At 72.7% G+C, this 57,279-nt stretch carries 47 protein-coding genes and 1 pseudogene (1 of these 48 only partly in view); 25 read left to right on the top strand and 23 right to left on the bottom strand.

The annotated features are described in order from the left end of the window. Positions 1-388, bottom strand: the 5' end (the start) of a protein-coding gene (locus KMS84_RS02545; protein ID WP_256914341.1) for a YncE family protein. 878 nt of this gene lie to the left of the window's left edge; 388 of the gene's 1,266 nt are visible here — the first part of the coding sequence; the start codon lies at positions 386-388; its stop codon lies beyond the left edge, outside the window. A gap of 179 nt (positions 389-567) precedes the next feature. Here KMS84_RS02545 and KMS84_RS02540 point away from each other — a divergent pair, with 179 nt between their 5' ends. Then, positions 568-1,230 (top strand): TetR/AcrR family transcriptional regulator, encoded by a 663-nt coding sequence (locus tag KMS84_RS02540; protein WP_256914340.1) that lies wholly within the window; start codon positions 568-570, stop codon positions 1,228-1,230. Position 1,231: 1 nt separating this feature from the next. Here KMS84_RS02540 and KMS84_RS02535 read toward each other — a convergent pair whose 3' ends face one another. After that, positions 1,232-2,503 (bottom strand): glycosyltransferase, encoded by a 1,272-nt coding sequence (locus tag KMS84_RS02535; protein ID WP_256914372.1) that lies wholly within the window; start codon positions 2,501-2,503, stop codon positions 1,232-1,234. 213 nt (positions 2,504-2,716) lie between these two features. Here KMS84_RS02535 and KMS84_RS02530 point away from each other — a divergent pair, with 213 nt between their 5' ends. Beyond that, positions 2,717-4,678, top strand: coding sequence for a ricin-type beta-trefoil lectin domain protein (locus tag KMS84_RS02530; protein WP_256914339.1), 1,962 nt, complete (start codon positions 2,717-2,719; stop codon positions 4,676-4,678). 81 nt (positions 4,679-4,759) lie between these two features. Here KMS84_RS02530 and KMS84_RS02525 read toward each other — a convergent pair whose 3' ends face one another. Together KMS84_RS02525 and KMS84_RS02520 are read right to left on the bottom strand one after the other, a co-directional pair. Then, the gene (locus KMS84_RS02525; protein ID WP_256914338.1) at positions 4,760-5,008 is read right to left on the bottom strand and encodes a hypothetical protein; all 249 of its coding nucleotides are present in this window, start codon (positions 5,006-5,008) and stop codon (positions 4,760-4,762) included. Continuing rightward, positions 4,996-5,361 carry a nuclear transport factor 2 family protein gene (locus KMS84_RS02520; RefSeq protein WP_256905112.1) on the bottom strand — a complete coding sequence of 122 codons (366 nt, stop codon included), beginning with the start codon at positions 5,359-5,361 and terminating at the stop codon, positions 4,996-4,998. The genes KMS84_RS02525 and KMS84_RS02520 overlap by 13 nt, the downstream gene beginning before the upstream one ends. Positions 5,362-5,534: 173 nt before the next feature. Between KMS84_RS02520 and KMS84_RS02515 the strand changes: the two genes are divergently transcribed. Further along, the gene (locus KMS84_RS02515) at positions 5,535-5,822 is read left to right on the top strand and encodes a hypothetical protein (RefSeq protein ID WP_256914337.1); all 288 of its coding nucleotides are present in this window, start codon (positions 5,535-5,537) and stop codon (positions 5,820-5,822) included. Between the two features lie 255 nt (positions 5,823-6,077). Here KMS84_RS02515 and KMS84_RS02510 read toward each other — a convergent pair. Beyond that, positions 6,078-6,317, bottom strand: a pseudogene (locus KMS84_RS02510) (ABC transporter ATP-binding protein); the annotation flags it as partial. A 135-nt stretch (positions 6,318-6,452) separates the two neighbouring features. Here KMS84_RS02510 and KMS84_RS02505 point away from each other — a divergent pair. The 5 genes from KMS84_RS02505 (at position 6,453) to KMS84_RS02485 (ending at position 11,194) form a co-directional block, all read left to right on the top strand. Further along, complete coding sequence (locus tag KMS84_RS02505) at positions 6,453-7,538, top strand: S-(hydroxymethyl)mycothiol dehydrogenase (RefSeq protein ID WP_256914336.1); 1,086 nt, start codon at positions 6,453-6,455, stop codon at positions 7,536-7,538. Continuing rightward, complete coding sequence (locus tag KMS84_RS02500) at positions 7,535-8,170, top strand: MBL fold metallo-hydrolase (RefSeq protein WP_256914335.1); 636 nt, start codon at positions 7,535-7,537, stop codon at positions 8,168-8,170. The genes KMS84_RS02505 and KMS84_RS02500 overlap by 4 nt, the downstream gene beginning before the upstream one ends. Before the next feature lie 194 nt (positions 8,171-8,364). After that, entirely contained in the window at positions 8,365-8,727 is a 363-nt protein-coding gene (locus KMS84_RS02495) for a bifunctional 3-phenylpropionate/cinnamic acid dioxygenase ferredoxin subunit (protein WP_256914334.1), read from the top strand. After that, complete coding sequence (locus tag KMS84_RS02490; protein WP_256914333.1) at positions 8,724-9,884, top strand: NAD(P)/FAD-dependent oxidoreductase; 1,161 nt, start codon at positions 8,724-8,726, stop codon at positions 9,882-9,884. Before KMS84_RS02495 ends, KMS84_RS02490 begins: the two co-directional genes overlap by 4 nt. Before the next feature lie 149 nt (positions 9,885-10,033). Next, positions 10,034-11,194, top strand: a complete 1,161-nt coding sequence (locus tag KMS84_RS02485; RefSeq protein ID WP_256914332.1) for an aromatic ring-hydroxylating oxygenase subunit alpha — start codon at positions 10,034-10,036, stop codon at positions 11,192-11,194. Here KMS84_RS02485 and KMS84_RS02480 read toward each other — a convergent pair. After that, positions 11,182-11,928: an IclR family transcriptional regulator gene (locus tag KMS84_RS02480; RefSeq protein WP_256914331.1), complete on the bottom strand. Its 747-nt coding sequence runs from the start codon at positions 11,926-11,928 to the stop codon at positions 11,182-11,184. The genes KMS84_RS02485 and KMS84_RS02480 overlap by 13 nt on opposite strands. A 214-nt stretch (positions 11,929-12,142) precedes the next feature. On the opposite strand from KMS84_RS02480, the gene betA reads away from it, so the two are divergent. Then, entirely contained in the window at positions 12,143-13,813 is a 1,671-nt protein-coding gene (gene betA / locus KMS84_RS02475) for a choline dehydrogenase (RefSeq protein ID WP_256914330.1), read from the top strand. 2 nt (positions 13,814-13,815) lie between these two features. Further along, positions 13,816-14,652, top strand: a complete 837-nt coding sequence (locus KMS84_RS02470; RefSeq protein WP_256914329.1) for a methylenetetrahydrofolate reductase — start codon at positions 13,816-13,818, stop codon at positions 14,650-14,652. A 115-nt stretch (positions 14,653-14,767) separates the two neighbouring features. Here the strand turns inward: KMS84_RS02470 and purU are convergent, their stop codons facing one another. Further along, positions 14,768-15,649, bottom strand: coding sequence for a formyltetrahydrofolate deformylase (gene purU / locus KMS84_RS02465; protein ID WP_256914328.1), 882 nt, complete (start codon positions 15,647-15,649; stop codon positions 14,768-14,770). A gap of 217 nt (positions 15,650-15,866) precedes the next feature. Between purU and KMS84_RS02460 the strand changes: the two genes are divergently transcribed. The 8 genes from KMS84_RS02460 (at position 15,867) to KMS84_RS02425 (ending at position 29,423) form a co-directional block, all read left to right on the top strand. Continuing rightward, positions 15,867-17,336 carry an aldehyde dehydrogenase family protein gene (locus tag KMS84_RS02460; RefSeq protein WP_256914327.1) on the top strand — a complete coding sequence of 490 codons (1,470 nt, stop codon included), beginning with the start codon at positions 15,867-15,869 and terminating at the stop codon, positions 17,334-17,336. Between the two features lie 20 nt (positions 17,337-17,356). Further along, the gene (locus tag KMS84_RS02455; protein ID WP_256914326.1) at positions 17,357-18,445 is read left to right on the top strand and encodes a quaternary amine ABC transporter ATP-binding protein; all 1,089 of its coding nucleotides are present in this window, start codon (positions 17,357-17,359) and stop codon (positions 18,443-18,445) included. Then, complete coding sequence (locus tag KMS84_RS02450; protein WP_256914325.1) at positions 18,445-20,454, top strand: ABC transporter permease; 2,010 nt, start codon at positions 18,445-18,447, stop codon at positions 20,452-20,454. The genes KMS84_RS02455 and KMS84_RS02450 overlap by 1 nt, the downstream gene beginning before the upstream one ends. 13 nt (positions 20,455-20,467) lie before the next feature. Next, positions 20,468-21,436 carry an ABC transporter substrate-binding protein gene (locus KMS84_RS02445; protein ID WP_256914324.1) on the top strand — a complete coding sequence of 323 codons (969 nt, stop codon included), beginning with the start codon at positions 20,468-20,470 and terminating at the stop codon, positions 21,434-21,436. 200 nt (positions 21,437-21,636) lie between these two features. Then, positions 21,637-24,075, top strand: a complete 2,439-nt coding sequence (locus tag KMS84_RS02440) for a GcvT family protein (RefSeq protein ID WP_256914323.1) — start codon at positions 21,637-21,639, stop codon at positions 24,073-24,075. A 209-nt stretch (positions 24,076-24,284) separates the two neighbouring features. Further along, positions 24,285-25,517 (top strand): sarcosine oxidase subunit beta family protein, encoded by a 1,233-nt coding sequence (locus tag KMS84_RS02435; RefSeq protein ID WP_256914322.1) that lies wholly within the window; start codon positions 24,285-24,287, stop codon positions 25,515-25,517. Between the two features lie 11 nt (positions 25,518-25,528). Next, positions 25,529-28,816, top strand: a complete 3,288-nt coding sequence (locus tag KMS84_RS02430) for a sarcosine oxidase subunit alpha family protein (RefSeq protein ID WP_256914321.1) — start codon at positions 25,529-25,531, stop codon at positions 28,814-28,816. Continuing rightward, a complete protein-coding gene (locus tag KMS84_RS02425) occupies positions 28,809-29,423 on the top strand; it encodes a sarcosine oxidase subunit gamma (RefSeq protein WP_256914320.1) in 615 nt (204 codons plus the stop codon). Before KMS84_RS02430 ends, KMS84_RS02425 begins: the two co-directional genes overlap by 8 nt. 29 nt (positions 29,424-29,452) lie before the next feature. Here the strand turns inward: KMS84_RS02425 and KMS84_RS02420 are convergent, their stop codons facing one another. The 6 genes from KMS84_RS02420 to KMS84_RS02395 form a co-directional block, all read right to left on the bottom strand. After that, positions 29,453-29,815, bottom strand: coding sequence for a GntR family transcriptional regulator (locus tag KMS84_RS02420; RefSeq protein ID WP_256914319.1), 363 nt, complete (start codon positions 29,813-29,815; stop codon positions 29,453-29,455). A gap of 1 nt (position 29,816) precedes the next feature. After that, positions 29,817-30,779 (bottom strand): DUF1648 domain-containing protein, encoded by a 963-nt coding sequence (locus KMS84_RS02415; RefSeq protein ID WP_256914318.1) that lies wholly within the window; start codon positions 30,777-30,779, stop codon positions 29,817-29,819. 192 nt (positions 30,780-30,971) lie between these two features. After that, a complete protein-coding gene (locus KMS84_RS02410) occupies positions 30,972-32,111 on the bottom strand; it encodes an ABC transporter ATP-binding protein (RefSeq protein ID WP_256914317.1) in 1,140 nt (379 codons plus the stop codon). Positions 32,112-32,213: 102 nt separating this feature from the next. Further along, positions 32,214-33,077 carry an ABC transporter permease gene (locus tag KMS84_RS02405; protein WP_256914316.1) on the bottom strand — a complete coding sequence of 288 codons (864 nt, stop codon included), beginning with the start codon at positions 33,075-33,077 and terminating at the stop codon, positions 32,214-32,216. Continuing rightward, on the bottom strand, positions 33,074-33,898 hold the full coding sequence (gene modA, locus KMS84_RS02400; RefSeq protein ID WP_256914315.1) for a molybdate ABC transporter substrate-binding protein: 825 nt from the start codon (positions 33,896-33,898) through the stop codon (positions 33,074-33,076). The genes KMS84_RS02405 and modA overlap by 4 nt, the downstream gene beginning before the upstream one ends. A 257-nt stretch (positions 33,899-34,155) precedes the next feature. Further along, entirely contained in the window at positions 34,156-34,551 is a 396-nt protein-coding gene (locus KMS84_RS02395; protein ID WP_256914314.1) for a TOBE domain-containing protein, read from the bottom strand. 109 nt (positions 34,552-34,660) lie between these two features. Between KMS84_RS02395 and ligA the strand changes: the two genes are divergently transcribed. Beyond that, positions 34,661-36,844 (top strand): NAD-dependent DNA ligase LigA, encoded by a 2,184-nt coding sequence (gene ligA, locus KMS84_RS02390; protein WP_256914313.1) that lies wholly within the window; start codon positions 34,661-34,663, stop codon positions 36,842-36,844. 24 nt (positions 36,845-36,868) lie between these two features. Here the strand turns inward: ligA and KMS84_RS02385 are convergent, their stop codons facing one another. The 3 genes from KMS84_RS02385 to ctaD form a co-directional block, all read right to left on the bottom strand. After that, a complete protein-coding gene (locus KMS84_RS02385; protein WP_256914312.1) occupies positions 36,869-37,939 on the bottom strand; it encodes a polyprenyl synthetase family protein in 1,071 nt (356 codons plus the stop codon). Between the two features lie 138 nt (positions 37,940-38,077). Then, positions 38,078-38,464, bottom strand: coding sequence for a cytochrome C oxidase subunit I (locus KMS84_RS02380; protein WP_256914311.1), 387 nt, complete (start codon positions 38,462-38,464; stop codon positions 38,078-38,080). Next, positions 38,464-40,155: an aa3-type cytochrome oxidase subunit I gene (gene ctaD, locus KMS84_RS02375; RefSeq protein ID WP_256914310.1), complete on the bottom strand. Its 1,692-nt coding sequence runs from the start codon at positions 40,153-40,155 to the stop codon at positions 38,464-38,466. Before ctaD ends, KMS84_RS02380 begins: the two co-directional genes overlap by 1 nt. Before the next feature lie 230 nt (positions 40,156-40,385). On the opposite strand from ctaD, the gene KMS84_RS02370 reads away from it, so the two are divergent. Beyond that, positions 40,386-41,147 (top strand): ZIP family metal transporter, encoded by a 762-nt coding sequence (locus KMS84_RS02370; RefSeq protein ID WP_256914309.1) that lies wholly within the window; start codon positions 40,386-40,388, stop codon positions 41,145-41,147. Between the two features lie 48 nt (positions 41,148-41,195). Here KMS84_RS02370 and KMS84_RS02365 read toward each other — a convergent pair whose 3' ends face one another. Further along, positions 41,196-41,741 carry a hypothetical protein gene (locus KMS84_RS02365; protein ID WP_256914308.1) on the bottom strand — a complete coding sequence of 182 codons (546 nt, stop codon included), beginning with the start codon at positions 41,739-41,741 and terminating at the stop codon, positions 41,196-41,198. Positions 41,742-41,984: 243 nt separating this feature from the next. Between KMS84_RS02365 and KMS84_RS02360 the strand changes: the two genes are divergently transcribed. Continuing rightward, on the top strand, positions 41,985-42,476 hold the full coding sequence (locus tag KMS84_RS02360) for a hemerythrin domain-containing protein (protein ID WP_256914307.1): 492 nt from the start codon (positions 41,985-41,987) through the stop codon (positions 42,474-42,476). Between the two features lie 105 nt (positions 42,477-42,581). Here KMS84_RS02360 and KMS84_RS02355 read toward each other — a convergent pair whose 3' ends face one another. From KMS84_RS02355 to KMS84_RS02345, 3 genes are all read right to left on the bottom strand, one after another. Beyond that, complete coding sequence (locus KMS84_RS02355) at positions 42,582-44,300, bottom strand: SpoIIE family protein phosphatase (RefSeq protein ID WP_256914306.1); 1,719 nt, start codon at positions 44,298-44,300, stop codon at positions 42,582-42,584. A 185-nt stretch (positions 44,301-44,485) separates the two neighbouring features. Then, the gene (locus KMS84_RS02350; RefSeq protein WP_256914305.1) at positions 44,486-45,766 is read right to left on the bottom strand and encodes an alginate lyase family protein; all 1,281 of its coding nucleotides are present in this window, start codon (positions 45,764-45,766) and stop codon (positions 44,486-44,488) included. 130 nt (positions 45,767-45,896) lie between these two features. Further along, positions 45,897-47,702: a glycosyl hydrolase family 28-related protein gene (locus tag KMS84_RS02345; protein WP_256914304.1), complete on the bottom strand. Its 1,806-nt coding sequence runs from the start codon at positions 47,700-47,702 to the stop codon at positions 45,897-45,899. A 291-nt stretch (positions 47,703-47,993) separates the two neighbouring features. Between KMS84_RS02345 and KMS84_RS02340 the strand changes: the two genes are divergently transcribed. After that, positions 47,994-48,815, top strand: a complete 822-nt coding sequence (locus tag KMS84_RS02340) for a restriction endonuclease (RefSeq protein WP_256914303.1) — start codon at positions 47,994-47,996, stop codon at positions 48,813-48,815. 22 nt (positions 48,816-48,837) lie between these two features. On the opposite strand, the gene KMS84_RS02335 is transcribed toward KMS84_RS02340, so the two are convergent. Further along, positions 48,838-50,130 carry an LmeA family phospholipid-binding protein gene (locus tag KMS84_RS02335; RefSeq protein ID WP_256914302.1) on the bottom strand — a complete coding sequence of 431 codons (1,293 nt, stop codon included), beginning with the start codon at positions 50,128-50,130 and terminating at the stop codon, positions 48,838-48,840. A gap of 371 nt (positions 50,131-50,501) precedes the next feature. Here KMS84_RS02335 and KMS84_RS02330 point away from each other — a divergent pair, with 371 nt between their 5' ends. Together KMS84_RS02330 and KMS84_RS02325 are read left to right on the top strand one after the other, a co-directional pair. Further along, entirely contained in the window at positions 50,502-52,031 is a 1,530-nt protein-coding gene (locus tag KMS84_RS02330) for an MFS transporter (protein ID WP_438818890.1), read from the top strand. 263 nt (positions 52,032-52,294) lie between these two features. Then, the gene (locus KMS84_RS02325) at positions 52,295-53,155 is read left to right on the top strand and encodes a thermonuclease family protein (protein ID WP_256914301.1); all 861 of its coding nucleotides are present in this window, start codon (positions 52,295-52,297) and stop codon (positions 53,153-53,155) included. Positions 53,156-53,270: 115 nt separating this feature from the next. Here the strand turns inward: KMS84_RS02325 and KMS84_RS02320 are convergent, their stop codons facing one another. Beyond that, entirely contained in the window at positions 53,271-54,482 is a 1,212-nt protein-coding gene (locus tag KMS84_RS02320) for a T6SS phospholipase effector Tle1-like catalytic domain-containing protein (RefSeq protein ID WP_256914300.1), read from the bottom strand. A gap of 197 nt (positions 54,483-54,679) precedes the next feature. On the opposite strand from KMS84_RS02320, the gene KMS84_RS02315 reads away from it, so the two are divergent. After that, positions 54,680-55,039, top strand: coding sequence for a hypothetical protein (locus KMS84_RS02315; protein WP_256914299.1), 360 nt, complete (start codon positions 54,680-54,682; stop codon positions 55,037-55,039). Between the two features lie 97 nt (positions 55,040-55,136). On the opposite strand, the gene KMS84_RS02310 is transcribed toward KMS84_RS02315, so the two are convergent. Then, the gene (locus KMS84_RS02310; protein ID WP_256914298.1) at positions 55,137-57,203 is read right to left on the bottom strand and encodes a glycoside hydrolase; all 2,067 of its coding nucleotides are present in this window, start codon (positions 57,201-57,203) and stop codon (positions 55,137-55,139) included. Between the last annotated feature and the right edge of the window lie 76 nt (positions 57,204-57,279).

Here is a 57,279-nt window from a genome sequence, read left to right as displayed (position 1 = left end):
CGGCGAAGCTCGGCCGGGAGACGACCACCGAGGCGCCGTCCGGAGTGGTGTACATGTCGTCGACGAACTGGTCGTGGCCCTCACCGACCCCGTTGCGGATGGCCTGGAAGTAGATCCACTTGATGGGGTCGGCGTTGATCTCCGCCATCCGGGCGGCCTTGTCGGGGATCACGTTGATCCGCCCGACCTTGGCGAAGTCACCGCTGGACTTGACGACGTCGGCGGTGCCCTCCCAGTTGTTGCCCACGAAGAGCACCTCGCGCAGGGCGGCGGCGGTCCGGGCGTCGGAGGCGGCGGAAGCGGCGGTGACGGCGGTCGCCGGGGCGGCGACGGTCAGGACGAGGGCGGCGGCTACGGAGCAAAGGTGCCTGGATCTGAAGGCAGGCATGCTGCTCTCTCCTCTGGGTGGCTGAAGGCGTGGGGGCAGGGCGGAGGGCCGCCCGAATCTGAACACCGATGCGTTCAGAGTTGACTTACTGGAAAGTAAGGAAGGGGTGCCCTTCGCCACAAGACTCCGTGCACGACAAAATTGACCGCGGGGGAGCACGCAGCGACGAGGGAGGGCCAGTGACGGGCAGGCTCAGAGCGCCGACCGGCCGTTACGGCGGCAAGTCCGCGGAGCAGCGACAGGCCGAGCGCCGGGGACGATTCCTGGAGGCGGCACTGCGGCTGTTCGGCGGCGGCCCCGGCTACCGCGGCACCACGGTCGCGTCGCTCAGCGAGGCGGCCGGCCTGTCCACGCGCCAGTTCTACGAGGAGTTCCGCACCCTGGAGGACGTCCTCGCGGAGCTGCACCTTCAGGTCAACGACTGGGCCGAGCAGGCGGTCCTCGCCGCCTTCGCCGACGCCCAGGGCCTGCCGCTCGCCGAGCGCGTCACCGCGATCTTCCGTGCCTACGCCGCCGACGTCACCGCCGACCCGCACCGGATCCGGATCACCTTCGTCGAGATCGTCGGCGTCAGCCCCCGACTGGAGGAGCAGCGCCTGGCCCGGCGCGCCCGCTGGATCGACCTGATCTGCGCCGAGGCGACGGCCGCCGCCGAACGCGGCGAGGCGGCCCCCCGCGACTACCGCCTGGCGGCCGCCGCCTTCATCGGCAGCGTCAACGGGCTGCTGCACGACTGGAGCGCGGGCTGGGTGGACGCGACGCTGGACGAGGTGGTGGACGAACTGGTCCGCCAGCTGCTGGGGACGCTGCGGCCCCCGGGCTGGACGCCCTCGCCCGGGTAGCTCACCGGCCGCGTTCCCCCTCGCGGTCCCGGCCCGTGCCGCCGGCCCGGCCGGCCGCGAGGCGGGCCACCGCCTCCACCACGGGCCGCATCCCGTCCTCCGCGCGCACCCGGGCCCCCAGCTCGCGGGCGCGCTCGCGGTGCCCGGGGGACCGGGTGGCCCGGACCAGCGCGGCCGCGAGGCTGTCCGCGGTCAGCCGGCGCAGGGGCAGTGCGGCCGGGGCCACGCCGAGCGCGACCAGGCGGCCGGCCCAGAAGGCCTCGTCGAACTGGACCGGCACCGGCACCGCCGGCACTCCGGCCCGCACGCCGGCCGCCGTGGTGCCGGCCCCGCAGTGATGGACCACCGCGGCCGTCTCGGGGAAGAGCAGCGCGTGCGGCACGTCGTCGACCGTCAGCATGTCGTCGCCGTCGGCCGCTAGGCCGGCCCAGCCCCGCTGGATCACACCGCGCAGCCCCGCCCGCCGCAGCGCCCGGACGATCTCGGCGCTGAGCCGCCGGGGGTCCGGCACGGTCGCGCTGCCCAGGCCGACGAAGACCGGCGGCGGCCCGGCGTCCAGGAAGTCCCGGAGGGCGGCCGGCAGCCGCCGCTCGTGGTCGTAGGGCCACCAGTACCCGGTGACGTCCAGTCCGGTGCGCCAGTCCCGGGGGCGGGGCACCACCAGGGGGCTGAAGCCGTGCAGGACGGGCCGGGCGGGGCGGCGCCGGGCCGACAGGGCACGGGGAGCCGCGGGCAGGCCCAGCCGGTCCCGTACCGTCGGCACGACCGGGGCGAAGATCTGCTCGACGGCCAGGTCGACGCCGTGCGCGGCCAGCCGGTTGCCGACCGCCCCCCAGGAGCCCCCGCCCAGCATCGGAGGCGCGAACTCCCTGGTGGGCGCGATGGGCTGGAGGGCCAGGCCGAGGCTGGGCAGGGACATGCCCTCGGCGATGACGTGCCCGAGCGGAGCCAGCGAGGCGGACAGCAGCAGGGCGTCGCTGTCCCGGGCGGCGGTGAGCAGGTCGTCGGTCATCCGGCCGACCAGCGCCCGGGCCATCCGGCCCACCCTCAGCAGCTTGCCGGGGCCGGTCGAGCTGCGGTGCAGCCCCCGGCCCCGCTCGGACTCCAGTTCGGCGCGCGGGTCCAGCGGCAGCGGGTGGAAGCCCACTCCCGAGCCCGTCACCAGCGGCGCGAACCGCGCGTGGGTGACCAGGGTGACCTCGTGTCCCGCCCGCACCAGGGCGTGACCCAGCCCGGTGAAGGGGGCTACGTCGCCCCGCGATCCCGCCGTCATGATGGCCACTCGCACGACGGACAGTATGGCGGCGCGTGGCCCGCCGCAGCCCGCGACCGGCGAAATCCGCCGCCCCGCACCCGGCCTGAGGTCTCGTCACTTCTGTCGCAGCCGTTGACTTCGCCCCCGGGCGGTCCTACTTTCGGCCCGCACCATGTTCGGTTAGCCGATCCACGTTCGATATATCGAATCATTCGATCACGGAGCCGCCGCATGTTCCCCCCACCCCGCTCCCGCCTCCTCCCGCCGGGGGCCAGGGTCGCCGTCGCGCGGGCGCTCGCCCTGCTGCTGACGGCGACCGCCGCCCTGCTGTTCGCCCAGCCCGGCTCGGCCCGGGCCGCGACCTCCCGCCAGATCGCCGTGCCGGCCGCCCCGATGGGCTGGGCCTCGTGGAACAGCTTCGCCGCGAAGATCGACTACAACGTCATCAAGCGGCAGGTCGACGCGTTCGCAGCCTCCGGCCTGCCCGCGGCCGGCTACCGGTACGTGAACATCGACGAGGGCTGGTGGCAGGGCACCCGCGACACCGCGGGCAACATCACGGTCGACGAGTCCGAGTGGCCCGGCGGCATGAAGGCCATCGCCGACTACATCCACGGCAAGGGCCTGAAGGCCGGCATCTACACCGACGCCGGCAAGGACGGCTGCGGCTACTACTACCCGACCGGCCGCCCCGCCGCTCCCGGCAGCGGCAGCGAGGGCCACTACGACCAGGACATGTTGCAGTTCTCACAGTGGGGCTTCGACTTCGTCAAGGTCGACTGGTGCGGCGGCGACGCCGAGGGACTCGACGCGGCGACGACCTACCGCGCCCTCAGCGCCGCGATCGCGAAGGCCACGGCCGCCACCGGCCGCCCGATGACCCTGTCGCTGTGCAACTGGGGCCGGCAGAACCCGTGGAACTGGGCGCCCGGACAGGGGGCGATGTGGCGCACCAACGACGACATCATCCTCTTCGGCAACAAGCCGTCCATGACCAACCTGCTGACCAACTACGACCGCAACGTGCACCCCACCGCCCAGCACACCGGCTACTACAACGACCCCGACATGCTGATGGTCGGCATGGACGGCTTCACCGCCGCCCAGAACCGCACCCACATGAACCTGTGGGCGATCTCCGGCGCGCCGCTCCTCGCCGGCAACGACCTCACCACGATGACGACGCAGACGGCGGACATCCTGAAGAACCCCGAGGTCGTCGCCGTCGACCAGGATCCCCGCGGGCTCCAGGGCGTCGAGGTCGCCGAGGACGGCAGCGGGCTCCAGGTGTACGGCAAGGTCCTCGCCGGCTCCGGCCGACGGGCCGTGGTGCTGCTCAACCGCACGTCCGCCGCCGCGAACATCACCGCCCGCTGGGCCGACCTGGGGCTGACGAACGCCTCCGCCACCGTCCGCGACCCGTGGGCCCGCGCCGACGTCGGCTCGTACGCCACGGGCTACACGGCGAACGTCCCGGCGGGCGGGTCGGTCCTGCTCACCGTCAGCGGCGGCACGGAGGCCGCGAGCAGCACCTACGCGGGCACGTCGGCCTTCTCCGGCGTGGTCGCCGGGAGCACCGGCCTGAAGGTCGTCGACGTCGCCTACACCAACGCCGCCGCCACCGCCCGCACCGCGACCCTCAAGGTCAACGGCCAGACCGCCACGACCGTCTCCTTCCCGCCGACGGGCGCCGCCCAGGGCACGATCTCCGTGCAGGTCGCCCTGTCCAGGGGCGCGGCCAACACGCTGGCCTTCACCGGCGCCCCCACCCTCGCGGACATCACGGTCAGGCCCCTGCCCGGCACGAACGGCAGCCTCGTCGTCGGCAAGCAGTCCGGCCGCTGCCTGGACATGTTCGACTCCACCATCGCCAACGGCACGCAGGCCGAGATCTGGGACTGCAACGGCGGCTCCAACCAGGCCTGGACGTACACCTCCCGCAAGGAACTCGTGGTCTACGGCGACAAGTGCCTCGACGCCTACGACCACGGCACCGCCAACGGCACCAAGGTGGTCGTCTGGGACTGCACCGGTCAGAGCAACCAGAAGTGGAACGTCAACGGCGACGGCACGATCACCAACGTCAACGCCGGGCTGTGCCTCGACGCGAACGGCGCGGACACGGCCAACCGCACCCCGATCGTGCTGTGGTCGTGCGGTGGCGCCGACAACCAGAAGTGGAGCCTCGACTGAACCCGGCCTGACGCGGGTCGCCCCACCGCCTCAGGCCCCCGCCGCCCCGGTCGACGCCAGGTCCCGGGGGGCGGGGCGCGATCAGCGGCGGCGGCCGCGACGCACGCGCGCGGCGCGCACCGGCGCGGACGGCGCCGCAGGGCGCGGGCGCGCCGCGCGCAGCGCCCTCCACAGCAGGCCGAGGCACACCCGCCGGCCTGCCGCCGAAGCCGGCGCGGGCAGCCGGGAGCCGGTCGCACGCGACCGCCCCAGCTGCGCCGACGCCGAGAAGGTCCAGGTCAGCCGGGAGGTGACCTGGACCCTCGCGGTTCTCCTCCCTACTCGTCCCATGCCTGGATCATCGTCTGCTCGACGATCTTGCCGTCCCGCAGCGTGATCATCGACTCCGACAGCACGCGCACGCCGTCCGCGTACCGGCAGGACTCGCTGAAGGCGGCGCGGTCGCCCTGGACGATGCACTCCTCCAGCTTGTGGGTCATGTCCCTGCTGTAGACGTCGTCGAGCATGCGCGCGATCTCGTCCCGGCCGTGCAGCGTCCTGGGGTGGCTCGGTTGCGCCTGGTGGTCGACGACGCGCAGTTCCGCGTCGTCGGCGTACAACGACAGCAATGTCGTCGGGGTCCGTCCTTCGATGCCCCTGCGCAGGGTCTCGGTGTCGAAGGCGGAGCCTGCCGCGGTGCCCATGGTGACCTCCTCCGAGGGCCGTGGCCCAGGGGGAAGGGCGGGCCGCTGGACCCTCACCTTCGAGCGTCCTCCCGCCCGCCGGGCTCGGCAAGCGGGGCCGCGCGTCTGCGCCTGTCGGGTGAGCGCGGCCGCCCGCCCGTGTCCCCGACGGCGTCCACGGCGTTGCTGAGGGCATGATCTCCACTCGACGCATCGCCGCAATCGCCGCTCTCGCCGCGGGAGTCACGGGCCTCGCGGCGCCCATGGCGAGCGCGGCCGACGCTCCGGCCGCCGGACAGCTCAACCCGATGACCACACTGGACACGCTGGTCGCCGACCAGATCCCGGCGGAGCACCGGGCCGAACTCCCGCCGGTCTCCCGCCAGCTCGGCGAGCTGAACAAGGTGACCCAGCTCCAGCAGCTGAACGAACTGCACCAGGTCACCGACCTCGTCGCCCCCGTCACCGGGCTGCTGACCTGAGCGTCGCATCATCCCCGCGGGGGCCGTCCGGACGACCGGGCGGCCCCCGCACCCGTTCCCGGTGGGCTCGGTCGAGCACCGCAAGAAACCGGGTCGCCGCGAGCGCTGGGCAGAGCGGGCCGCCCGCCACGACCTCGCGGTGCCACCCGCCCCCCCCCGGGGTCCATGACGGCGATCCGGTCGGCCGGGCGACGAGATCGTCGGGCCGGGCCGTCCTCAGCACGTCCCGCACCGCGTCGTGGTCCGCGGAGGGGGCGCGGCCGGCGTCGGGGCGCCGGTGCCGAGACCGGCCAGGGAGTCCGTGGTGGCCTCACGCAGCAGGGTCGTGTCGGAGGTGACGCGGGCCGTCGGACCACCGGGCTCGCTGCGGTCCACCACCGAGCCCGTGACCGCCAGGGCGGTCGGGGCGGGCGACGCGCACATGATCGGCCGGTCATGGCCCGGGTCCTCGATCAACTCCCTTGCCACCAGTGGCGGCAGCTCGGGAGAGGACCCGCGTCGGCGGTCCTCGCGCACGGCCGGCCGCACGCGTTCGCGGCGCGGTCCGGCCACGTCGCCCGCGCCCGTGCCGACGGCGCACGCGTAGGGTCGTCACCGGGACGGACGTCCTACGAAGAAAGGGGCTGCAACATGCCGCAGGAAGTGCGCGGGGTGATCGCGCCGGGCCGCGACGAGCCGGTGCGCGTGGAGACGATCGTGATCCCGGACCCGGGTCCGGGCGAGGCGGTGGTGAAGGTTCAGGCCTGCGGGGTCTGTCACACCGACCTGCATTACAAGCAGGGTGGGATCAACGACGAGTTCCCGTTCCTGCTCGGTCATGAGGCGGCGGGTGTGGTGGAGTCGGTGGGTGAGGGTGTCACGGACGTGGCGCCGGGTGATTTCGTCGTGTTGAACTGGCGTGCGGTGTGTGGGCAGTGTCGGGCGTGTCTGCGGGGGCGTCCTTGGTACTGCTTCGCCACGCACAACGCGGTGCAGCGGATGTCGTTGGTGGACGGGACGGAGTTGTCTGCGGCGTTGGGTATCGGGGCGTTCGCGGAGAAGACGCTGGTGGCGGCCGGGCAGTGTACGAAGGTGGACGCGTCGGTGGCGCCGGCGGTGGCGGGGCTCCTGGGTTGCGGGGTGATGGCGGGCATCGGGGCGGCGATCAACACCGGCAACGTGGGGCGTGGTGATTCGGTGGCGGTCATCGGGTGTGGCGGGGTGGGGGACGCGGCGATCGCGGGGTCCAGGCTGGCCGGGGCGGCGCGGATCATCGCGGTGGACGTCGACGACCGCAAGCTGGAGAAGGCGCGGGCGATGGGCGCGACGCATACGGTGAATTCCCGGTCGGTGGATGCGGTGGAGGCGATCCGTGAGCTGACGGGCGGGTTCGGCGCGGACGTGGTGATCGAGGCGGTGGGCCGGCCGGAGACGTACGAGCAGGCTTTCTATGCCCGTGACCTGGCGGGCACGGTGGTGCTGGTGGGCGTGCCGACGCCGGAGATGAAGCTCGAACTGCCTTTGCTGGACGTGTTCGGGCGCGGCGGGGCGTTGAAGTCGTCCTGGTACGGCGACTGCCTGCCCTCCCGCGACTTCCCGATGCTCATCGACCTCCACCTCCAGGGCCGCCTGGATCTCGGCGCGTTCGTCACCGAGACCATCGCCCTGGACGAGGTCGAGAAGGCCTTCGAGCGGATGCATGCCGGGGATGTGCTGCGCTCGGTGGTGGTCCTGTGACGGCCGGCGCGCGCATCGAACGCCTCGTGACGTCGGGTCAGTTCAGTCTTGACGGGGGTACCTGGGAGGTGGAGAACAATGTGTGGATCGTGGGCGACGACCATGAGGCCGTCGTCATCGACGCGGCCCATGACGCCGCCGCCATCGCCGAGGCGGTCGGTGACCGGCGGCTGACGGCCATCGTGTGCACCCACGCGCACAACGACCACGTCGGCGCCGCCCCCGCCCTCGCGGACCTCACGGGCGCGACGATCTGGCTGCACCCCGACGACCTCCCGCTGTGGAAGCTCACCCACCCCGACCGCGATCCGGACGCCCACCTCGTCGACGGCCAGGTCATCGAGGCGGCGGGCGTCGACCTCACCGTCCTGCACACGCCCGGGCACGCGCCCGGCGCGGTGTGCCTGCACGCCCCGGACCTGGGCGCCCTCTTCAGCGGCGACACGCTGTTCGCGGGCGGCCCGGGGGCGACCGGGCGGTCCTACAGCCACTTTCCCACCATCGTCGACTCCATCCGGGACCGGCTGTTGACGCTGCCCGGCGACACGGTCGTCCACACCGGCCACGGTGCGGCGACCACGATCGCCGCGGAGCGTCCGCACCTCCAGGAGTGGATCGACCGCGGATTCTGACCTCCCCCCAGGGCTCCGGCACGGCGCCCGTACCGCCTGTTCCCGCAGGTGGTACGGGCGTTTCGGGCTGCGTTCGACCAGGTCCGCGAGGCCCCGCGAAGCAAGGCTCTGGACGCCTTGACAAGGGTTCTGGGACGCCTCCAGACTGATGTTGCGCTTACCGCAATCCGTTTCGCTATACGCACCGAGGTGTCATGATGATTCCCGCGTGCCGTCTCGCGGATCTCCCGCGAGGCGAGGCCTTCAGGCTCGACATCGATCCGCCGGTCTCGGTGTTCCATACCGACGACGGCGAGGTCTTCGCCATCGACGACACCTGCACCCACCAGGACGCCTCGCTCGCCGACGGCTGGCTGGAGGGCTGCCAGGTGGAATGCCCGCTGCACGCCTCGACGTTCGACCTGCGGACCGGAGCCGTCGACGCGCCGCCGGCCAAGCTCCCGGTCCGCACGCACGGGGTCATCGTCGAGGACGGCATGATCTACGTCCGGGTGTCCACGGCGGCGCCCAACCTGCCGCCCTGTGTCACGGCCAGACTCGCCGGAGGTCCCGCGTGAGGACCGTCGCCGTGGTCGGCGCCTCGCTGGCCGGCCTGTCGGCGGCACGCTCCCTGCGCAAGCAGGGCTACGACGGACGGCTGGTCCTCGTCGGCGACGAGCCTCACCGCCCCTACGACAGACCGCCGTTGTCCAAGGAGTTCCTGGCCGGCGCGGTGAGCGAGGCCGACCTCGCCCTGGAGTCGGACGACGAGGACCTGCGGGCACAGTGGATGCTGGGCGTCCGCGCCGTCGGCCTCGACCGCGTCGACCGCGCGATCGCGCTCACCGACGGACGACGGGTGCGGGCCGACGGCTTCGTCGTCGCCACCGGCGCGGCCGCGCGCACGCTGCCCGGCGCCGAGGGCCTGGCCGGGGTGCACACCCTGCGCACCCTGGAGGACGCCCGCGCCCTGCGCGACGAACTGGCCCGCGGCGGACGGCTGGTCGTGATCGGCGGCGGGTTCATCGGCGCCGAGGTCGCCTCCACCGCCCACGCGCTCGGGCTCGACGTGACGGTCGTCGAAGCGGCCCCGACGCCCCTGGCCGGACCGCTCGGCCGGGCCATGGGCGCCGTGGTCTCCGGCCTCCACGCCGACCACGGCGTCCGCCTGTTGTGCGGGGTGGGCGTCAAGGGGCTCGGCGGGCGCAGCCGGGTCGACGCCGTGCTGCTGGAGGACGGCCGCTCCCTCCCGGCCGACGTCGTCGTGGTCGGCGTGGGCGCGTCCCCGTGCGTCGCATGGCTCCGCGGATCCGGCGTCGCGCTCGACAACGGCGTCAAGTGCGGCGCCGACGGCCGCACCAGCCTGGCCGGTGTCGTCGCGGTCGGCGACTGCGCCAACTGGTACGACCCCCGGGCGGGGGCGCACCGCCGCGTCGAACACTGGACGGGCGCGCGTGAGCGCCCCGACGCCGCCGTGGCCACCCTGCTGGCCGCGGGCGCGGTGGAGCCGGCCACGCCACGGCCCCCGTACTTCTGGTCGGACCAGTACGGCGTGAGGATCCAGTTCGCCGGTCACGCCGCCGGGGCCGACAGCGTGACGGTCGAGGAAGGCGCCGAGGGCGACCGGGACGTGCTGGCCGTCTACCGGCGCGCGGGCCGCGCCGTCGCCGTGCTCGGCATGAACCAGCCCCGGCTGTTCACCCGCTGGCGCAAGCAGCTCGGCGCCCCGCTGTGAACACCCCGACGGGTCGTCGTCGCGCCGCGGCGCCGCGCTGACCCGCCCGCGCAGTTCCCCGCGCCCCGTGAAGGCGCGCCCTCCGTCCTGCCGCGCGCTCCCGTGGCGCGCAGCGCCGCCCCTCCCCGACGTTTCCCGAGGAGTGCACCGTGACCTCGACCAGTCTGCCGGACAGCCTGATCGCCACCCTTCCCGGCTCCTCCTACACAGATCCGGCGATCTTCGTCCAGGAGCAGGAGCACATATTCGAGACCATGTGGTTCTGCGTCGCGCGCGCCTCCGAGCTGGCCAGGCCGGGAGCCTTCCGCACCGTCGACGTGGGCCGCGAGTCGATCCTCGTGACCCGCGCACGGGACGACTCGATCCGCGCCTACTTCAACGTCTGCCGGCACCGCGGCGCGAAGCTCTGCACACAGGAGAGCGGCGAGGTCAAGCGGGCCTTCCAGTGCCCCTACCACGCCTGGACCTACGACCTGAACGGCAAGCTGGTCGCCGCGCCCAACCTCACCAGGATGCCCGACGTGGGCCGCACCGAGTTCGGCCTGGTGAGCGTGGCCGTGCGCGAGTGGCTCGGCTACGTGTGGGTCTGCCTGGCGGAGAACCCGCCCTCCTTCGAGGAGGACGTGGTCGGCGAGGTCGTCGGCCGCCTCGGCGACGTCGAGTCGATCGCGCGCTACGACATCGACAACCTCTCCGTGGGCCGGCGGATCGTCTACGACGTCCGGGCGAACTGGAAGCTCATCATCGAGAACTTCATGGAGTGCTACCACTGCGCGACGATCCACCCCGAACTCACCGAGGTGCTGCCGGAGTTCGCCGACGGCTACGCCGCGCAGTACTACGTCGGGCACGGCGCCGAGTTCGGCGAGGAGGTGGAGGGCTTCACCGTGGACGGCTCCGCGGGCCTCGACCGCATCCCGGGAGTGTCCGAGGACCAGGACCGCCGCTACTACGCGATCACCGTCAAGCCGCAGGTCTTCGTCAACCTCGTGCCCGACCACGTGATCTTCCACCGGATGTACCCCGTGGCCGTGGACCGCACGATCGTCGAGTGCGACTGGCTCTACCTCCCGCACGTCGTGGCGAGCGGCAAGGACGTCAGCCGGTCGGTCGAGCTCTTCGACCGCGTCAACCGCCAGGACTTCGAGGCCTGCGAGCGCACGCAGCCCGGCATGAGCTCGCGGATGTACGCCAAGGGCGGTGTCCTGGTGCCCAGTGAGCACCACATCGGAGCCTTCCACGACTGGGTGAACGAGCGCCTGGGCGCGGGGCGTCCGCCGCGGCAGCGGACGGGCGATCAGCCCAGGTAGCCCATGCGGTGGCTGATCTCCTCCGCGCCCTTCAGCAGGACCGGCGAGAGCTCGTGCAGGCGCTCCTCGGTGAGCCGGTAGGAGGGGCCGGAGGCGCTCAGCGCGGCGATGACCCGGCCGTCCCGGTCGCGGACCGGCGCCGCCATGGCGTGCAGACCGATCTCCAGCTCCTCCAGGGTCCAGGCGTAGCCGCGCTCGCGGGCGTCGGCGAGGTTCTTCTCCAGCTTCGCCTTCGCGGTGATGGTGCGCTGGGTGACCTTCTTCAGGCCGGCCTCGGACAGCAGCGCGGCGCGCTCCTGCGCGGGCAGGTGCGCCAGCAGGATCTTGCCGCTCGACGTGGCGTGCAGCGGGGTCAGCTCCCCGACCCAGTTGTGCGCGGTGACGGCTCCCGGGCCGCGGACCTCGTAGAGGTTGATCGCGTAGTGCTCCTGCATGACGGCGATGTTGACGGTCTCGCCGATCTCCTCGGCGAGCCGCTCGCAGACCGGGCGGCCCTGCTGCGTGATGTCGATGCGCCCGGTGACCGCGCCCGCCAGGCGGACGATGCCGAAGCCGAGCCGGTACTTGCCGCGCTCGCCCGCCTGCTCCACGAGGCCGCGCGCCTCCAGGGCGCCGAGCAGCCGGAACGCGGTGGACTTGTGAACGTCGATCTCGGCGGCCACCTCGCTGACGCCCGCCTCGCCGCGCTGGGCCAGGATCTCCAGGACGCTGATGGCACGGTCTACCGACTGCACTCCGCCGGCCTGCGAATTGGTTGTCTCGGTGTCTGTGCTGTGGTTGCTCACAACGAAACTATACGCGTAGTAAACAACGCGGAGGCAAGTGGCGAAGGCGCGTCGGGAACGCGGCGACAGCCTTCACAGGTTGCGTGGCGCGCAACCTGGTGCGTATGGCGCTACTGGCACTACCATGCGTCGCGTATCTGTGGCGCGAGCGAGACGAGGCACCATGGCTTCCCTTCAGTACGACTTCGTCATCGTCGGCGGCGGTTCGGCCGGCAGCGCACTGGCCGACAGGCTCTCCGCGGACCCGGCCAACCGGGTGCTGGTGCTGGAGGCGGGCCGGTCCGACTACCCGTGGGACGTCTTCATCCACATGCCCGCGGCGCTGACCTACCCCATCGGCAACCGGTTCTACGACTGGAAGTACGAGTCCGAGCCCGAACCGCACATGGGCGGCCGACGCGTCTACCACGCGCGCGGCAAGGTGCTGGGCGGGTCCAGCAGCATCAACGGCATGATCTTCCAGCGCGGCAACCCCATGGACTACGAGCGCTGGGCGGCCGACCCCGGCATGGGGAACTGGGACTACGCGCACTGCCTGCCGTACTTCCGGCGGATGGAGAACTGCCTCGCCGCCGACCCCGACGACGAGTTCCGCGGCCACGACGGCCCGCTCGTCCTCGAACGCGGCCCGGCGACGAACCCGCTGTTCGGCGCGTTCCTCAAGGCCACCGAGGAGGCGGGCCACGCCCCGACCGACGACGTCAACGGCTACCGGCAGGAGGGCTTCGCCCGGTTCGACCGCAACGTCCACCGCGGACGCCGGCTCTCCGCCTCCCGGGCCTACCTCAAGCCCGCCATGAAGCGCCCCAACCTCACGGTCAGGACGCGGGCCCTCGTCACCCGCGTCCTGTTCGAGGGCAAAAGGGCCGTGGGCGTCGAGTACCGGCGTGGAAGGGGCGCTCCGCGGCGGGTCCGCGCCAAGGAGGTCGTCCTGTGCGGCGGCGCGATCAACTCGCCGCAGCTGCTCCAGCTCTCCGGCGTCGGCAACGCCGGGGAACTCGCGTCCCTCGGCATCGACGTCGTCCACGACCTGCCCGGCGTCGGCGAGAACCTCCAGGACCACCTGGAGGTGTACATCCAGTACGCCTGCAAGCAGCCCGTCTCCATGCAGCCGTACCTGGCGAAGTGGCGGGCGCCCTTCATCGGGTTGCAGTGGCTGCTGCGCAAGGGGCCCGCCGCCACCAACCACTTCGAGGCCGGGGGCTTCTGCCGCAGCAACGAGGACGTGGCCTACCCCAACCTGATGTTCCACTTCCTGCCGATCGCGGTCCGCTACGACGGCTCCGTGCCCGCCGGCGGACACGGCTACCAGGTGCACGTCGGCCCCATGTACTCCGACGCCGTCGGCTCGGTGAAGATCAGGAGCAGGGACCCGAGGGAGCATCCCGCGCTGCGCTTCAACTACCTCTCCACCGAGCAGGACCGCCGCGAGTGGGTCGAGGCGGTCCGCGTGGCCCGCGAGCTCCTCAACCAGCCCGCGCTCGCCCCCTACAACGGCGGAGAGATCTCGCCCGGGCCGTCCGTCGGGACGGACGAGGAGATCCTCGCCTGGGTGGCCAGGGACGGCGAGACCGCCCTGCACCCCTCGTGCACCTGCAAGATGGGCACCGACGAGATGGCCGTCGTCGACCCCGACAGCATGCGCGTGCACGGCGTGGACGGACTGCGGGTGGTGGACGCCTCGGTCATGCCCTACGTCACCAACGGCAACATCTACGCACCCGTGATGATGATCGCGGAGAAGGCCGCCGACCTGATCCTCGGCAAGGAGCCGCTGCCCCCCTCGGCCGCCGCCTTCTACCGCCACCACGACGCCCGCGAACAGGCCGGGTAGAGGTGGCCGCCCGAGACCTGCGCACGCTGCTCGACCACGTCCGCTACGAGGTGCTGCCCGCCACGGCCACCGAGGACAAGGTCCTCGCCCACGTCCCGCGCGACGTCGTCGTCACCGTGACGGCGTCGCCCGTCAAGGGCCTGGAACCGACCCTGGACCTCACCGCCCGCCTGGCCGCGCACGGCTACCGCGTCGTGCCGCACGTCCCCGCGCGGCTCCTGCGCGACGACGTGCACCTCAAGGACGTCGTCGACCGGCTGCGCGGGGAGGGAGTGGACGACGTCTTCGTCCCGGCGGGCGACGCCGACCCGCCCGCCGGTCCCTACCCCGGCGCCCTGCCGGTGCTGCGCCGGCTGGGCGAACTGGGCAGCCCGTTCGCCCGGGTGGGCATCACCGGCTACCCGGAGAGCCATCCCCTCATCCACGACGATCTCACCGTCCAGGCGATGTGGGACAAGCGCGAACACGCCACGTACATCGTGAGCAACCTCTGCTTCGACGCGCGCGTGCTGGGGGAGTGGATCGCCCGGATCAGGGCCCGGCACGTCGCGCTGCCCGTCCACCTCGGGGTCGCGGGCCCGGTGCAACGGGCCAAACTGCTGGCCATGGCGACGAAGATCGGCGTGGGGGAGTCGGCCCGCTTCCTGACCAGGCACCCCTCGTGGTTCCTGCGCTTCGCCGCGCCCGGAGGGTACTCGCCCGAGACGCTGCTCACCCGCACCGCGCCGGCGCTGACCGCGCCCTCCGCGGGAGTGGCGGGACTTCACCTGTTCACCTTCAACCAGATCGCCGAGACGGAACGGTGGCGCCGGGCGCTGCTGGAACGGCTCGGCGGCTGAGGGACCGCCGACGCCGACGCGTGCTCCGCGCGGGCGCCGGCTCCGCGGCGCGCACGAGCGGGCGGGGGCCGGCCCGATCCCCGGCCGGCTCCCGCCCGCTTCGTATACGGCATGGTCAGCGGAAGACCACCGTCCGGTTTCCGTCCACCATGACCCGGCTCTCGCTGTGCCACTTCACGGCGTGCGCGAGCACTTGCGCCTCCACGTCCCGGCCGACCGTGACCAGTTGCCCGGGGTCGAGGGAGTGGTCCACGCGGACCACGTCCTGCTCGATGATCTGCCCCTCGTCCAGCTCCGGCGTCACGTAGTGCGCGGTCGCCCCGACGAGCTTCACCCCGCGGTCGTAGGCCTGCTCGTAGGGGCGCGCGCCCTTGAAACTGGGCAGGAAGGAGTGGTGGATGTTGATGGCGCGACCCTCGAGCTGTTTGCACAGGTCGTCGGAGAGGATCTGCATGTAGCGGGCCAGCACCACGAGGTCGACGTCCAGGTCGCGCACCAGCTCCAGCAGGCGCGCCTCGGCCTCGGCCTTGGTGTCCCGGGTCACCGGGACATGGTGGAAGGGGACGCCGTAGGTGCCCGCCAGCGCCTCGAAGTCACGGTGGTTGGAGACGACCGCGGCGATCTCGATGTTCAGCGAACCGGTGCGCTGCCGGAAGAGCAGATCGTTCAGGCAGTGGCCGAACCTCGACACCATGATGAGCGTGCGGGTCGCGGTGGCCGCGTCCCGCAGCGCCCACGCAAGCCGGTGGGCCTCGGCGACGGGGCCGAATCGGTGACGCAGTGTTTCCAGATCCGCGTCCGGATCGGAAACGTCGAAGTGGACCCTCATGAAGAAGCGGTCCTGAAGCCGGTCGTCGAACTGCTGGCTCTCCAGGATGTTGCCGCCGTTGCGGACGAGGAATCCGCTGACGGCGTGGACCAGGCCCGCCCGGTCGGGACAGGAGAGGGTCAGGACGTACTCACGGCCCGATGGGGGGCGGGACAACTCAGGGGACACGTCGGCCTCCGTCGGTGCGTAATGCACAACATGGTGAGCGATACGCAACATGGTCGACTCGGTGTCGCCCGTGGTCAAGGGCGGCCGGACAACTGACCGCCTGGCGAAATCGTCATCGGCCAACCTCTTGACGTGTGTCCGGACATTCGCCAGGGTGTTCCACCACAAGCAATTGGATGCACAATGCGCAACGCATTTCCTGTGAAGGGCAAGGCGCGTGGCAGACCTGTATGTGGATGGCGAATGGCGTGACCCGGTGGCCGGCGGCCGCCGGGAGATCCGGTGTCCCGCCGACGGATCCCCTGTGGCGACCGTGTCGGAGGCCACGCGCGCCGACGCCGAGGCCGCCGTCGTCGCCGCCCGCCGGGCCTTCGACGAGGGCCCCTGGCCCCGGACCCCCGAGCGGGAGCGGGGCGCGCTCCTGCTGCGCACCGCCGACCTCGTCGAGCGCGACGCGAAGGAGTTCGCCCGGGCCGAATCGCTGGACACCGGCAAGCGACTGGTCGAGAGCGAGTACGACATCGCCGACGTCGTCTCCTGTCTGCGCTACTACGGCGGGATCGGCGGCGTCGACGCCGGCCGGGTCGTCGACACCGGCCGTGAGGACGCCGTCAGCCGCGTCGTCTACGAGCCCGTCGGGGTCTGCGCGCTGATCACCCCCTGGAACTACCCTCTTTTGCAAGCCAGTTGGAAGGTCGCCCCGGCTCTTCTCGCCGGCAACACCGTGGTCCTCAAGCCCAGCGAGCTCACCCCCTCCACCTCCGTCCTGCTGATGAGAGCCCTGCACGAGGCCGGACTCCCGGCCGGCGCGGCCAACCTCGTCCTGGGCGCCGGACCCGAGGCGGGCGCGCCCCTCGCCGAGCACCCGGACGTCGACATGGTCTCCTTCACCGGCGGCCTGGAGACCGGCAGACGGATCATGGCCACCGCCGCGGCGACGGTGAAGAAGGTGGCCCTGGAACTCGGCGGAAAGAACCCCAACGTGGTGTTCGCCGACGCCGACTTCGAGACGGCCGTGGACTTCGCTCTCACGGCCGTCTTTCTGCACTCCGGGCAGGTCTGCTCGGCCGGCGCCCGGCTGATCGTCGAGGACCGCCTGCACGACCGGCTCGTCGACGAGATCGTCCGGCGCGCCCGCCGGATCCGCCTCGGCGGCCCCTTCGACCCCGACGCCGAGACCGGCGCGCTGATCTCCGCGCGGCACCGGGACAAAGTCGAGGCGTACGTCGCCGCGGGCCTCGCCGAGGGCGCCGTGCTGCGCTGCGGCGGCGAACGCCCGGCCGACCCCGCCCTGTCGGGCGGCCACTACTACCCGCCGACCGTCCTCGACGAGTGCCGGCAGGACATGCGCGTGGTGCACGAGGAGTCCTTCGGGCCCGTGCTCACCGTGGAGCGCTTCACCGACGAGGACGACGCCGTGCGCATCGCCAACGACACCGAGTACGGACTCGCCGGCGCCGTCTGGACCCAGGACGCGGGCCGGGCCCAGCGGGTCGCCCGCCGGCTGCGCCACGGCACGGTGTGGATCAACGACTACCACCCCTATGTGCCGCAGGCGGAATGGGGTGGCTTCGGGCACTCGGGCGTGGGCCGGGAGCTGGGACGGACCGGCCTGGACGAGTACCGAGAGCCCAAGCACATCTGGCAGAACATCCAACCCCGGCCGCAGCGCTGGTTCCGCGGCTGAACGCCGAAATGAGGTCGATCGTGACCCCCACACAGACCGAGGCGCCGCAGCGACGCGGCACGCCCGAGGACGCCGACGGCACTCCGGTCGTCTCCGTGCGCAACCTGTGGAAGGTGTTCGGACCGAAGGCCGACCGGGTGCCGGGCTCCGAGGAGCTGTGCGGACTCGGCCGCCGCGAGCTGATGGAGCGCACCGGCTGCACCGCGGCCGTACGGGACGTCACGTTCGACGTGGCGCCCGGCGAGGTGTTCGTCGTGATGGGGCTGTCCGGCTCCGGCAAGTCCACCCTGGTGCGCTGCCTGACCCGGCTGATCGAGCCCACCTCCGGCGAGGTCGTCTTCGAGGGCGGCGACATCCGCGGGGCGGACGCGAAGCGGCTGCGCGAGCTGCGCCGCCGCAAGTTCTCCATGGTCTTCCAGCACTTCGGGCTGCTGCCGCACCGCCGCGTGGTGGACAACGTGGCCTTCGGCCTGGAGATCCGCGGCATGAGCCGCGCGGAGCGCACCGCGCGGGCGCAGGAGGTCGTCGAGCTCGTCGGCCTCGCCGGCTACGAGAACTCCTACCCCGACCAGCTCTCCGGCGGCATGCAGCAGCGTGTCGGCCTCGCCCGCGCGCTGGCCGGCGACCCGGACGTCCTCTTCTTCGACGAACCCTTCTCGGCGCTCGACCCGCTGATCCGCCGCGACATGCAGAACGAGGTCATCCGGCTGCACCACGAGGTCGGCAAGACCATGGTGTTCATCACCCACGACCTGTCCGAGGCCCTGAAACTGGGCGACCGCATCCTCATCATGCGCGACGGCAGGACCGTCCAGTGCGGCACCGGCGACGAACTGGTGGGCGCGCCGGCCGACGACTACGTCCGCGAGTTCGTCCGGGACGTGCCGCGCGGCGACGTCCTGACCCTGCGGTGGATCATGCGCCCGCCCGCGGACGGCGACGCCCTCGACGGCCCCGAACTGGGCCCGGACGTCGTGGTGCGCGAGGCCACCCGCGCGGTGCTGGCGGCCGACAGACCGGTCAAGGTCGTCGAGAACGGCCGGCTGCTCGGCATCGTCGGAGACGAGGAGATCCTCGCGGTGGTCGCCGGACGGGAAGGCGGCATGTGATGACCGTCGCCGTGGAGAAGCCCGAGACGACGGACCCCGCCGTCGCCCCACCGCGCCCCGGACCCCCCACCGGGCGGCGCCGGCTCGGCCGGTCCGCGGCCGTGGCCGCGATCCTGGTCGGCTGGCTGGTGCTCTTCGCCGTGCTGCGCGGGAAGCAGACCCTGTCCCTGGCCGCGGCCGATCTCACCGGCCTGCACCGCTGGTTCAACGACGTCAACGACTCCATCGGCGCGCACCGCGACTCCAACCCGCTCTTCCTGTACTTCTTCAACGAGATCCGGCTGGTCATCGGCCATCTCGTCAGCTTCGTGCAGGACCTGATCTCCCAGCCCTCCGCCGGCCGCCCCGTCCCGCAGATCGGCTGGCTCGGCGTCGTCGGCATCGCCGGCTACGTCTCGTGGGCCGTGGGCAACTGGCGGGTGGCGCTGCTGGCGGTCGCCGGGTTCACCTTCTTCGGGCTCCAGGGGCTGTGGCAGGAGAGCATGGACACCCTGGCCCTCACCCTCTCCGCCGTGCTGGTGGCGCTGCTGATCGCGATCCCGCTGGGCGTGTGGGCGGGCCTGTCCGACCGGTTCAACCGGGTCGTGACGCCGCTGCTGGACCTCATGCAGACGATGCCGACCTTCGTCTACCTGGCCCCGCTGACCCTGTTCTTCCTCATCGGCGGCGCCTCCGCCACGATCGCCACCGTGATCTACGCGGCGCCGCCGGCGATCCGCATCACCGCGCACGCCATCCGCTCCGTGCCGGAGACCACCGCCGAGGCGGCCGAGTCGCTGGGCGCGACGCGCCGGCAGGCGCTGGTGAAGGTGCTGCTGCCGATGTCGAAGCGGACCGTGGTGATGGGCGTCAACCAGTCGATCATGGCGGCCCTCGCCATGGTGACCATCGCCGCCCTGATCGACGCGCCCGGGCTCGGCAAGACGGTCGTGCAGGCCTTGCAGTCGCTCGACGTCGGCACGGCTTTCAACGCGGGCCTGGCCATCGTCGTGATGGCGATCGTCCTGGACCGCGTCACGACGGCTGCCAGCGCCCGGGCCGAGGCGGCCCGGCGTTCCAGGAGCCGTTTCCTCGCCTGGCGGCGGCCGCTGCTGGGCGCGGGCGCGGCCGTCACGGCCGTCCTGGTCTACCTGTCGCACACCTATCTGTGGGCGGCGGAGTTCCCCGGCGACGGCGGCGCGGGCAGCAGCATCGCGAGGACGGCGGACGACGTGACGACCTGGGCCCAGGACAACCTGTCGGGCCTCACCAACGCTTTCCGGGACGCCCTCACCAACGGTCTGCTCAACCCTTTCCAGTCGCTGCTCACCGACTCGCCGTGGTGGCTCGTGGGCGCGGTGCTGATCGCGCTCGGCGTGGTGCTCGGCGGCCCGCGGGCCGGGATCACCACGATCGTGTGCGCGGGCCTGCTGGTCGGCACGGGGCTGTGGTCGGACGCCATGACGACGCTGGCCTCGACCCTCGTGGCGACGGTGCTGGTGATGGCGCTGGGCGTCGTCTTCGGCGTGTGGATGGGGCGCGGCCCGCTCGTGGACCGGATGCTGCGGCCCAGCCTGGACGCGGCGCAGGTCATGCCGCCGTTCGTCTATCTGGTGCCGTTCCTCGCGCTGTTCGGCGCGACGCGCTTCACGGCGATCGTCGCCGCCGTCGTGTACGCGGCGCCGGTCGCCATCAAGATCATCGCGGATGGTGTGCGGGCCGTGCCCGAGACCACCGTGGAGGCGGCCACCGCCGCCGGGTGCACCACCTGGCAGATCATCACCAAGGTCCAGCTGCCGATGGCACGCGGCGCCCTGACGCTCGCCACCAACCAGGGTCTGATCTACGTCCTGTCGATGGTGGTGGTGGGCGGTCTGGTGGGGGCCGGCGCCCTCGGCTACGACGTCGTCGCCGGGTTCTCGCAGGGAGAGCTGTACGGCAAGGGGCTCGCTGCGGGGCTCGCCATCGTACTGCTCGGAGTCATGTTCGACCGGATCACTCAGGCAGCCGCGCGCCGCGCGAGCGCTTAAGGAGCACGACACCATGGCAAGACACTGGCGAGCCGGCGCTGCCGGCCTGGCTGTCCTCGGCCTCACCCTCACCGCGTGCGGAGGGGCGAAGGTCGGGAGCGAGTCCGCGGGTGCGGACGGTTCGAGCGGCTCCGGCAAGTGCGGGGCCTTCAACCTCGCCGTGAACCCGTGGGTGGGCTACGAGGCGGACGCGGCGGTCGTCGCGTACGTGGCCCAGCACGACCTCGGCTGCAAGGTCACCAAGAAGGACCTCAAGGAGGAGATCGCCTGGCAGGGGTTCGGGACGGGCGAGGTGGACGCCGTCCTGGAGAACTGGGGGCACGACGACCTGAGGAAGAAGTACATCGACGGGCAGAAGACGGCCCTTTCGGCCGGTCCGACCGGCAACAAGGGCATCATCGGCTGGTACGTGCCGCCGTGGCTCGCGAAGGCCCACCCGGACATCACCGACTACAAGAGCCTGAACAAGTACGCGGCGAACTTCAAGACCTCCGAGTCGGGAGGCAAGGGCCAGCTGCTGGACGGCGACCCGTCGTACGTCACCAACGACGAGGCCCTGGTGAAGAACCTGAAGCTCGATTTCAAGGTGGTGTACGCGGGCAGCGAGACGGCGCTCATCCAGGCCTACCGCAAGGCGGAGAAGAACAAGGAATGGGTGATCGGCTACTTCTACGAGCCGCAGTGGTTCCTGTCGGAGGTGCCGCTGGTGAAGGTGAACCTGCCCGCCTACAAGGCGGGTTGTGACGCCGACCCGGCGAAGATCGCCTGCGACTACCCCGTGTACGACCTGGACAAGATCGTCAGCGCGAAGTTCGCCAAGTCCGGCAGTCCCGCCTACGACCTGGTGAAGAAGTTCCACTGGACGAACGACGACCAGAACGTCGTGGCCAAGTACATCGCGGTCGACAAGATGACCCCCGACGCCGCGGCGAAGAAGTGGGTCGACGCCAACCGCGCCAAGGTGGACGCCTGGCTCAAGTAGCCCCCGTTCCCCCCGTTCCCGGACGGCCGGGCATCGTCGTGTCCGGGCCCGCCCGGGAGGCCGCGCACCGGCCCGTTCCCCGACGTCACGGACCCCTTGACACCCCCTCCCCGCGACGGGCACATTGAGTTGCGCAACCTGAAGCATGTTGCGCAGACAGCAACTTCACCGGCTGGGCCGGTCGATTCGGAGGTGCGGCGATGGCGGGACCCCGAGTGGTGATCATCGGAGCGGGCGTCGTGGGAGCGGCCCTCGCCGACGAGATCTCCGCACGAGGCTGGACCGAAGTGACCGTGGTCGACCAGGGCCCGCTCCCCGCCACCGGGGGCTCCTCGTCGCACGCCCCGGGCCTGGTCTTCCAGACGAACTCCTCCAAGACCATGACCGAGCTGGCCCGCTACACGGTCGAGAAGCTCTCCTCCCTCGACGTCGACGGCGAACCCTGCTTCCTCCAGGTCGGCGGGCTGGAGATCGCCACGACCCCCGAGCGCCTCGCCGAACTGCACCGCCGTCACGGCTGGATCACCGCCTGGGGCGTCGAGGGGCGGCTGCTCACCGCCGACGAGTGCGTGGCACGGCACCCGCTCGTCGACCGCGAGCGGGTCCTCGGCGGCCTCCTCGTGCCCACCGACGGCCTCGCCAAGGCCGTCCTCGCCGTCGAGGCCCAGATCCGCCGGGCCACCGAGCGCGGCGTGACCTTCCTGGCCCGCCACGAGGTGCTCGACGTCCGGCAGGCGGACGGCGAGGTGACCGGCGTCCTCACCGACCAGGGCGAGATCCCCGCCGACATCGTCGTGTGCTGCGCCGGGATCTGGGGACCGAAGATCGCCCGCATGGTCGGCATGAACCTGCCGCTCACCCCGCTCGCCCACCAGCTCGCCTGGACCGGCCCGCTCCCGGCACTGGCCGGCCAGCGGGAGGAGGCGGTCCGCCCGATCCTGCGCCACCAGGACGGCGACCTCTACTACCGCGACCGCTTCGACGGCATCGGCATCGGCTACTACGGCCACCGCCCCATGCCCGTCACCGCCGACGACATCCTCTCCGTCGACGAGGCCGACGGCATGCCGTCGGTCCAGGAGTTCACCGAGGACGACTTCGCGGACGCCTGGGCCGAGACCCGGGCGCTGCTCCCCGCCACGAGGGAGGCGAAGATCGAGGAGGGCATCAACGGGCTGTTCTCGTTCACCACCGACAACTTCCCGCTCCTGGGCGAGTCGTCCGACGTCAAGGGCTTCTGGGTCGCCGAGGCCGTGTGGGTGACCCACTCGGCGGGCGTCGGGCGGGCGATGGCCGAATGGCTCGTCGACGGCTTCTGCTCGTCGTTCGACCTGCACGAGTGCGACGTCAACCGCTTCGAGCCGCACCAGCTCTCCCCGGAGTACGTCCTGACCCGCGACTGCCGCAACTTCGTCGAGGTCTACGACATCCTCCACCCCCTCCAGCCCTCCGGCGACCCGCGCCCGATCCGCACCAGCCCCTTCTACGCCCGCCAGCAGGAGCACGGCGCCGTCTTCCTGGAGGCGGGCGGCTGGGAGCGCCCCCAGTGGTACGAGGCCAACGCCCCTCTCGTGGAGGGCCGTTCCCTCGCCCTGCCCGGCGACTGGGCGGCGCGCTTCTGGTCGCCCGTCGTGGCGGCCGAGGCGCAGGTCACCCGGGAGACCGTCGCGATGTACGACATGACGGCCCTCAAGCGGCTGGAGGTCGCCGGACCGGGCGCCGCCGCCTTCCTGGAGCGGCTCGTCACCGGCAAGGTCGCCAAGTCCGTCGGCTCGGTGACCTACACCCTGCTCCTCGACCACGACGGCGGCATCCGCAGCGACATCACCGTCGCCCGCCTGGCCCGCGACCTCTTCCAGGTCGGCGCCAACGGCAACCTGGACCTGGACTGGTTCACCCGCCACCTCCCGGCCGACGGCTCGGTCCAGGTGCGCGACATCACCCCCGGCACCTGCTGCATCGGCCTGTGGGGGCCGCTCGCGCGCAAGGTGCTCCAGCCCCTGACCGACGACGACTTCTCCGACGCCGGCCTGAAGTACTTCCGCGCCAAACGCGCCTACGTCGGCTCGGTGCCCGTGACCGCCATGCGGCTGTCCTACGTGGGCGAACTCGGCTGGGAGCTCTACACCACCGCCGACCAGGGCGGGAAGCTGTGGGACACGCTGTGGCGCGCGGCCGAGCCGCTCGGCGGGATCCTCGCCGGACGGGGCGCCTTCAACAGTCTCCGACTGGAGAAGGGCTACCGCTCCTTCGGCGCCGACATGACCTACGAGCACGACCCCTACGAGGCCGGCGTCGGCTTCGCCGTCAGGCTCGACAAGGGCGACTTCATCGGAAAGGCCGCCCTGGAGCGCCGCAGGGCCGACGTGCGGCGCAAACTGACCTGCCTCACCATCGACGACCCGGGCTCGGTGGTCATGGGCAAGGAACCGGTGTACGACGGCGAGCGCGCCGTCGGCTACGTCACCAGCGCGGCCTACGGCCACACGATCGGCAAGGGCATCGCCTACGCCTGGCTCCCCGCCGGACTCGCCGCCGCGGGCACCGCCCTGCACATCGGCTACTTCGACCGGCGCGTCGAGGCGGTCGTCGCCGAGGAACCGCTGTTCGACCCGACGATGTCCCGGCTCCGTGGCTGAGCGCCGCCCCGGGCCGCGCGCCACGAGAGCGCCGCTCCCGCCCCGCGCCCTGTCCCGTCCCCCCGTCGCAGAGGCCGCCGAGAGGAACCCGAACGCCGTATGCACGCGCTGAACACGCCCGCCGCGGACCGGACTTGCGAGGCCCGCACCACCCCGCGCGCCCGGCCGCACCACCGGCCGCCCGCCGCAGCAGAAGCCGGAGCCGCCCGATGAGCCCCCGCACCCCCGGCGCCGAACTGCCCGAACACCCCGACTGGCTGTGGCGCACCCCCGAGCCCCGGCGCAGCTACGACGTCATCGTGGTGGGCGGCGGCGGACACGGCCTGGCCACCGCCCACTACCTGGCCCAGAACCACGGCATCACCGACGTGGCGGTGCTGGAGAAGGGGTGGCTCGCGGGCGGCAACATGGCCCGCAACACCACGATCATCCGCTCCAACTACCTGTGGGACGAGAGCGCCGGCATCTACGAGCACGCCCTCGCGCTCTGGGAGGGCCTGGCGGACGAACTCGACTACCCCATCCTGTTCTCCCAGCGCGGCGTGCTGAACCTCGCCCACAGCCTCCAGGACGTCCGCGACAGCGTCCGCCGCGTCGAGGCCAACCGCCTGAACGGCGTCGACGCGCACTGGCTCGACGCCGAGGGGGTGCGGGAGGTCTGCCCCATCGTCAACACCTCGCCCGCCGTGCGCTACCCGGTCCTCGGCGGCACCTACCAGCCCCGCGCCGGCATCGCCAAGCACGACCACGTGGCGTGGGGCCTGGCCCGCTCCGCCGACGCCGCCGGCGTCGACATCATCCAGAACTGCGAGGTCACCGGGGTGGACGTGGTCGGCGGCCGGGTGGTCGGCGTCCAGACCACCCTCGGTCCGATCGCGGCGGGCAGGGTGGCGCTCTGCTCGGCCGGCCACACCTCCGTGCTCGCGGCCATGGCAGGCTTCGAACTCCCCTTGCAGAGCCACCCGTTGCAGGCGCTGGTGTCCGAACTGCTGGAACCCGTCCACCCCACGGTGGTGATGTCCAACGCGGTCCACGTGTACGTCAGCCAGGCGCACAAGGGCGAACTGGTGATGGGCGCGGGCATCGACGCCTACAACTCCTACACCCAGCGCGGTGCGTTCCACATCATCGAGGAGCAGATGGCGGCCGCCCTGGAGCTCTTCCCGGTGTTCGCCCGCGCCCATGTCCTGCGCACCTGGGGCGGCATCGTCGACGTCAGCCCGGACGCCTCGCCGATCGTCGGGCTCAGCCCCGTCGAGAACCTGTACCTCAACTGCGGCTGGGGCACGGGCGGTTTCAAGGCCACCCCGGGCGTCGGCTCGGTCCTCGCCCACACGATCGCGCACGACGCCCCCCACCCCCTCAACGCCCCCTTCTCGCTCGACCGTTTCACCACCGGCGCGCTCGTCGACGAGCACGGCGCGGCCGCGGTGGCCCACTAGGGAGCCGAACCATGCTGCTCATCCCCTGCCCGTGGTGCGGGCCCCGCGACGAGGCCGAGTTCCACTACGGCGGCCAGGCCCACGTGCCCTACCCGGACGCCCCCGCGGAGCTGACCGACGAGGAGTGGGCCCGCTACCTGTTCTTCCGCGACAACCCCAAGGGCCCGTTCGCCGAGCGCTGGAGCCACGCGGCGGGCTGCCGCCGCTGGTTCAACGCGGTACGCGACACGTCGACGAACGAGATCCTGGCGGTGTACCGGGCGGGGGAGGAGCGCCCCGAGACCGCCGGCCCGCGCCCGGCCGACCCGCCCCCGCGACCCCGGCGTCCGGCCCGCCCGGCACGGTCGGCGCGACCGGCCCTCGCGGACGAGGAGGCCCCCGCGGCGGCGAGCGGGCGCCCGGAGCCCTCGGCCGCGCCCCTCGCTTCGGACGGGTCCCAGCCGTACCGCCTGCCCGCCGGGGGGCGGATCGACCGGAGCGACCCCGTCACCTTCGTCTTCGACGGCGTCGAGCACCGGGGCTTCCGGGGCGACACCCTCGCCTCCGCCCTTCTCGCGGGCGGCGTCGTCCAGACGGGCACCAGCATCAAGTACGGCCGCCCCCGGGGCGTCTTCTCCGCCGGCGTCGAGGAGCCCAACGCCGTCGTCCAGATCGAGGCCCCCTTCCCCGAGCCGATGCTCCCGGCGACCACCGTCGAACTCCACGACGGCCTGGTCGCCACCAGCCTCCCCGGCCAGGGCCGCCTGGCCGCCGAACCCGACCCCGCCCGCTACGACGCCGTGCACGCCCATTGCGACCTGCTGGTGGTCGGCGCGGGCCCGGCCGGCCTCGCCGCAGCGGCGACGGCCGCCCGCAGCGGGGCCCGCGTCATCCTGGCCGACGAGCGGCCGGAGCCGGGCGGCAGCCTGCTCGGCACGGGCGAACTCCCCGGTTGGGCCGACGCGACGGCCGCACGGCTCGACGCGGCCCCCGAGGTGCGCGTCCTGCGTCGCACCACCGTCTTCGGCCACTACGACGACAACCACCTCCTGGCCGTCGAGCGGCGCACCGGCCATCTCGGCGCGCAGGCCCCGGCCCGGGTCTCGCGCGAACGCGTCTGGCGCATCCGCGCCCGCCGGGTCGTCCTGGCCACCGGCGCCCACGAACGCTCCCTGGCCTTCGCCGACAACGACCGCCCCGGCGTGATGCTCGCCGCCTCCGCCCGCGCCTACGTCCACCGTTACGGCGTGCTGCCGGGCCGTCGGGCCGTCGTGTTCACCACCAACGACAGCGCGTACGCCGCCGCACTGGACCTGGCCCGGGCCGGCACGGACGTCGTGGCCGTCGTCGACACCCGCCCCGAGCCCGGTGAGTGGGCGGACCGGGTCCGGCAGGCGGGCATCGAGGTGCTCGCCGGTCATGCCGTGACCGCCACGGACGGCGCCCCGCGCCTCACCTCGGTGACCGTGGCGCCCTACGGCGGGCCGACCGGACCGGGCGACGGGCGGCGGGCCGCCGACGTCGAACAGGAGGCCCGGCGGCGGGAGTTCACCGCCGACCTGCTGCTGGTCTCGGGCGGCTGGAACCCCGTGGCCCACCTGTACAGCCAGGCGGGCGGCAGACTCCGGCACGACGAGGCGATCGGCGCGTTCGTGCCCGACGGCTGCCGCCAGGCGGTGGAGGCCGCGGGCGCCGCGAACGGCGTGTTCGACCTCGCCGAGGTCCTGGCGCAGGGCGCGGCGGCCGGCGCCCGCGCCCTGGAGGCCGAGGGCTACACCCCGGACCCGCCCGCGCTGCCGGAGGTGAGCGCCGCGCCGCGGACGACGCCGCCCCAGCAGGTCTTCACCGTCCCCGGCCGCGACGGCGCCCCCCGCTTCGTCGACCTCCAGCGCGACGTCACCGTCGACGACCTGACCCGCGCCACCGGGGCCGGCATGCGCTCCGTCGAGCACACCAAGCGCTACACCACGGCCGGCACCGCGGGCGACCAGGGCAAGACCTCCGGGGTCCTGGCGAGCGGCGTCGTCGCCGAACTGCTCGGCGTGGACATCCGCGCCCTCGGCACGACCACCTACCGTCCCCCCTACACCCCGGTCTCCTTCGCCGCCCTCGCCGGACGCGACCGCGGCGCGCTCCACGACCCCGTGCGCACCACGGCCCTGCACGAGTGGCACGTGGCGCACGGCGCCCTCTTCGAGAACGTGGGCCAGTGGAAGCGCCCCTGGTACTACCCGCGCGACGGCGAGGACATGGCGGCCGCGGTGCGGCGGGAGTGCGCCGCGACCCGCGAGGGCGTGGGCTTCATGGACGCCTCCACCCTCGGCAAGATCGACGTGCGGGGACCGGACGCCGCCGCCTTCCTCGACCTGCTCTACACCAACATGATGAGCACGCTGAAGGTCGGCATGATCCGCTACGGCGTGATGTGCCGCCTGGACGGCATGGTCTTCGACGACGGCACCGTCATCCGCCTCGACGAGGACCGCTTCCTGGTCACCACCACCACGGGCAACGCGGCCGCCGTGCTGGACTGGATGGAGGAGTGGCTCCAGACGGAGTGGCCCGACCTGCGGGTGCACTGCACCTCGGTCACCGAGCAGTGGGCGACCGTCGCCCTGGCCGGCCCGCGTTCGCGCGAGGTCCTCGGCGCCCTCGCCCCCCGACTGGCCGTCGCCCAGGACGACTTCCCCTTCATGGCCTGGCGCGACACGACCGTCGCCGGAGTCGACGCCCGCGTGTGCCGGATCAGCTTCTCCGGCGAACTCGCCTACGAGATCAACGTGTCGCCCTGGGAGGCGCAGACCCTCTGGGACGCCCTGTACGAGGCGGGCGCCCCCTACGGCATCACCCCCTACGGCACCGAGACCATGCACGTCCTGCGCGCCGAGAAGGGCTACCCCATCATCGGCCAGGACACCGACGGCACCGTCACCCCCCAGGACCTCGGGATGGGCTGGGCGGTGTCGAAGAAGAAGCCCGACTTCCTCGGCAAACGCTCCTTCAGCCGTGCCGACACCGTCCGCCCCGACCGCAAGCAGCTGGTGGGCCTCCTTCCCGAGGACCCGGGCACGTTCCTCCCCGAGGGCACGCACCTGGTGGCCGACAGCGTGCTGCCCGCCCCGCCCGTGCCGATGCTCGGCCACGTCACCTCCAGCTACCGCAGCGCCGCCCTCGGCCGGACCTTCGCCCTGGCCCTCGTCAAGGGCGGCCGCGAGCGCATCGGCGAGCGGCTGTACGCCCCCGTGGGCGACCGGCTCGTCCCGGTGACGGTCGCGAGCCCCGTCCTCTACGACCCCGAGGGAGCCCGCCGCGATGGCTGACACCGTCCTCAGCAGCGCGCCGCGCACCGCGCCGCGCAGCCCCCTGGCCCGGTACGCCGGCCGTCTGGCCGCCGCCACCCGCGGCTCGCGCGGCCAGGTCCGGCTGGCCGAACTCCCCTTCCTGGCCCAGATCGACGTCCGTCTCGACGCCAAGGGCGCGGCGGCGGACGGCGTCGGCCTGGCCCTGGGCGCCCCGCTGGCCCTCGAACCGAACACCGTCGTACGCGCCGGAGCGGCGCGCGTGCTGTGGCTCGGCCCGGACGAATGGCTCGTCGTGGGACCGGCCGGCAGCGGGCGCGACCTGGAACACCGGATCGGCGCCGGGGGCGGCGAGGGGCACGTGTCCGTCACGGACGTGTCCGCCCAGCGCACCACCCTGCTCGTGTCCGGCCCCCGCGCCCGCGATCTGCTGGCCCACGGCTGCGCGCTGGACCTCCACCCGTACGCCTTCGGCGCCGGACGCTGCGCCCAGACGACGCTGGCCCGCACCCAGGTCGTCCTGGTGGCCCGGGACGACCCCGGCGCCGGTTTCTGGGTGCTCGTCCGCTCGTCCTTCGCCGGGTATCTGACGGAGTGGCTCCTGGACGCGGCGACGGAATACGGGTGAGAGCCCGGGGGCTGCGGCCCCGGCGGGCGTCAGGTCCCGCCGGATCTGAGACCGTCGCGCACCAGGGCGACCACCTCGTCCTCGGAGAGCCCGAGGGCGTGCGCCTGGGACACGAGTGACCGCACGTGCTCCAGCAGACGGGCGCGGGCCGGGGTCCCCGCGAGCACCATCGCCCCGCGCCCGCGCCGCAGCTCGATCAGTCCTTCGTCGCGCAGCTCCTGGTAGCCGCGCAACACGGTGTGCAGGTTGACGCCGAGCGATTCGGCGAGCGCGCGGGCGGGCGGCAGCCGCTCACCGGGGGCGATCTCCCCCTCGGCGACGGCCCGCCGCACGCGCGCGGCGATCTGGGCGCCCAGGGGCACGTTCGAGCCGGGGTCGACGCGGATCAGCACGTCAGTGCGCCTCCCGCCGGGCGATCAGGGCGTTGAGCAGAGCGGCCGCGGTGGCCGGGTCGTCGACCGTGACGGCGAACTCGCGCCCGCCCGCACGGCGTACGACGAGCGTCGGGCCGGAGCGAAGGATGACCCCCGAACCGCCGGCGCGGACCCGGTACCCCCAGCCGCCGAAGTCGCCCAGGGCGTCCACCTGCCGGTGCGAGGCGCCGGTCAGCGACTCCAGCGGCAGCCGTATCCGGGGCCAGGGCAGCCGGCCCGGGGCCACGGTCAGCCCCTGACGGTCCACGGTGACGTACAGCCGCGCGAAGCAGAGACAGGGCAGGCCGCCCAGGAGCAGCGGGACGGCGGCGAGCGGACCGGTGAACGGGGCCAGGGCCAGGGCCGCGGCGGTCAGCACCAGGCCCAGTGCGCCGAGCGGCCGGGATCCGGTGGCCCGCGCCCAGGCCGCGAGTTCTCCGGCGTCGAGTTCGCCGTCGGCGAGACCTGGGCGCGCCGGGTCCGAGGCGGCGTCCGGACCACCGGAGGGGAGAAGCCGGGCGGCCGCGAGCCCCGCCCCGGCGCACGCCGCCGCCACCCCGACGGCGACGGCCAGGTGCCAGGGGGAGAGCCGGGCGCCGGAAGCATCCCCGTGCGCACCGTGGTTGACCAGCTGCACCGAGACGAAGAGCGAGCCCATCAGCCCGGCGACCGCGTACCCCGTCACGAGGAGCCACCCGCTCCGGGCGCTCACGCGGGCGACGAGGACGGCCATGAGGACGGCGAGACCGGCGAGCAGTGACGTGCTGGTGGCCATGAAGGCGCCGCGCCCCGTGAACCCGTCCGCCTGCCCGTCGAGCCGGAAGTGGGTCGCCATGGGGTCGGGCAGCTGATGGCGCGTCATCGCGAACAGGGCCGCGTGGGCGGCCAGGGCCACGACGAAGGGGAGTGCGGCCAGGGCGGGGCCGCGGACGGAACGCTTCATGAGACCTTCCCGCCGGCTGGTTGAGTTGTTAGCGTCATAGTAGAACAATGATCGGGCGGCGAGGTGCGGTCTCGTCTGGAGAACTCGATAACTCGATAAGTCGAGAACTCGATGGCTTGAGCACTCGAGAAGGAGCAGCGGCTCGTGGACGTGAGCCGGGCCCGGGACGCGGCGGGCGGAGGCCGAACCCGCTCAGACCGGGTAGGCGTGGGTCTGGGTGGCCTTCACCGCGGCCCAGACCTCGGCGCCCGGATGCAGGTCGAGTTCGGCGGCGGCCGCCGTCGTCAGGTCCGCGGCGAGCGGGAGCTCCCCTGAGAGGTCGGCGCGGATCTGGTCGCGGTGGGTCTCCAGCCCCGCGACCTCGCAGCGCCACAGGTTGCGGGCGCTGGTCCCGGTCGGGCGGTCCCGGTGGAGCGTCACCGCGCTCGGCGGGAACGCGACGAAGACCGGGCCCGTCAGCACCTCCGTGGTGGTGAGGGACGGGCCGGCGTCCAGGCGCACGACATGCCCGTCGGACTCGCCCCGGTAGAGGTTCAGCCCGACGAGCCGCGCGATGTAGTCCGAGCGCGGGTGGCGGGCGATGTCGGAAGGGGCGCCCTCCTGGACCACCCGCCCGTCCTCGACGACGACGAGACGGTCGGCGAGCACCATCGCGTCCAGTGGATCGTGGGTGACCAGCACGGCGACGGCCTCGAACTCGGCCAGGTGACGGCGGAGTTGGGCGCGCACCTCCAGCCGCGTGCGGGCGTCGAGCGCCGCGAGGGGCTCGTCGAGCAGGAGAAGCCGGGGGCGGGTGGCCAGCGCGCGGGCCAGGGCGACGCGCTGGGCCTGGCCCCCGGACAGCCTGCGCGGCTTGGTCCCGGCGTGGTCCGCCAGGCCCAGCCGGAGCAGCCACTCGGCGGCGCGGGCCCGGGCCCGCGCCTTGGACACGCCCTGGCAGCGCGGCCCGAAGGCCACGTTGTCCAGGGCGCTCAGGTGCGGGAAGAGCAGGTAGTCCTGGAAGACCACGCCGACCGGGCGGGCCTCCGGCGGCAGGCCGTCCAGCGCGGCGCCGTCCAGCAGCAGACGGCCGCCCGTGAGCCCGGTCAGTCCGGCGAGGGCCCGCAGCGCCGTGGTCTTCCCGGCGCCGTTCGGGCCGAGCAGCGCGACCACCTCGCCGGGGGCGACGCGCAGCCTCACGTCGAGGCGGAAAGCCCCGCGTTCGACGACGAGACGGGCGTCGAGCCCCTCGTCCACGGCCTCGGCGGTCACCGCGGCCCCGACCGCCGCCACGGCCTCGGCCGCGGGAGCGGCCTTGCGGCCGGCCACCGCCCTTCGGTCACGGTCGTCCATGTGTCCTCCTCACCCCGTCCTCGCCGCCCACCGGCTCCACCCCGTCGTCGCCCACCGGTCGTCTCCCGCCCGCCCCGTCCACCGGTCGTCACCCGAGGTCCTTCATCCGCCGGTCGTCATCCACCGGTCGCGCAGACCGGCCAGCACCGCCACGGACACGGCCAGCAGGACCAGGCTGAGCGCCACGGCCGCCTCCGGATCGCTCTGGAGGGCCAGGTACACGGCCAGCGGCATCGTCTGGGTGCGGCCCGGGAAGTTGCCCGCGAACGTGATCGTGGCGCCGAACTCCCCGAGCGCCCGCGCCCACGCCAGGACCGCGCCGGCCGCGATGCCCGGTGCGACGAGGGGGAGGGTGACGCGGCGGAACGCGGTGAAGCGGGACGCCCCGAGGGTGGCCGCGGCCTCCTCGTAGCGCGGGTCGGCGGCGCGCAGCGTGCCCTCGACGCTGATGACGAGGAAGGGCATCGCCACGAACGCCTCGGCGACCACGACCCCGGCGGTGGTGAAGGGCAGCGTGATCCCGAACCAGGAGTCGAGCCACCGGCCCACGACGCCGTTGCGGCCGAGCGCCAGCAGCAGGGCCACGCCGCCGACGACCGGCGGCAGCACGAGCGGCAGGGTGACGAGGGCCCGCACAAGTCCGCGCCCGGGGAACTCGACCCGTGCGAGCAGCCAGGCCAGCGGCACGCCGAGGACCAGACTCACCGCGGTCGCCGCCGTGGCGCAGACGAGCGACAACCGCAGGGCCTGCCACACCTCGGCGCTGGTCAGCTGTGCGGGCAGATGGCGCCACGGGGCGCGTACGAGCAGGGCGACGAGCGGCACGACCAGGAACGCCAGGCCGAGCAGCGCGGGCACCAGCAGGGGCAGCGGCGCGCCGCCGCCCCTGCGGAAGCGCCGGCGCGTCCCGCCCCCGTGCGGGGCGCCGGCCGCACGCTCGGTCGTCGGCTCGTCGACGGGCGTCACGGCTGGAGGAACCCGGCCTCCGCCAGGACCTTCCGGCCCTCGGCGGACCGCACCAGCGCGATGAACGCGTCGGCGGCGTCGGTGTTGTCGGCGCCCTTGAGCCGGACGATCGGGTACGCGTTGACGGCCTTGGCCGACTCGGGGAACTCCACGCCCTCCACCTTGCCATCCGCCGCGTGCACATCGGTCTTGTAGACGACGGCCGCGTCGGCCTCCTTCAGCTCGACCTTCGTCAGCGCGGCCTTCACGTCCTGCTCGTAGGAGACCGGCTCGACCGTGAGCTCGGCGGCGTCGAGCGCCTTCTGCGCGGCGGCGCCGCAGGGCACCGTCTTGTCGCACAGGACGACCTTCAGCCCCGACTCGGTGAGGTCCGCGAGGGAGTCGATCTTGTGGGGGTTGCCCGGCAGGGTGGCGATCTCCAGCTGGTTGCGGACGAAGTCGGCGGGCGTCCCGGCGGCGTCCCCGGCGTCGGTGACGATCTTCATCGTCTTGGGGCTGGCCGAGGCGAACACGTCCGCCGGCGCGCCGCCGGTGATGCTCGCGGCGAGGGAGTCGCTGCCGCCGAAGCTGAAGGTGACCTTCGTGCCCGGGTGGGCCTTCTCGAACTGCCGGCCCAGGGTCGTGAAGCTCTCCTTCAGGGAGGCCGCGGCGAACACGGTGACCGTGCCGGACAGCTTGCCGTCCGCGGAGGCGGACGCCGAGGAGTCCGACGACGTGGAAGAGTCGTCGGACGACGAGCAGGCGCTGAGGGCCAGCAGGGCCGCGGCCCCTGCACCGGCTGCCCGCAGGGTCCGGCGGGTCCGGCGCGCGGTACGGATCATCTGGGGTCCACTCCCTCATCGGTCCTTCTCGGACATCACACCTCGACCGGCGCTCGGCGGCGCCGGCGCCGAGCCGATCGGCAGGCAGGCAGGTGTGCGTGCTCCGATGATAATGCCGCAGCTGCGAGGGGTAAGGCACCAGTCGCTTCGCACAAGCCAGCCCGAGGATCAGGACGCATGGCATGTGCGTTCGCACGGCGAGGGGGTCGGTCGACATGATCGGGCCCGGTCGAAGTGATCGGGTGCCGTCGAGACGATCAGGTCCGGTCGACGTGCACGTTCGTGGACTTGACCCGTGCGGTGGCCTCCACCCCCACCTCGAGCCCCAGCTCCTCGACCGCCTCCCGCGTCAGCAGCGACACCAGCCGGTGCGGCCCGGCCTGGATCTCGACCTGGGCCGCGACGTCGCCGAGCTTCACGGCCGTCACGATCCCGGGGAAGGCGTTGCGCACCGAGGTGTACGAGACCTCCTCCCCGGCGGCGCCGCTCGCGGCGAGTTCGACGGAGAAGGCGGCCAGGTCCCTGCCGTCGATGAGGCGGCGTCCGCTCTCGTCCCGGTGGGTGGCCACCCGGCCCGCGTCGGCCCACCGTCGTGCCGTGTCGGGACTGACGCCCAGGAGCCGTGCGGCCTGGCCGATCGTGTAGGACTGCATACGCGCCAAGATAGGCGATCGCGGCGGGACCGCCCCGTGCGGCCCGCGCCGGCGCCGACAACCCGCGCGACGAGGGCCGTTGTCAGTGGTCGCGGGCAGGATGTCGGTCATGACGACACCAGTTGCAGTGATCGCCGACGCCGTCGCCTACGCGCAGGCGGTCGAGGACGCCGTGCGGGCTTCGGCCGCCTACTACGAGGCCGGCACGTCGACGCTGGACGACGACTCCTACGACCGTCTCGTGCGCGCCATCGCGGGCTGGGAGGCCGAGCACCCGGACCAGGTGCTGGCCGGCTCGCCGACCGGCAAGGTGGCCGGCGGCGCCGTGGAGGGCGACGTCCCGCACACGGTCGCGATGCTGAGCCTGGACAACGTCTTCTCGCCCGAGGAGTTCACGGCCTGGACGGCCTCGCTGGCCCGCCGCCTGGGCAGGGACCCCGAGCGGTACAGCGTGGAGCCGAAGCTGGACGGCCTGGCGATCGCGGCCCGCTACACCCGCGGCCGTCTGACGCGGCTGGTCACCCGGGGCGACGGGACGGCCGGGGAGGACGTCTCGCACGCGATCGGAACGATCGAGGGCCTGCCCGCCGAGCTGACGCAGCCCGTCACGCTGGAGGTGCGCGGTGAGGTCCTGATGACGACCGGCCAGTTCGAACACGCCAACGAGGTGCGCACCGCGCACGGCGGCACGCCGTTCGCGAACCCGCGCAACGCCGCGGCCGGCACCCTGCGCGCGAAGGAACGCGCCTACACCGTGCCCATGACGTTCTTCGGCTACGGTCTGCTGCCGCTGGCCGACACCGAGCCCGCGCTGGCCGACACCCTGCGCGCGTGCGCGCACAGCGATCTGATGGGCCGGGCCGCCGCGTACGGGGTGAACACCACGGCCGCCACCGCCGTGCCCGGCGTCACCGCGGACACGGTCGAGGCGGTCCTGGAGCGCGTGTCGGAGATCGCGGCGCTGCGCCCGTCGCTGCCCTTCGGGATCGACGGGATCGTGGTCAAGGCGGACCTCGCCGCGGACCAGCGCCTCGCGGGATCGGGTTCGCGAGCCCCGCGCTGGGCGATCGCCTTCAAGCTGCCCGCCGTGGAGAAGATCACCCGGCTGCTGGCGGTGGAGTGGAACGTGGGCCGCACCGGCGTCATCGCTCCCCGGGCCGTCCTCGAACCGGTGGAGATCGACGGGTCGACCATCACCTACGCGACCCTCCACAACCCGGCCGACATCACCCGCCGCGACCTGAGGCTGGGGGACCGGGTCATGGTCCACCGGGCGGGCGACGTCATCCCGCGCGTGGAGGCGCCCGTGGCCCACCTGCGCACCGGCGAGGAACAGCCCATCGTCTTCCCCGAGGCGTGCCCGCGCTGCGGATCGGGCATCGACACCCGCGAACAGCGCTGGCGCTGCGAGAGCGGCCGCAACTGCCACCTCGTCGCCGCCCTCTCCTACGCCGCCGGACGCGACCAGCTCGACATCGAAGGCCTCGGCCACACGCGTGTCGTCCAGCTGGTCGAGACCGCGCTGGTCGCCGACCTCGCCGACCTGTTCACCCTCACCCGGGAGCAACTGCTCGGTCTGGAGCGCATGGGGGAGACGAGCACCGACAAGCTGCTCGCGGCGCTCGCCGCGGCGAAGGCGCAGCCGCTGTCCCGAGTGCTCTGCGCCCTCGGCCTGCGCGGCACGGGCCGCTCCATGTCCCGCCGGATCGCCCGCCACTTCGCCGACATGGACCACCTGCGGGCCGCGGACGCCGAGGCGATCCGGCAGGTCGACGGCATCGGCGCGGAGAAGGCCCCCTCGATCGTCGCCGAGCTCGCCGAACTCGCCCCGCTCATCGACAAGTTGGCGGCGGCCGGGGTGAACATGACCGAGCCCGGCGCCGTCCCGCCCGTCCCGGCTGTCCCCGCCGCGGACGACGACGCCCGGAGCGCCGACGACGAGACGGAGGCGACCGGCGCCGGCAAGGCCACCACGGGCGGCGAAGGCGCGACCGGCGGGGCCGGCGGCGGACCGCTGGCCGGGATGACCGTGGTCGTCACCGGCGCGATGACCGGCGCCCTGGAGAAGCTCAGCCGCAACGAGATGAACGAGCTCATCGAACGGGCCGGCGGCCGCGCGTCCTCCAGTGTGTCGAAGCGGACGACCCTGGTCGTGGCCGGGGAGGGCGCCGGCGCCAAGCGCGCCAAGGCCGAGTCCCTCGGCGTGCGGCTCGCCGCGCCGGACGAGTTCGCCGCCCTGGTCGCGGAGTTCCTCGACCGCGCGGCCTCCGCATCAGCGGGGCAGCGCGTGTGAACCCGAACCGCGGGCGTCACCCGGTCACTTGGCCCGGTCCACGCTCCACAGCGGAAGGAGCTCGAAGAACTCGACCGCCTCGTCCCGCCACCGCGCCCGCCACCCGGTGGCGAGCGCCCGGGCCTCTTCGGCGTGCCGTCGCATGTCCGCGCGCATCCGGTCCGCCGCACCGCTGCTCTCGGCGATCTCCCGCACCGCGGTGACCGTCCGGGGTGTGCAGGACCGGTCGCCCAGCGCGGCCTCCACCACGGCGCGCTCGGGGCCGTTCACGGTGGACAGCAGGGTGCTCACCGTGTAGCTCCGCTTGCCGTCGCGCAGATCGCCGCCGGTCGGCTTGCCCAGCACGGCGGCGTCCCCGAACAGGTCCAGGTAGTCGTCGCGCATCTGCCCGCAGATCCCCACCAGCCGGGCGTAGGCGCGCAGTTCCCGTGCGAAGAGCGCGGGCTGCTCGCCCGCCGCCAGCAGCCCGAGCTGCATGGGCGCGAGGATCGAGTAGCGGGCGGACTTGTGGTCGGCGACGGCGTGCAGGACGTCTTCGGCCGGGGCCGCGGTGAAGTCCCTCTCCAGATCGGCGATCTGCCCCAGGAACGTGTCGGTCGCCGCCCGTGTCTGCGTCTCGACCATGGCCTGTCGTACGGCGAGGGGCGCCTTCGCGTCGAGGAGGACCTGAAGTGACAGGGCGAGCGCCAGATCGCCCGCGAGGACGGTCAGCCCCAGAGCCGTCCGCGGATGCTCCGGGAACCGGTCACGGTAGGCGTAGTACGTGGAGGGACCGCCCCGGCGCGTGGGGCTGTCGTCGATGAGGTCGTCGTGGATCAGACCGTGCGCCTGTAGCAGCTCGATGCTCAGCGCCGCCGCGTCGAGCCCCTCGGCCGGCTCATCGGACACCAGCCGGGCGGCCTCGTGCAGCAGGACCACCCGCATCCGCTTGCCGCCGCGCAGGGCCAGATCGCGCACCAGCGCCAGGCACTCCGGAGTGAAGCGGCTGAAGGACGGCGCGTCCAGGCGCATGTCCAACGTGTCGAAGTACTCCTCGAAGAGCGCGTTGAACCGTGTCTCGTATCCGGCGACGCGACGGAGCACGTGTGCGGTCATGAAGGGTCTCTCCGGACGGGCGCCTCAGCCTCCCATCCCCGGGGGCGGTCACGTCACACGAGCGAGGGGGCGGTCCGGCCGGACCGCCCCCTCGAACGCGCCTGTGGCGACCGGACGCGAGGCCTCCGGCCGCCCGCCTCAACGGAGCAGGGACAGCGCGGCCGCCGTCACCGAGGCCAGGCACGCGCCGGCGGCCACCGCCCAGCCCACACAGCGCCTGCGCAGTTGCCGGTAGCGGGACTCGTACTCGCCGCGCAGCGAGCGGCAGCGGGCCGCGATCCTTTCCAGGTCCCGTCGGGCGTGATGGAGACTGTCGGCGACGTACCGCTGTTCGACGTCGGCCCGCTGAGACGTGGTCAGCCAGTCCATGGGCGACACGAAGGTCCGCGCGCGCTCCTCGGCCACGGCGATCGTGGCCTGCCACAGCAGATACCCCTCCACCTGGTCGCCGAGCCCGCGGGCCTGCGCGGCATCCCGCCTCGCCGCCTCGCCCGTCACCGCCTCCGGCGGGTCGTCGCGGATCATCAACGGATCCCGTGCGCCTCGGCCTCGGCCATGGCGATGTCGGGATGGTGCAGGTCGAACGCCGGGGATTCACTGCGGATCCGCGGCAGGGTGGTGAAGTTGTGGCGCGGCGGCGGGCAGGAGGTGGCCCACTCCAGGGAGCGGCCGTAGCCCCACGGGTCGTCGACGCCGACCGGCTTGCCGTACCTCGCCGTTCGCCACACGTTGTACAGGAACGGCAGCATCGACAGGCCGAGGAGGAAGGAACTGATCGTCGAGATCGTGTTCAGGGTGGTGAACCCGTCGGCGGCCAGGTAGTCGGCGTAGCGGCGCGGCATGCCCTCGGCGCCCAGCCAGTGCTGGACCAGGAAGGTGCCGTGGAAGCCGACGAACAGCGTCCAGAAGGTGATCTTGCCGAGGCGCTCGTCGAGCATCTTGCCGGTGAACTTCGGCCACCAGAAGTGGAAGCCCGCGAACATCGCGAAGACGACCGTGCCGAAGACGACGTAGTGGAAGTGCGCCACCACGAAGTACGAGTCGGAGACGTGGAAGTCCATCGGCGGCGAGGCCAGGATGACCCCCGTCAGACCGCCGAAGAGGAACGTCACGAGGAACCCCGCCGCCCACAGCATCGGCGTCTCGAAGGACACCGAGCCCTTCCACATGGTGCCGATCCAGTTGAAGAACTTCACGCCGGTCGGGACGGCGATGAGGAACGTCATGAAGGAGAAGAACGGCAGCAGCACGCCTCCGGTGACGTACATGTGGTGCGCCCACACCGTCACGGACAGACCGGCGATCGAGATCGTCGCGGCCACGAGCCCCATGTAGCCGAAGATCGGCTTGCGGGAGAAGACCGGGATGACCTCGGTGACGATGCCGAAGAACGGCAGGGCGATGATGTACACCTCCGGATGCCCGAAGAACCAGAAGAGGTGCTGCCACAGCAACGCCCCGCCGTTCGCGGAGTCGAAGATGTGCGCCCCGAACTTGCGGTCCGCCTCCAGCGCGAACAGCGCGGCGGCCAGGACGGGGAAGGCGAACAGGACCAGCACGGCCGTCAGCAGCACGTTCCAGGTGAAGATCGGCATGCGGAACATCGTCATGCCGGGGGCGCGCATGCAGATGATCGTGGTGATGAAGTTGACCGCGCCGAGGATGGTGCCGAAGCCGGAGAAGGCCAGGCCCATGATCCACAGATCGGAGCCCAGTCCGGGACTGCGGATGGCGTCCGACAGCGGGCTGTAGGCGAACCAGCCGAAGTCGGCGGCGCCCTGCGGGGTGAGGAAGCCGCCCACCGCGATGGAGGATCCGAACAGGTAGAGCCAGTAGGCGAACATGTTCAGCCGCGGGAACGCCACGTCGGGCGCGCCGATCTGAAGCGGCATGATCCAGTTCGTGAAACCGGCGAACAGCGGCGTCGCGAACATCAGCAGCATGACCGTGCCGTGCATCGTGAACAGCTGGTTGTACTGCTCGGGAGAGACGATCTGCAGGCCCGGGCGGGCCAGCTCGGCACGGATCAGCAGAGCCATCACGCCGCCGATGAGGAAGAACGCGAAGGACGTGACCAGGTACAGCGTGCCGATGGTCTTGTGGTCGGTGGTCGTCATCCACTTCACGACGACGTTGCCGGGCTGCCTGCCCCTGACCGGCACCTCGGCGTCGTAGGCGGCGGCAGCCGACCGGTCCGGATCGTTCAGAATCGTCACAGCCAGTTTCTCCAGGTGTCCGCGGTCTGCCCCCGCACGTGCGTGAATCAGGGCCATCCTCGCGAGTCATGGCGGCGGGCGAAGCCCGGCGGTGGCCGACACACGCCCGAACGGGCGGTTGTCACACACGGTCGGCCTAGTGGGCCGGGCCCGCCGTCCGGCGCCGCACGCCCCGGCCCACCGTGCCCGCTCGGAGATCCGCACCGGGGAATCCGGGTACAGGGGCCCTCATGAGTGAAGTCGTGCAGGCGGGACTGTGGGGGCTGGTGGCGGGCTCGGCCCTGCTGATCGGCGCCGGGCTGGGCTACGGGCTGCGCGTCCCGCAGAAGGTGATCGCGACGGTGATGGCCTTCGGCGCGGGCGTGTTGCTGTCGGCGGTCTCCTTCGAGCTGGTGGGGGAGGCGTACGACGAGGCGGGGCTCGCTCCCGCTGCCGTCGGCACCCTCGTCGGCGCACTGGCCTACACCGGTGGCAACGTGTGGCTGGCCCGCCGGGGCGCACGGCACCGCAAGCGTTCGGGCCACGCGGGCGCGCAGGCGCAGCCCTCGGAGACCGAGCAGAGCGGGTCCGGGACGGCGCTCGCGCTCGGGGCCCTCCTCGACGGGGTGCCGGAATCCGCGGTGATCGGCGTCAGCCTGCTGGACGGGGGCGCGGTGAGCCTGGTGACGGTGGCCGCGGTCTTCATCAGCAACGTCCCCGAGGGGCTGTCCAGTTCGGCGGGGATGAAGAAGGCCGGCCGCAGCCGGGCGTACGTCTTCGGCGTCTGGGCGGCGATCGCGGCGGCGAGCACCGTGTCCGCGGTGCTCGGCTACACCGTCGTGGGTTCCTTCTCGCCCGCGGTGATCGCCGCGGTGACCGCCGTGGCGGCCGGGGCGATCCTCGCCATGGTCGCCGACACGATGATCCCCGAGGCGTTCGAGGACGCCCACCTGGCCATCGGGCTCATCACCGTGTGCGGCTTCCTCGTCTCCTTCGCCCTCTCCCACGCCTGACCGCCCGGCGGGGCCGAGCACGCCCGCGCTCCCGGGCGCCTCCGGGCGTCAGCCTTCCGCTTCGACCTCGTCCTCGAGGGCGTCGCGCAGGCGTCGTAGCTCGTCCGCCGGCCGGCCGAGGCCGTTCAGCTGAAGCCGGGCCGCCTCGGTGCGGGCGTCCCGGTGCACCCGGTACGCGAGATCGGCGGACTGACGCACCATCCACTGGCCGTAGGAGAGCAGTCGGGCCGCGCGGGCCCGCGCCCGCACGAGGTCGGCGTCGGCGAGGGGCAGTTCCAGCAGCCGGGCGCGCAGCCGCAGCAGCGCGGAGGCGGCGTCACCGCAGGCCCGGGCGGCGTGGTCCGGGACGGCGCCGGGCTCGCCGCAGGCGGCCACCGCCGCGTCCGTGGGTCCCTGGGCCGCCACCGCCTCCTCCAGCACCGCGAGCAGCGCCCGCGCCTGGGCGGCGCGCCCCGGACGCGTCGGGGCGGGACGCGGGGGGAGCGCACGGCGACGCAGGCCCAGGCGGGCGAGGAGGCGGACGCCCGGCCGCCATCCGTCCCGGCCGGAAGGGGACGGCGCCGGGACGGGCGCGGGAAGACCGGTCGAGGACATGGATCCTCCTGGGAGGGGAGGCGGGACGTGCGCTCCCTACAGTGTCCCGCGCGCGGTCGCCGACCGGCGGCGAGGCCCCGCTCGCGCGCCGCGGACGTCCGGGGCGTCGGTGGGCCGGCGCGTCCGCACGGGTGAAAGAGGACCCCGCTCCTCAAGGATCCGACCAGGCCTGATCACTGAACGCGGGCGGGCGGGGTAGACGGATCCGGCAAGGTCCCCTCACACGAAAGCGATGCCGGTTCCATGGCCGAGACACGAGACGTCGTCGAACTCATTCTTCAGGACCACCGGAGGATGGAAGAGCTCTTTCGCCGGATGCGCAGCGTGGAAGCGGACCGGGCCGCGGCCCTGGAGGAGTTCGCCGACCTGCTGATCGCCCACGCGCTGGCGGAGGAGGCGAAGGTGTACCCCGCCCTCAAGCGCTACAAGAGGATCGAGGACGAAGAGGTCGAGCACGGCGAGGAGGAGCACGAGGAGGGCAACAAGGCGCTCCTCGAACTCCTGGAGGTCGACGAGGTCGGCTCCGAGGAGTGGGACGAGAAGCTGGAGGAGCTCGTCGAGGCCGTCACCCATCACGCCGACGAGGAGGAGCGCACCATCCTCAACGGCGCGCGCGAGAACGTGCCCATGGAGCGGCGTGAGGAGCTCGGCGGCGAGTTCCTCGACGAGCGGGAACGTCAGCTGAAGGCAGGCTGCGGCGCGGTGGACAACGTGCGCCGCATCGTCCACTCCTGAGCGGCGGACGCCGGGGACGCGTTCCCGTGCCCGGAGCCCGTCCCACGCCCCCGGGGGACGGGCTCCGGCCGTGCGGGAGGCCGTCCGGCCGGCCTGCCGGGCGGGTCAGTGGCGGGCGGGCGTCCGCAGGGCGAGGAGGGCCACGTCGTCGTCGTTGGCCGTGGGGCGGACCCGGCGCAGCAGTTGGTCGGTGAAGGAGGCCAGGGGCCGGTGCGCGAGGGCGGCCGCGTGCTGACGCAGCCGGTGCAGGCCCTCGTCGAGCGTGTGGCCGGGCTCCTCGATCAGCCCGTCGGTGTACAGCACGAGAGTGGAACCGGGCGGCAGCAGGGCCGTGGCGTCGGAGCGCGGCCTGCGCGCGCCGGTGCCCAGCAGGAGGCCGTGACCGGCGGTGAGGTACTCGGCCAGGCCGTCGTGGCTGATCAGCAGGGGCGGCGGATGGCCGGCGTTGGTCCAGGTCAGTTTCCACCGGCCGGCGTCGGCCTCCTCGATCTTGGCGAGGATGAGGGTGGCCATCGCGACGTCGGTGATGTGCATGACCGCCTCGTCGAGACGGTCCACGATCCGGCTCGGCGGCTCCTGCAAGGCCCAGGCGTAGGCGCGCAGCATGTTGCGCACCTGGGCCATGCCGGCCGCCGCCTCCAGGTCGTGGCCGACGACGTCGCCGACGGCCAGCGCGGTCGACCCGTCGGAGAGCGAGAAGGCGTCGTACCAGTCGCCGCCGACCTGCGAGGCGTCGGGCGCGGGCAGGTAGCGCACCGTCATCTGAAGCCCGGGCACCCGTGGCATCTGGGGCAGCAGGTGGTTCTGCATGGTCTCGGCGACCTTGCGCTGACGCTGGTAGAGGCGCGCGTTGTCCAGGGCGAGGCCGGCGCGGCGGGCGATGTCCTCGATCAGGGGAAGGTCGGCGGGGTTGTAGTCGCCGGGCTGAGCGGCGCGTCCCAGGGTGAGCGCGCCGAGCACGGCGCGGGTGCTGCGGATGGGGGCGATGGCCGCGGAGTGGATGCCGGTGGCGTCGAACAGTCGGCGCTGCTCGACCGCGATGCCCGAGTCCGGCGCCCCCTGGTAGGTCTGCGGGCCGGCGAGCGTCGAGGCCACTCCGCGCAGGGCCCTGGACAGCGGCATGGGGGATTCCTCGGGGATCGGGGGCATCGGCCCCTCGAGTTCGTCGTGTCGCGTCGGCGAGACGCCGTCGGACTCGACGACGACGGTGCGCCACACCTCGTCCCGCTCGGTGATCAGGTCGATGATGACCCAGTCCGCGAGCCGGGGCACGACCAGCGTCACCAGCCGCCGCAGCGCCTCGTCGACGTCCAGGGTGGAGGTCAGCTGCGTGGTGGTCGCGGCCAGCAGGGCGAGGCGTTCGAGCTCGGGCAGCAGCGTGGCGGCGGGCGCCGGCGGCGCGTCGGCCTCCTCCGCGCGGCGCGGGTGGAAGATGACGAGGGTGCAGCGTTCGAGGCCGGCGAGGCCGAAGGGGGTTATCAGCCACGACACGGGCAGCACGGAGCCGTCCCGGTGCGCCAGGTGGTCCTCCTCGGCCTGGGCGGGACGTCCGGCGTGGAAGGCCTGCCGCATGCGGCACTGGGTCCTCGGCAGGGGCTGGCCGTGGGCGTCGCGGTGCAGCAGGTCGTGCGCGTCGTGCCCGATGAGCTCCTCGGGGGACCAGCCGAGGAGCTTCTCGGTCCGCGCGTTCGCCGCGAGGACCCGGCCCTGCTCGTCCACCACGTAGGCCCCGGCTCCGACGGCTTCCAGCGCCTGGGTGAACGGGCCGGCGGGCGCCTCCGGACGCCCCGTCGCACGGGTCTCCGCATGCTCCGATCCCGCCATGCCCATGATCTCCCTGCTCGATCGACCGCACCCTGGTGGGTGATGTCCGCCTTCCGACTGCCCCGGAGCCCGCAAACCAAGCAGCCGGGCGCGGACGCCCGTCCCCCGCCGGTCCGGGCGCCGGGTCGATCATGCCGTACCCGGCGCCCGGCCGGCGCCTGGCGACCCGGTGCGAGGGTCCGACGTCAGCCCGCTAGGGAGTCCAGCTGCTCCGCCGCAGGTCGCAGGGCCCACAGATCGCCGCCCGGGGGTTCGGGCAGTGCGGGGACGGCCCGCCGTGCCCGCCCGTCGCCGGCATCGGCGGCCGCGTGCACCACGTCGACGGCCGCGTACCGGAGGAACTCGAGCTCCGGATGCGGCCAGACGGCGGCTCCGGTCGCCGCGGGCAGCAGGTAGTCCACCGCCTTGAACAGGCTCTGCCCGTCGGGACCCCGGTATGTCCACAGGTTCACGCCCACATGCCGCCCGACGCCGGCGAGGCGGGTGTACGCGACGAGGTCGAAGGTCGAGTAGTGCCAGCTGCGGGTCCGGGCCAGTTCCTGGGGCTGGCTGCCGTCGGCGGCGATCTGCGGGGCGATGCGCGCGGTGCGTGCGCCCAGCACCGTCCTGCGGGCCAGACCCTCGTCGCCGGTCGCGTGGGCGAGGGCGGCGACCAGCAGGTCGTAGAACGTGCCGTGGTTGTTCGCGGCGGCGGCTTCCTGCCTGCCGAAGTCGCTGTCCGTGAGCCAGCCCAGGAAGTCGGCGTTCCACCGCGCCATGCCGGCCCGGTCCGTCCCCGTCCAGGCGTCGGCGCCGGATTCCAGGACGGCGACCGCGTCGAGGACGGCGGTGTACGACTGGGAGAAGTCGATGATGCCGATGGCGCGGCCGTCGTACCTGCACGGGATGAACTGGGCGTGGTCGAGGTTCGGGTTCATCCGCGTGGCGGGATCGAGGAACCAGGTGCGCAGGATCTGCCCGGCCTTGACGGCGTACCGCCTCTCGCCGGTGTAGTACCAGGCCAGGGAAAGGTCGTACGCCGAGTCGAAGACCTTCTCCACGTCCTGCCGGTCGGTGCCGGAGTCGACCTCGGGATTGCGCTGTCCGTCGCGCTGCGCGTAGGGGCAGCCCCAGGGGTTGTCGGCGGTCGGCGGCACGGAGGGCCACCAGTAGGGGGCCTGGCTGAGGTAGTCGTGGACGTCGCCGCCGGGCGCGGGTCGGGGCTTGTCGACGACCGTCCAGGGGCCCTGGTCCAGCCACTTGTCGGCGCGGGCCGTCAACGCCGCGGCGGTCCGCCGCAGTCGACGGTCGCCGCGGTCCAGGCCGGTCTTCGCCTGCCGCAGCCGGGCGCCGTCCAGCACCACCGTGTGCGGGGTTCGGGGCGCCGGACGCGCCGAGTGCGCCCGCGCCGAAGCGGCGGGCGTCAGGCCGGCGGTGAACACGACCAGGGCCGCCAGGAGGAGGCCCAGACGGGGGCGGGCGCTCATGGATGTCTCCCATCGCATCATGGAGGTGGTTCAGGTAGGTGAACGGAGGTCGGCGGACATGTTCCCGCCGGGGAGGGCGACGAGGCCCGCGGACGTCGGCCGCGAGCCCGGCCCCCTGCCCCGCCGAGGCCTACAGGGCGCGCTGCGCCTCGTGCAGGTTGCGCGGCCGTACCGCGTCGGGCGCTCCGTACAGCTCCAGTCGGGAGTGCAGATCGCCCGTGAAGTCGGGGACGTCGATCTGGTCGAACTCCGTGACCTCGTCGATGCCGACGGTGGCGGAGTACGGCGCCAGGCCGTCGATCCGCACCAGGCCCGCCCGGCGGTTGACGACCCGGATGTTCCAGTGCGTGAAGCGCGCCCCGAACAGGGGTCCCGCGCTCGCGTCGCCGCCGTGACGGCCGTTGTTGTCGAGGGTGATGTCGGTGCGGACGTCGGCGAAGGGCATGCCGCGGTGGCTGTCGAACGTGCCCATCCGCATGTCGCCCCGCGACCAGACGTTGTACGACGACAGCCCCTCGACGTTGACGCCGTGCAGCTGTGTGTCGGGCCGTCCGGGGACGGTGCGCTCCTCGATGGTGAAGTCCTCCACGAGGTTGTCGTGCGACCCCTCCCGGCAGAAGTAGGGGTGGTGGGAGCCGCGGCCGGCGACCCGGGTCCGGCGCAGCGTGCAGGCGGAGGCGGCCACCAGCCCGAAGCCGTTGTCGACATGACGGACCGTCACGTCGTCCACCCAGCAGTCGTAGGCGCATTGCAGGACGACGCCGTTGTACCCCTTGTCGAGCAGATGCGGCTGCTGGGGCGTCTGGACCGCTTCCAGGGTCAGCCCCTCGACGCCGGAGCCCGTCAGCTCCGGCACGTGGGTGGTGAGGCGCGGGTCCCACTCCGGGCGCACGTCGAGGGGGAGCGGGCGCTCCAGCGTGACCGTGCGGCCCTTGACGCGGACGGTCCGCACCGGCCACTCGTAGGGGACGTACGAGGTCAGCTTCGTCTTGTCGTCCCACGCGTAGGCCTCGGGGCCGGGGCCCCCGCCGGCCATGTGCTCCAGGAGGCTGTGCGCGGGGTCGTCGCGGAGGCGGAGCAGGACGAGCGCGCCGGGACGCAGCCGGGAGGGGTCGGCGACCGTCACCGTCCAGGAACCCCGCCGGGCCGGGGCGACCGGCGTGAGGGTGCGCCATTCGTCACGGCGGTTTCCGGTCCAGCCCTCGAACGGCCAGGAGCGGGCCCGGATCGCGGCGACGAGGGAGTCCCAGCGCGCCTCGGGCGCGAGCCAGACCAGGCCGCCGGCCCAGGACCAGGACGACTTGTCGCCGCCGTAGCGGGAGCCGTAGACGCCGATCAGCTCGGTCAGGCTGCGCGTGGCGTACAGCGTCGTGCGGTTGCTGCCGGCGCCGCGCAGGACGACGTTCGAGTGGCCGACGCGGATGACGTCGTCGATGCGGAAGGTCCCGGGCGGGAGGGCGACCGTGCCGCCGCCCGCCCGCCCGGCGGCGGCGAGGGCGCGGTTGATCGCGGGGGCGGCGTCGGTCGTGCCGTCCGCCCTGGCCCCGAAGGCGCGCGCGTCGAGGACCCGGGGGTGACGCGCGAAGCGCTCGACGCCGCCGCGGCAGCCCGCCCGGCCGACGAAGGGGATCTGTGGGTGGGTGTAGGGGCTGTGGACGAACTCGCGCCACAGGCGCGGGACTTGTCCCGGTTCCCGCGCGAGCCCCCGCTCCCGCGGCCGGTCGGGCGCGGGAACCGGCCCGGGTGCCGGTGTGGGAGTGGCGGGCGCTGCGGCCGCCGGGCCGCCCGCCGTCACGGCGCCGGCCGCCACCGCCACGGCGCTGCCGAGCAGACCCCTTCTCGTGACGACGCCGTGCGGCGCTCTCGTGCCGTCGCCGTCGTGTGTCCTGCTGCTGTCGGGTGCCTCGCTGTCGTGCCCGTCGTGTGCTTCGCTCATGTCCGCCCGCTCTCCACAGATGGTCGCGCAGAGGGTGTTGTTCATATGGATGAACAACGTTCATAGCCATGTCGGCGGTGAGCATGCCACGGCGGCACCCGGCCGGGAAGGGGCGTGCACGGCCGAAGCGCGGCAACGGGGCGCGGGGCCGCGGCGTGGGGTCGCGTGCGCGGCTCCGCGCCTGCGGCGGAGCCGGGCCGGCAGGGATGATCGCGTCCGCCCGATACAACCTCCCGTAGCTGGGAAGACGCCTGTTGATCTTCGTTGGCGTCCCCGGGAGGAAGCATCACCATGGCCGCACCCGTCCGTGCTTCGCGTTCCGCGCGCCGCCCCCGTCGGTTCGAACTGCGGGCCACAGCGCTGTACTTCGCGCTCCTCGCCGTCCTCCTGACGCTGGTGGGCACGATCGCGCGCACCGCGGCGGCCGCCGTCGAGCACCGTCCCGCCTGGATCGTCGCCCTGGTCCTCGTCGGCCTCGGCAGCGTCGCGGCCGGCCGCCGCGGCGGCCGCCGGATATCGGCGGCGAGGCTGGCGCGCCGGGCCGCGAAAGCCCTGGACGAGGCCACGAGGACGGCCGTCGACGCCCTCGACGCACCCGTGCCCGCGCCCGCCGCCGTTCCCGTGGCGGCCGGGGCGTACGGCGGGCTCCCCGACGCCGAGCGCACCGTCGTCCTCGTCGAGCCCGCGCAGGAGGCCGGCGCGGACACCGAGGAGATCGCCTACGAGGCCCTGGACCCCTACGAGTTCGAGGAGGCGATAGCCGACCTGTGCCGGCGCGACGGCTGCCTCGACGTGGAGGTCGTGGGCGGGGCCGGCGACCTGGGCGCCGACGTCCTCGCGCGGACCCCGGACGGCCGTCTGGTCGTCATCCAGTGCAAGCGCTACTGCGACACCAACCGGGTCGGGTCCCAGGACATGCAGCGGTTCGGCGGCACGTGCTTCACCGTGCACGAGGCGGACGTCGCCGTCGTGGTCACCACCAGCGACTTCACGGCCCCCGCCGTCGAGTACGCCGAGCAGTGCGGCATCGTCTGCGTGGACGGCGCACACCTCCTGCGCTGGCAGGAGGGCGACGGACCGCGACCGTGGGACCCGCGGCCCACGACCTGCTGACCCGGTCCGCGCATGGGGTGCGTCAACGGCGCACGGCCGGCCGGGAGCCGCCCACGGTCAGCCCGGAGCCGGCGAGACGGACCCGGATGCCGTCCCGCTCCACGCGGACGGACCGCAGCCGCACGTTCCCCTGCGGCGGCTCGGGCAGGGTGAAGGCCAGGGACAGCCGGTCGGCGAGGGCCGGGCGGGTGAGCCGGGACAGGGCGTCCAGGAGGCCGGGTTCGACGCCCAGGGCACGGAGCGCCTCGGGGTGGTCGGCGGCCAGGTCGATCAGGTTCAGACCGCGGGCCTCGCGGGCGAAGCGCGGGGAGCCGGTCACCTTGGCGAGCTCGCCGTCGTCGCTCAGCGCGGCGCGCACGGTCGTCCGCGGCACCCCGAGGCGCCGCACGATCGACGGCACGGACAGCAGGGCCTTGGCCCGACGGGTCTCCCGGGCGAGACCGGCGGCGGCCTTCGGCGTCAGGTGCACACCGTCCGAGGCGCGCGTGCCGGGGCGGTAGGTGGCCAGATCCCCGATGTCCAGTCGTATGCCGCCGATCCGCGTGGTGACGCCCCGGTCGCCCTGCCGCCGGATCGTGGCCCGGGCGCGCAACCGCAGATCGTGTCCGGCGACCGGCAGCGTGCCGCGGGCCTGGACCCCGTCGCGGCCGTCACCGGTGAACCGCACCTGGGAGGCGCCCAGTTCGCGGTCGAGGTCGGCGAAGGACAACAGCACGTCGCCGTCCAGCCGTGGCACGTGCGCGCCGCGCACGGCGGTCAACCCCTCGGTGTCCAGCCGGATGTCGTGGGCGGTGGCCGTGACCTCGGCCAGCGACACGCGGTCGGCCGCGACGTCCGGCACGGTCACCCGCACCGATTCGAGCCGTCCGTCGGCGAGTTGGGTCAGGAAGGGGAAACCGCCGATCTCCACCTCGGGTGTCGCGGTGAGGCCCAGGTGCTCCTTCAGGGTCTGGGCGGCCCGGTGCTGTGCGTACAGCAGCGCCCAGCGGTCGGCCAGGGCGCCGAAGACGGCCAGGGCGGTCAGCCCGACGACCGCCTTCACCACGAACGTCGGGCGAGAGGAGCGGTTCCTGCCGCGGCGACGGCGACGGCGGCGGCCCCGGCGGTGGTCGGGCGCGGTCCACTCCGGCTCCTCCTCCCGCGGCTCGCGCCGCACGGCGGCGTCCGCGCCGAAGAACTCCTCCAACGGGCCGTCGTCGAGGGCGCCGAGTTCGTCGTAGGGGTTCCGCGGCGCCGTGGAAGGGTCGTGGGGACGCGCGTGCGGATCGTGGGGGCGGGCATGCGGTCGGTGGGAGTGGGGGTGGGGGGAGCGCATCACCTCATCCGATCATGCTCACCACCCCGGCCCGCAACTCGGACCGGGAAGGTGCGAGGCAGTTCACGATCGTGATCAGTGCCGCCCTCGGGGCCGTGGACGGACCCGCGGAAGATCCCGGTTCCGGCCCGCGGCCGACACGCGCCCGCCGCCTCGCCGCCCGCCCTGCCGCGCCCCGTCGGCCCGCTGTCCGCGCAGGTGTCCCACGTGAACGCCGTCACGATCCTTCCGCCGGACGTGGGAGCGACGGCGTGTCCTCCATCACTGAGTGAGTCACGAGAAAGGGGGCAACAGAATCTTTACGCACGGAAAGCACCTGGCGTCTCACTGTGCGCACAGGGCATCTCACGCAAGACAGGTAAGGAACTGCTGTGGCTGACGTACTCACCGACGGCCAGCCCGAACCACCTCGGTCCGGGCAGGTCGAGATCACCGGACTCCCCACCCAGGTCCGCCAGGATCTGACACGCCGGCTGAGGCGGAACAAGCGTCCCTTCCGCGACGAGGACGTGCAGGTCGTCGAACCCCCGCTGCTCCGGCGCGCCGTCGGCGCCTCGGCGCTCGGCAACTGCATGGAGTGGTTCGACTTCGGCGTGTACAGCTACCTCGCCGCCACCATCGGCAAGGTCTTCTTCCCCGGAGCGTCCCCCGCCGCCCAGGTCATCTCGTCGTTCGCCACCTTCGCGGCGGCGTTCGTCGTGCGCCCCCTCGGCGGACTCGTCTTCGGCCCCCTCGGGGACCGCCTCGGCCGGCAGAAGGTGCTCGCCACCACCATGATCATGATGGCGGTCGGCACGTTCGCCATCGGCATCATCCCCAGCTACGCCACCATCGGCATCGCCGCGCCGATCCTGCTGCTGCTCTCCCGCATGGTGCAGGGCTTCTCCACCGGCGGCGAGTACGGCGGCGCCACGACCTTCGTCGCCGAGTACTCGCCCGACCGGCGACGCGGCTTCCTCTCCAGCTGGCTCGACTTCGGCACCTTCGTCGGCTACGCACTGGGCTCCGCCCTGGTCACCACGCTGAACCTCGCCCTGAGCGACGACCAGATGCTCTCCTGGGGCTGGCGGATCCCGTTCCTGATCGCGGGCCCGCTCGGCGTGATCGGCCTCTACATGCGTCTCAAGCTGGAGGAGTCGCCCGCCTTCCAGCAGCAGCTCGACGAACACGAGCAGAGCCTCGCCAAGGAGTCGGCGGGCACCGAGTTCAAGACCATCGTCAAGGACCACTGGCGCGCCCTGCTCATCTGCATGGGACTCGTGCTGCTCTACAACGTCACCAACTACATGGTCACGGGCTTCCTGCCCACCTACCAGACCGAGACCCTCGGCCGCTCCAGCAGCTCCGCGGACGTGCTCGTGCTGGTCGGCATGGTGTGGATCGTCCTGCTGATCACCTTCCTGGGCCGGCTCAGCGACCACGTCGGCCGCCGCCCCCTGTACGGCTACGCGGCGGCGGGCATGATCGTGCTGGCCGTCCCCTCGTTCCTGCTCATCAAGATGGACGGGACCTGGCCGCCCATCTTCGGCGTGCTGATCCTGTCCACCCTGCTGGCCTGCTTCGCCGCGCCGAGCGCCGCCACCCTTCCCGCGCTGTTCCCGACGGCCGTGCGCTACGCCGCGATGGGCATCGGCTTCAACTTCGCGGTCGCCGCGTTCGGCGGCACCACGCCGCTCGTGACGGAGGCGCTGGTGAGCGTCACCGGAAACGACATGGTGCCCGCCTTCTACCTCATGGCGGCCGGCGTCATCGGACTGATCACGGTCCGGTTCCTGCCCGAGAGCGCCCAGGTCTCCCTGAACGGCTCCCAGCCGATGGTGGGGTCGAAGAAGGAGCGGCGCGAACTGATCGCCACCTCGCAGGAGTTGTACCGGGTCGGCCGGGAGAAGTCCCGCCGGTGAGCTGGGCCGGCCCGGCCCGGCGACGACCGGGCCGGGCCGGGTCACCGGTGTCTCCGGGCGGCATCCGGGGCGGTGACGACCCGCCGGAGCGGCGCGGGCCGCCACCGCGCCGCCGTCGGCAACTCGGCGGTCCCCACGGTGAGGTGCGAAACCCGTCGGGGAAGCGCACCATGTGAGGCAGGGGGTCCGCCGAGCCGTACGAGTGGATGACGACGGCCACAAACATGGCAGACGTTCGCCGTCGCTTCCGCGGAGGAGTCGCCATGCCGATGCTGCTCATCAAAGGCTTCTACGACGTCAAGGGTTCACAACCGGACGGGGACACGGTCCATTTCACCGCCGACGACCCCACGCAGTGGGACCTCGTCGGCGGCGGACTGGGCCGCGCCGTCGACCGCACCACGACCGGCCGCGCGACGCTGCGACTGGACGCGATCGACGCCCTGGAGACGCACTACGGCGCGAGCCGGGTCCACCAGCCGCCGGAGTTCGCGCACGCCGCCCGCGACGAGATGCTGAGCTGGCTCGGCTTCACCGACGTTCAGCACGGGACGGGCGAGACGGTGGCGGCCACCACCCCGGACACGGTGCCGGGGTTCGTGCTCACCCGCGGCACCGACGTCCACGGGCGCTGCGTCGCCCTGGCGGGGCGCGGGACGCCCCCGGGGACCAGCGGTCTGGAGATCGACGTCGACGCCTCGGTGCTGAGGACGACCGTCAACCACCATCTGCTGACGGCCGGTCTGGTGTACCCGATGTTCTACCGCAGCCTGTTCACGAGTCTGCGCGTCGAGATGGCCACCGCGGCGAAGGAGGCCCGCGACGCGGGACGCGGCCTGTGGCCGGACGACGTCACCACCACCGGAGCGAAGATCGCGGGCCTGGCCTCCCTGACGGACGACGTCGTCCTCCTGCCCAAACTGTTCCGCCGACTGGTGGACCACCTCCAGCTCGGCATGCCGCTGACGTGCTTCCCCGCCTTCCTCGCGGGCGTCGCCGACCGCTTCTCGGTCCTGTCCACGGGGGAGCGGTGCGTGGGCCTGAACCACGTGGTGGAAACCACGAACGGGCAGACCGTCAGGATGACCCGCTCCCCCGAGGACCTGCTCTTCGAGGACGCCTGACACGCCACTCGCGTGAGACGCCGCCGACCGCGCGCGCCGACACCGCACCCCGACACCGCACCCCGACAGCGCCGGCGCCCCGTACGAACCGTTCGTACGGGGCGCCGGCGCCGTCTCACGCGGTCCTGCGGGTCTTCGGCGACGTGGGCGGTGGCGGCGGCTCGTGGGACGGCGGCGCCGGCGGCAGGGGCGGCAGGCCCGCGGCGAGGTCCGGGAGCAGCACCGGCTCGAGGCGCACCCGGTCCTGCACGGCGAGATAGCGTTCCAGGCCCGGGGGCCGGTAGCGCGGGTCCTGGTCACGGCGCTCCTTGGCGGGCACCGCGAGGAACTCGTTTCCGTCGAGCTCGCCCGTGGCGCTCGCCGCCTCCCCGATCGGCCGGTGCAGCGGCTCGGCCAGCCGGTACATGCCGGTGCGCGAGGAATGCAGGGGGCCGAGGCCGTCGGGTCGCACGCGGAAGTCGATGCTCTCGTTGGGCCGCATCACTTCGGGCCCGGCCTCACCGAGCACGTCGGCGGCGAACTCCAGCCCGTGCCGACGGGCCTGGTCGACCATCCACAGCAGGGTGATGTCGGACAGACCCGTCTCCTGGTACCCGCCGCCCGCGTCGCAGTGCACGCCGGCGAACCAGACCTGCTTGAGCTCCTGGCCCTGTCGGTCGGCCCCCGGGCGCTGGTGCCACAGGGTCGGCCGGAACGCCGAGCGCTGCTCGTCGACGGCCAGGGCGTGGAAGGCGGCCCTGACCCAGCTGCTCAACTCGGTGTTGTGGAAGGCCCATCGGCGGTTGAACCGGTTGACCGCGGGCTGGAGCCAGGCGGCGTCCGGGAGCGGAACGCCGAGCGCGCCGACCGTGTCCCACACGCCGATGAAGCGGATCTCCGTCTCGCGCGCGTAGGAGCGGCGGAACAACGTGGCCGCCGCGCCGTTGGGATGCTCGATCCGGTCGCGGTACAGGGCCCACGCGTCGGGGATCCGGTCGATGTGGTCCCGGCGCAGGATGCCGCTGTTGCGCAGGAGGCCCGCGAGGCTGCGTGCGGTGAACGCGCCCCGGCTGAAACCGAAGAGGAACAGTTCGTCGTCGGGCTCGTACGTCTCGACGAGGAACCGGTAGGCGTCGAGGACGTTCCGCGACAGGCCCATGCCGAAGGCGCCGCCGCGCAGCCGGTCCCGTCGCTGGGTGCCGACACCGCTGTGGTAGTAGACCCGTTGCTCCTTGCCGGCGGCGAACCCCGGGCGCACGGACAGCGCGACCTTGGCCACGTTGGTTCTGCTCGGCTGGTCGGCGAAGTTCCAGGTGCCGTCGCAACAGACGACGAGGCGCTTGGCCATGACCACCTCCTGGCGAGAGCACGGAGTGGTGTCCAGCACCACTTCCATGCTCGCACCACCGGGCGGCCCACGCCATACGTCGACCTGCGCAGCGTGTCGACCCGGCGACCGGCGCGTACGGGGCCTTGCGTCCGCCGCCCCGCCGCCGTTCCGGGGCGGAACGTCGGCCGTGGGCTCCGGCCCCTTACGGTGGGGCGATGACCGAGCACCTGCCCGCCGACGTGGCCGCCGCGCTGGAGACCGTGCTGGACACGGAGCGTCCCGCGCATCTCGCGCTCCGGCGGCAGTTGGGCCGTCTGCGTGTGGTGTCGCGCTGTTCGTGCGGGTGCGGCACCGCCTTCTTCGACGTGCGCACCGACGACGTGGAGCCCGCGCCGACCGGCCCCGGCACCGTCGTCGCCGCGGAGGCGCAGTTCGTCACCGCGGCCGGCGAGTGTCCGGGCGAGGTCCTGGTCTTCGTTCAGGGCGGCTACCTGTCGTGGCTGGAGGTCTGCTCGTGGAGCGACGACGTCGAGGTGTCGCTCACGGCTCCCGGCCTCTCCCTTCGGCCCTGCTGACGCGCCGGCCCGCCGAAGGCCGCGCCCCCCCCGCGCATGCCGCGACCCCCCGGCACATGCCGGAGGGCCGCGGCCGTCGGTGGGCCCGGAGGCCGGGTCAGCAGGTCGAGTTGGTCTGGGTGAGCAGCCCGAGCCGCCACGGCAGGCTGTTGTAGTCGCCGCTCGCGTTCGGGTTGAGGCCCTGGTACAGGTACTGGAGACGGCAGTTCGGGATCGTCAGCGTCTGGTCGTACCCGGCGCGGATCATCTCACCGTGACTGACGTCCTTGGTCCAGGCCCCGGAGGGGAAGGACACCTTGTTGGCCCGGGCGAAGGGGTTGCTCTCGGACGCGGCGAGGGGCGACCAGGAGCCGGCGAGGCTGCCCGACGTCCAGGAACGGAAGTAGCGCCTGCCGTCCGACCCGACCGCCTCGACGATCAGCAGGTACTGGTTGGTGCCCTGCACCTTGTAGACGTTGCTCGCCTCGAACAGGTTGTACTTGCTGTCCTGCGCGGCGATGACGGTGTTGGTGAAGCCGTTCGGGAACTGGCCGACGGTGGTCTGCGAGCGGTACAGGTGCCCGTTGTCGTCGGACGAGAACAGGTAGCAGTTGGCGCTGTCGCAGATCACCCACATGTCGACCCAGTAGCCGTTGCCGATGTTGCGCCTGATGATGTCGGGCATCGACGAGTAGAAGTTGCGCGGAGCGCTCCACCCGTTGGGGTTGCTGATGTCGGGGTTGGTGGAGTACGACGCGTTGCCGGTCTGGTAGACGAGGTACCACAGGCGCTGCGGCGCGTTGTAGAAGACCTGCGGCGCGGCCCGGTAGCCGGCGCCGACGGCGGTGCGGTCCAGGTAGTGGTGGGTGGCCGAGCCCGCCTGCGACCAGTCGGAGAAGTTCAGGTAGACCAGGTTGTACCCGGCGGCCCTCGCGGTGCTCGCGAACACGTGGTACTTGCCGTTGTAGTAGACGACCGTCGGGTCCTTGATGCCCGCGATGTCGTGCGTCGAGTCGGGCTTCGGCGCGATCAGCGGGCCGCTGGAGCTCCAGGAGAAGCTGGACGGCAGTGCGGCGGCGGACCGGGTCGCCGGGGCCGCGGACTTCCGCGCCGTCGCCGTCGCCGTCGTCGTGGCTGTGGCCCGCTGCGTCGTGGGCGTGCCGCCCAGCGCGGTCAGCGCCGACCGGTAGGCGGCCTTCTTGTTGCCGTTGCGGTCGAACAGCAGCGGGTTCTCCCCGGAGCGCCAGGAGTCGCTGTCGCGGATGCCCCAGACGGTGATGCCGGTGCAGCGCGCGACGTTCATGCAGGCGCGCACCGTGTTCGTGTACGCGGCGGCCGGCGCCTGCGCGATGTCCAGTTCGGTGAGCTGGACGTCCACGCCGAGGGCGGCGAAGTTCGACAGCGTCGTCTGGAAGTTCCCGGGGGGTCCGCCGGCGCCGAAGTGGGACTGGAAGCCGACGCAGTCGATGGGCACGCCGCGCGACTTGAAGTCGCGGACCATGCGGTAGACGCCCTGGGTCTTGGCGGAGTTCCAGTCCTCGATGCTGTAGTCGTTGTAGCAGAGCTTGGCCGCCGGGTCCGCCGAGCGGGCGGTGCGGAAGGCCTGCTCGATGAAGCCGTCGCCCAGCAGGTTCTGGAAGACCGAGGGGCGGTGCTGGCCGCTGCCGTTGTCGGCGAAGGCCTCGTTGACGACGTCCCAGGCGTAGACGCGCCCCTTGTAGTGGTTGGCCACGGTGGTGATGTGGTTGTTCATCACGCTGCGCAGGGTGTTCGCGTCCTGGATGGAGCTCACCCAACCGGGGAGTTGGGAGTGCCACACCAGCGTGTGCCCGCGCACGCGCTGGCCGTGGGCCACGGCGTGGTTGACGATCTGGTCGCCGGGCCCGAAGTTGAACGAGCCGCGGGAGCGCTCGGTCGTGTCCCACTTCATCTCGTTCTCGGGCGTGACCGCGTTGAACTCGCGGTCCAGGATCCCGGTGTATACGCCGTCGCCGAGCCGCCCGGCGGCCACCGCGGCCCCGAAGTAGCGTCCGGACTGGGCGGCCTGCGCGCCGAGGGTGGAGGCCCGGACGGCGTCGTGCGCGTCGGGTGCGGCGGTCGCGGCCGCGGGGGTGACCAGGGCGGCCACGGCCAGCAGCGGTAAGACCGCGGCTCGGCGTGCGCCGAGCCGTTTGAGCGCTTTCATGTGTCTCCTCGTACGGTCGGATGCGGGTGGACGGTGCGGGTGGACGGATCGGGGACGGGGAACGGGAGCCGGGGGC

The organism is Streptomyces hilarionis, from assembly GCF_024539675.1.
GTDB classification, from domain to species: domain Bacteria; phylum Actinomycetota; class Actinomycetes; order Streptomycetales; family Streptomycetaceae; genus Streptomyces; species Streptomyces hilarionis.
Note: the sequence above shows the minus strand (reverse complement) of the source record. Positions and strands in the feature narration are given on the sequence as shown.

Excerpts from the sequence above, each read along its gene's own strand:
- KMS84_RS02345 (WP_256914304.1), bottom strand. The coding sequence starts at position 47,702 with ATGAGCGAAGCACACGACGGGCACGACAGCGAGGCACCCGACAGCAGC.
- KMS84_RS02410 (WP_256914317.1), bottom strand. The coding sequence starts at position 32,111 with ATGGACGACCGTGACCGAAGGGCGGTGGCCGGCCGCAAGGCCGCTCCC.
- KMS84_RS02515 (WP_256914337.1), top strand. The coding sequence starts at position 5,535 with ATGATCTCCACTCGACGCATCGCCGCAATCGCCGCTCTCGCCGCGGGA.
- betA (WP_256914330.1), top strand. The coding sequence starts at position 12,143 with ATGGCTTCCCTTCAGTACGACTTCGTCATCGTCGGCGGCGGTTCGGCC.
- KMS84_RS02395 (WP_256914314.1), bottom strand. The coding sequence starts at position 34,551 with ATGCAGTCCTACACGATCGGCCAGGCCGCACGGCTCCTGGGCGTCAGT.
- modA (WP_256914315.1), bottom strand. The coding sequence starts at position 33,898 with ATGATCCGTACCGCGCGCCGGACCCGCCGGACCCTGCGGGCAGCCGGT.
- KMS84_RS02430 (WP_256914321.1), top strand. The coding sequence starts at position 25,529 with ATGCTGCTCATCCCCTGCCCGTGGTGCGGGCCCCGCGACGAGGCCGAG.
- KMS84_RS02385 (WP_256914312.1), bottom strand. The coding sequence starts at position 37,939 with ATGACCGCACACGTGCTCCGTCGCGTCGCCGGATACGAGACACGGTTC.
- KMS84_RS02335 (WP_256914302.1), bottom strand. The coding sequence starts at position 50,130 with ATGCGCTCCCCCCACCCCCACTCCCACCGACCGCATGCCCGCCCCCAC.
- KMS84_RS02350 (WP_256914305.1), bottom strand. The coding sequence starts at position 45,766 with ATGAGCGCCCGCCCCCGTCTGGGCCTCCTCCTGGCGGCCCTGGTCGTG.
- KMS84_RS02310 (WP_256914298.1), bottom strand. The coding sequence starts at position 57,203 with ATGAAAGCGCTCAAACGGCTCGGCGCACGCCGAGCCGCGGTCTTACCG.
- KMS84_RS02435 (WP_256914322.1), top strand. The coding sequence starts at position 24,285 with ATGAGCCCCCGCACCCCCGGCGCCGAACTGCCCGAACACCCCGACTGG.
- KMS84_RS02425 (WP_256914320.1), top strand. The coding sequence starts at position 28,809 with ATGGCTGACACCGTCCTCAGCAGCGCGCCGCGCACCGCGCCGCGCAGC.
- ligA (WP_256914313.1), top strand. The coding sequence starts at position 34,661 with ATGACGACACCAGTTGCAGTGATCGCCGACGCCGTCGCCTACGCGCAG.
- KMS84_RS02325 (WP_256914301.1), top strand. The coding sequence starts at position 52,295 with ATGCCGATGCTGCTCATCAAAGGCTTCTACGACGTCAAGGGTTCACAA.
- KMS84_RS02315 (WP_256914299.1), top strand. The coding sequence starts at position 54,680 with ATGACCGAGCACCTGCCCGCCGACGTGGCCGCCGCGCTGGAGACCGTG.
- KMS84_RS02355 (WP_256914306.1), bottom strand. The coding sequence starts at position 44,300 with ATGGCGGGATCGGAGCATGCGGAGACCCGTGCGACGGGGCGTCCGGAG.
- KMS84_RS02525 (WP_256914338.1), bottom strand. The coding sequence starts at position 5,008 with ATGGGACGAGTAGGGAGGAGAACCGCGAGGGTCCAGGTCACCTCCCGG.
- KMS84_RS02520 (WP_256905112.1), bottom strand. The coding sequence starts at position 5,361 with ATGGGCACCGCGGCAGGCTCCGCCTTCGACACCGAGACCCTGCGCAGG.
- KMS84_RS02370 (WP_256914309.1), top strand. The coding sequence starts at position 40,386 with ATGAGTGAAGTCGTGCAGGCGGGACTGTGGGGGCTGGTGGCGGGCTCG.
- KMS84_RS02340 (WP_256914303.1), top strand. The coding sequence starts at position 47,994 with ATGGCCGCACCCGTCCGTGCTTCGCGTTCCGCGCGCCGCCCCCGTCGG.
- KMS84_RS02320 (WP_256914300.1), bottom strand. The coding sequence starts at position 54,482 with ATGGCCAAGCGCCTCGTCGTCTGTTGCGACGGCACCTGGAACTTCGCC.
- KMS84_RS02360 (WP_256914307.1), top strand. The coding sequence starts at position 41,985 with ATGGCCGAGACACGAGACGTCGTCGAACTCATTCTTCAGGACCACCGG.
- KMS84_RS02495 (WP_256914334.1), top strand. The coding sequence starts at position 8,365 with ATGATGATTCCCGCGTGCCGTCTCGCGGATCTCCCGCGAGGCGAGGCC.
- KMS84_RS02505 (WP_256914336.1), top strand. The coding sequence starts at position 6,453 with ATGCCGCAGGAAGTGCGCGGGGTGATCGCGCCGGGCCGCGACGAGCCG.
- KMS84_RS02440 (WP_256914323.1), top strand. The coding sequence starts at position 21,637 with ATGGCGGGACCCCGAGTGGTGATCATCGGAGCGGGCGTCGTGGGAGCG.
- KMS84_RS02450 (WP_256914325.1), top strand. The coding sequence starts at position 18,445 with ATGACCGTCGCCGTGGAGAAGCCCGAGACGACGGACCCCGCCGTCGCC.
- KMS84_RS02445 (WP_256914324.1), top strand. The coding sequence starts at position 20,468 with ATGGCAAGACACTGGCGAGCCGGCGCTGCCGGCCTGGCTGTCCTCGGC.
- KMS84_RS02380 (WP_256914311.1), bottom strand. The coding sequence starts at position 38,464 with ATGATCCGCGACGACCCGCCGGAGGCGGTGACGGGCGAGGCGGCGAGG.
- KMS84_RS02415 (WP_256914318.1), bottom strand. The coding sequence starts at position 30,779 with ATGAAGCGTTCCGTCCGCGGCCCCGCCCTGGCCGCACTCCCCTTCGTC.
- KMS84_RS02530 (WP_256914339.1), top strand. The coding sequence starts at position 2,717 with ATGTTCCCCCCACCCCGCTCCCGCCTCCTCCCGCCGGGGGCCAGGGTC.
- KMS84_RS02535 (WP_256914372.1), bottom strand. The coding sequence starts at position 2,503 with ATGACGGCGGGATCGCGGGGCGACGTAGCCCCCTTCACCGGGCTGGGT.
- KMS84_RS02365 (WP_256914308.1), bottom strand. The coding sequence starts at position 41,741 with ATGTCCTCGACCGGTCTTCCCGCGCCCGTCCCGGCGCCGTCCCCTTCC.